This window comes from Campylobacter sp. FOBRC14 (assembly GCF_000287855.1).
GTDB lineage: Bacteria > Campylobacterota > Campylobacteria > Campylobacterales > Campylobacteraceae > Campylobacter_A > Campylobacter_A curvus.
Window position 1 is genome coordinate 278,723 of the sequence record NZ_ALJJ01000009.1, and the last position, 53,020, is coordinate 331,742.

The following is a 53,020-nucleotide window of genomic DNA, read 5'->3' on the forward strand; positions in this document are numbered from 1 at the left end:
GTGATCTGGATATCTTTGATAGTCGCGTTTTTGACATTCACTGTATCAGTGAGCGGTCTGACCTTTTCACCGCCTAGATGATCCTCTACGCTAGCTCTTGTTGCTTCGCTCATATCGGAGGTTTTTAGATAGACATTCACGATGCCGGGACCGCCGTTTAGCACGCTTACTTCCTCAACCTTTGCGTTTGCAGATAATGCTTGATAAATATATGCTTTTGCGCTTCCAGCCGTTGAAAATCTCTCCAGCGAAAGCACAGCTCTTTGCCTAAGCCTATCATCGCTTTCTTTGTCAGCTCCGCCGCTAAAATTTGATGTTTGTTTGGCTTTGAGTACAAAAGGTAGCGGAGTTTGAATGAGTTCGCATTTGACCGTGCTTTCCTTAATAAACTCATCAAGAACTATTTTACCGGTGGCTTTTAGCTCGCCGCGTTTGATGACTACGCTATCTTTGAGGATGGCGATACCCCCTTTTTCACTTCTGAATACGCTCTTTGCAGGCACGATGGTATCGCTATCTTTTAGGGTAGACAGGCAAAGCTCGATGCCCGCTGTTGGCTTTTCTCCTTGAAGTCTTTCGATACCATAGATCGCAACGACATTGTCAAGATCACTGCCTGAGGCATAAGGTAAAAGCATACTTTTCACGCTTTCATTTATCCTTGCCCTTAAAAGCAGCTCACGATATGCAAGCGTTTCAAGAAGCGCAGAGAAACGATCGCTTTCAAGCAAAGAAACTTCATCGTCATTCAAATAGCTTTTAAAAAGCTCTTTAATGCCCTTTAAAAGCTCGTTAAAATTTAGCTCTTCGATGACGTTTGGATATGGCAAATTTTCTAACTTCATATTTCAATCCCTATCTCATCGCCACTGGTTAAAACTACTTTAAAATTTAGCCTATGATCTTTTAGGCTTATTAGCTTCACTTCATCTATCTTTATGCGAGTTTCCCACTTTTCGATAGCTTCGATGACGTAGCAGGCAAGATCCGCACGAAATTCATCATCTACTTTTCTATCTATAAGCTCAAATATACGGCTGCCATAATCGGGCAGCATGACGCGAGATCCCAGTGGAGTGAGGAGTATATCTTTGATACTCTCTTCGATAGTTGCTAGATATTTCATCTTAGTCCCTTGCATATCCGTTATTTGTGTGATTTGTGAGATCGCCTCTGCTGTCGCTTACGCTACCACCAAATTTAGCGTCGCCACCTGCGCTGATCGAGCCCGTTATTTTCACATTCCCGTTTATCTCGAAGCTTCCGCTGCCCCCACCGGTTCCTGCTGTGTTTATGCTGCCTTGTATTAAGGTATTGCCAAGAAGCTTTATGCTTGGGCTTTTTATTTGGGTGTCGGTTGCCTCTACCTTTACGTTTTTAGCTTTTACGTTCACATTCTCGCAGGTTATATTTATTTGCTTCGGGCTTGAAATCTCAAGTGTAGAGTTACTTACATCGTAGCTTATCTTTACGCCATCCTCGAAGACGCAAATTTGCTTGTTTTCATCGGTGCTTGGTGCCAAGTGAGCGCTTTGATAAATGCCTCGAAGCACTATGCCGGCATTTAGGCTACCACGAATAGGAAGCACGGCACACTGCTCGCCGACTCTGATCGGAGTCCAGCTTCTGACAAAAGAGTTTGCTAGCTGCATGACGGGCAAAAAATCAGTCACCATGGAGCCGATAGTTACACGCGCCCTGTCGCCGGATATTTCACTTATAATGCCAAGCTCTATCATTTGAGCCTATCCTTTATCTCTTTGACGTCGTCATGTATCTCGTTTAACTTTTTATTGTTGGCGTTATGATTGTCTCTCATCTTTTCAGCTAAATTTCTCATCGCAAAGGTATTATTATTTACGACCTCATTATTTTTCTCGTTTGCGCGTATAACAAGATCAGTCATCTTGGCTGAGGATCTTTGCGAAAAATAAAATATGATCAAGATGAGTGCAACAAATATAAGCACCAAAAATACCAAAAATTCATTCAGTCCCCAGCCACCCGCACCATTTATCGCGTGACCAAGTTCCCTGATTATGTCATCAGTCCCATCTTGTCCGTTTATGATAGTGCTACCCTCTGCCGTATAATCTCTATTCATTTACTCTCCCCTATACATTGCCTAAGTAGATCCTCACACTGCAGGTAATAGATCATCAAAGCTTTATGGCTTTCGAAATTTCCTTTATTCAGCGGCCTTACAGGCATATCAGCGTTACATCTGACCGGTACGAGCACATCTTTATATATGATATGCGGCTCTTTTGGCTGATTACTAGCACAGCCGCTGAATAAAAGCAACGTTAGGCACATAAGCAGTAAAATTTTCATTCAAATAGCTCCTTATAAGCTTTTAACTCCGCCTCGCAGCTTTTATTCTCGATATAAATTTTCTTGATCTTAGCGGCTGCAGGCGACTCTTTGACCTCGGTCTTTACCTGTGCTGATTTGATGGCTTCGTTTTGTAAAGCGATACGGGCATTGCAAGCGTTTAGATTATTTGAGCTTGTGACGTAGTCTTTCGTGAGACGCTCTTGCTTTTCGTTGCAAGCCTCCAACTCACTATTTAGAAGAGAATTCACGCTCTCAAGCTTTGAATTTTCCAAAAATAGATTTAGGCAAAGAATGCCCGCAAATGCAGCCAGCCCAAAGCCAAAAATAGACAAGAATTTACTCGTTAAAAAGTCCATTTAAAACCTTTTTTGCACGATTAGGAGTTTGCTTTGCCCAAAGCGAGTTCATACCACTTTGATAAGCCTGACGATATTCGCCGACTCTGATGTGATGAAGCGTAGTGACGAATTTCTTTACGCCTGGCACTCCTATTTGATAACACATTTCTATTACCACGTCTTGTACGTTTTTTGGTTTATCAGTAAGCCAAGAAAAGGCGCTGAATACTTCATCTTTAAGCTTTTTAATTTTTAAATTTAAGATTTGATCCGCCACCTCGCGGCTCATAGGCTCTACCTTGCCGCCATTGAGAGCTAGCTCATCACGCGTGAGTGAAGATACTTTAAAGCCATACCCGACCGTCGGATAGCCTCTTGTGTCTTCATATACGTGGCTATCAAAGCCTTCGTTTTCTTTGATGCTTGAAAGTAGGCTCATCGTTGCTCCTATCTGATTTTTGACGGCATATTACGCCAACTATTCCTCAAAATCCATCATTATTTTTTGACACGATTTTTTATCAAAAAACGTTATTAGATTTTTGGGTTTAAAAACTCCATAATTGCCAGCAAAGATGAAAAGGATAATGATGTTTGTAGAGTTTGAAAAAGACCTGCTCGCCACCATAAAAGAGATTTGCGAGAACACAAGGCCATATCTTGGTGAGTTTGAAAACAAAGACGAGATGGAGCTGCTCATAAAAGGTGGCGAAAGTTTCGTATTCGTTGAATTTGCAAGCGAGAAATATGACAACATAGTAGCAAGAAGCGCTACATATAATATTCATATATTAGCCTGCACTTCAAGCAAAGCTCAAAATTACCGTCAAGAAAATAAATTTAAAGCTCTTGGCTTATGTGAAAAGATAGATGAATTGCTTAGAAATTCAAATCTTGCAAATGAGTTTCAAATCAAGCCAAAAACCCTAAAAGTAAGGATAAACAACATAACCGATTATGGATATGTCTATGTACTCACACGCGAGATCGAGACCGAGTTTTTGCAAAAAGATGAATTTTTGACAGGAGAATAAGAATGCTGTTTCAAGGTAGGCTTTACGCGCTAAAAGAGGTAAAAGACAAAAAGGAACATGAAATTTTACTTGCCGTGACCGGCGAGTGGAACGGTCATCACTCCGGCGCTTTCAGGGTTGACAAGCTCGACATTCAAAGGATGAAAGAAAATTTTGATAGCCGCAAGATAGATCTAGTAGTCGATTACGAGCATCAAAGTCTTTGGGGCGGGGAGGCTCCGGCGGCTGGCTGGATTACCGAGGTTTGGAGCGCAAAAGATGATAGCGAGCTTTGGGGCAAGGTAAAGTGGACCGATAGAGCGCTTGAATACATCAAAAACGAAGAGTATCGCTATCTTAGCCCGGTATTTAATTTTAGTGCGGTCGATCAAAAGACTGGTGCCAATATCGGTGTGAGGTTAGAAAGTGTTGCACTGACCAATACGCCGTTTCTCGATGAGCTCGGCGAAGTTAAAATCAACAAAAATTTCAACCAACTAATAAAGGAGCAAAATATGGCGGATAAAAATCCAAACACACAGCCCGAAGGGCGAGATGCTGATAACAGCGTTCAATATGAAGCGCAGATCGCTGAACTCAAAAATCAACTAAACGCTTCGCAAACCGAGCTTGAATCCTTGAGGACTCAAATAGCGGAGGCTAAAGTAGAAGCTGCGATCGTAGCCAATAAAATCCCTACTTCTCAAAAAGAGTGGGCTCTAGGCTACGCAAAGGCGAACCTTGCAGGCTTTGAGGAGTTTTTAAAAGGTGCGGTCGTCCCGCAGCAAAAGCTAAATTTACCAAACGATATGTTTGAGAATAAAAGTAAAAGCAACGAAATAGACATTGTTAAATATGCTTTAGGAGAAGAATAATGCCAACAAATGAACAAATCAAACCAAAAACCTACGGGGACATAGTGGTAAACAAGGTGCTTGGAGTAAATGCTAAGGTAGAGACGACAAAGGCGCTTGAATGCGGGGTCGTGCTGTTTAGCATAAACGGCGGCGAGAGCTTTGCGCCTGTAACAAACGACAATCAAACCGCAACTATCGCAAATGCTGCAGCTGTGTTTGGTGTGCTAGCCGACAACGTATCTGCTACAAGCGAAGCTGACGTGCTAGTTTTAGGAGAAGTAAAGCTCTCCGGCGTTGCAACTGAACTAAAAACTGCACTATTCAAACAAAAAATAATCATAAGAGAGGTATAAAATGGACGAGCTTCTAAATAAATTTACTATTGAAAAGATGACCGAGATCGTCAATCATGCAAAAGCAGATCAAAGTCTCATAACGGATACTTTCTTCACAAAATGGACACCAACACTTTCAAATTCGCATGATATTATCATCACAAAAGGTGAAGGGGTAATACTTGAAAGCGTTAGCGAAAATGGAGAACATTTGGTGACCAAAAATGATGACGAGACTATCATCTCTGTTCCACTTCCGAGATTTCCGCAGTATAGCATATTGCCTGCAAGCGAGATGAATTTGCTAAAGACTCTCAATACTGAAGATGACCAAGTAAAATCTCTTGCAGCTATGATAGGAAAGAAATTGGCTAGACAAAAGAGTAATATCATAAATACGATCGAGTATATGGCAATAGGCGCTATATTTGGAAAAGTTATGGATGGCAAAGGTAATGTATTGTTTAGCTTAAGCGCAGCTCGTAAAAAAATAACCATTACGTCAGCTATGAGCTTACTAGATCTTCTTAATAACATCGATAAAGAACAAGCTAATGTCTTGGGACAAACAAAACCCTACATAGCTCTAGTCACAAGAGAGCTTTACGCTGAGCTTCTTAAAAAGGCTGAAGCAGCCGAGATGTTAAAAAACCAAACAGCCAAAGTAGTTGATAAGAATGGCGTCTTAGCCCTTGAGATTTTTGGCAAGGCATTTGTACCTTATGACGCAACATACAAGAACTCTAAAGGAAAGCCAACAAGCTATATGAGTGGCAAGCAAGCGGTAGTGGTTCCTCAAAGTAGTGAGATGTTCGAGATCGTCTATACCAGAGCGAACCATACTTCAGCCGTAGGAAGAGCTCCGACAAAGTTCTATGCTCCTACACCTGAAGTTCTACCAATGGGTGCGGGCTGGGCGATAGTTAGCGAAAGCAGACCTATACCTATCTGCAACAGACTTGATGCGATCATTGAGCTTGAAATGGCATAAATTGATTTAAAGGGCTGTGAAGCCCTTTAAATTTAAAAGACGAGTAAACATACTAGAAAAATGTTTTAAATGTTTTAATACCCCTTTAACGGCTATTAAAAGGCTTAAAATATTATGGAGCTAGACAAGATGATAAATAATGATGATCTGCTCAAAGAAATTTCAAACAAAGAGCTACTTGAGCTAAGCGACTTTGAGGGAAGCGGACAAATAAATCAAGACGTTATAGATGATAGCCAAAGTGACGCGCTTTCATACATCGCTTCGTTTATTTTATTGCCTGACAATCCGACCCCGCTTTTAAAAGATATAGCCGTAAATTTAACCATCATCGAGCTAAAAAAGCGAAACAACTTCCCGAAAGAAAGCCTGAAAGAACAGGTCGAAAAGATCGATGCGCTGCTCTTAAAAATGGCAGCGAAGAAGATCCCGACGCAAATCGAGGATAAAAGCCCGCCAAAGATGATCATCAGGGCTTTTAAGCACAAAAACAAACCGTTAAATTTAGATGAACTAGCGACTTAAAGGAAGTATATGGGCGAAAACAACACTACGATAAAAATCAAAGAGCTTGCCAAAGAGCTTTATTTGAAAGGCTTTTGTGTCGAGCGGATAGCTGAAATTTTAAATAAAAGCGTAAAAACCATAAAAAACTACAAGACAAATGACGGCAAGTGGGATGAGGCAAAAACGACAGCGTATCTAAGCGGTAGCGGTGAAGAGAAGCAAAATATATATCAAAATTTCATCGAAGAGATGCGCCTAGCAGTCAAAGACATCAGAGAAAGTGAGCTAAGCGCAAGCGAAAAAGCAAGAGCCCTTTCAAAGATCGGCGACAGCTTCGTAAAGATGAGCAAAGTGGCAAGCTATGAAGATCCGGCGGCTTATCGCCTAAGCATAGCCAAAAAAGTCATCATGCTGGTCGTAGAAAAATTTAAAGATGATGAAAACAAAGAGTGTATCAAAAAGCTCATCGAGCTCATCGAAAGTGAAAAATTCGTTAAAGCTATTGAAGAACTTGATGTGTAGGGGTTGATATGCTATTTTCAAAAGACGAATTAGACAGCTTCTTAGAGGACAAAAAAGACTTTTACGAGAGGCAAGGTGTCAGCGAGCCTGAGCTTTCAAAGCTTACGAGAAAGGATTTTTGCGAGTGGCTTGGCGAGCTAAAAGATGAGCTAAAAGAGCAGATACATCTAAACTCCATCCTTGACCCAAAACAAAAATCAGCACGTATAAAAAGAGCCGAATTTGATTTTGAATACTTCGCAAAGACCTATTTTCCGCACTACTTCACGATCACTGGCAAATGCGAGCTGCATGAGGATCTGGCGCACACATTTGAAGAGATCACGTCAAGCCCTGTTGGCAAAAAATATGCAAGAGCTGCCCCGCGTGGTCATGCAAAGACCACCTATTGCTCCCAGCTTTTTCCGCTTTGGTGTATCTGCTTTGGCAAAAAGCATTTCATCGTTGAAATTTCAGACGCAGTGGAGCTAGTAGAGGGTTGCTTGGAGGCTATTAAAGCAGAACTTGAAGATAACGCAAATTTAAAGGCTGATTTCCCACAAGTTTGCGGTGCTTCTAAAAACTGGAAAATAGGCGAATTTGTCTCGAAAAATGGCGTGAAAATAAAAGCCTTTGGCTCTGGCAAAAGGTTGCGTGGTGTTAAATTTGGCACATATCGCCCCGATCTTGCTGTGCTTGATGATTTGGAAAATGACACCAACGTAAGAAGCAAAGATCAACGCGACAAGCTTGAAGCGTGGCTTGATGAAGCGGTATTAAATTTAGGCAGCGTAGATGGTAGCTTAGACGTGCTTTATATCGGTACTATACTTCACGCTGATAGCGTGCTAGCAAGAAAACTCAAACTTAAATTTTGGAACGCCAAAAAATATCAGTCCATTATCAGTTTCCCAAAGAGAATGGATCTGTGGGAAGAGTGGGCGAATCTATATCGCAATGTATCCGTAGCAGCAAGCGATGAGTTTTATATGCGAAGAAAGAATTTGATGGATGAGGGCTCGCAGGTGCTTTGGCAAGAAGCCTTGCCGATCCTAAAACTCATGCAAAAAAGGGCTGAAAATTTAAAGAGTTTCAACAAGGAGCAGCAAAACGATCCTCGCAGTGAGGCTCAAATTTTCACGAAAGAATCGCTGCATTTTTATAAAGAACTTCCAAGGATAGATTACTTTGTCATGTATATCGACCCGGCGGGCGAAAAGAAAAAATCAGACTTTACGGCAATCACCGTGCTTGGAGTGAGCAAAAGCGAGCAAAAAATCTACATCTCCGAGAGCATAGTCGAAGTTATGAAAACCAAAAAGGCGATCAAGAAAATCATCGAGCTAAACCAAATTTATCGCTGCAGGATCTGTGCGATCGAGACCAACGGCGGACAAGAATTCTTTCGTCAGTGGATCAGAGAAAAGGCGTTCGAAGCGGGTGCAAAACTACCATTAAAAGGCGTGAATAACGTAGCAAACAAGGGACTGAGGATAGAAGAGCTCGAAGTGCCGATTGATGATGGCGAGATAGTGTTTCACAAAAGCCAAACTCTGCTGATCGAGCAGCTAATAGAGTATCCGGAGGCCAAGCACGACGACGCTCCCGATTCGCTTGCTGGAGCGTATAACTTAACCAAACTAACCAAGAAAATTCAAAGGCGGCATAGATGAAATTTCTAAATATTTTTAAAAACAAAAACGAAATCAAACAAAGCGGCAAAAGAGCGTCCATAATCTCAGCCAACAGCACGCTGATAGATCTAATCATGAATACAAGCGTCAGCCAGGTTAACGATAGCGACATAGATATGATCTTAAGCGATCTTACCGTTACGCAGTGTGATGTGAGCCGCAAGGCCGTGACCGAGAAAAAAGAGATACAAATCATCACGGAAGATGAAAACCTCAAAAGAGAATTTAAAAACATATTCAATCCTGACATCGTGAGCCAAGTCCTTGAAACATATCTTTACGGGCTAAATGTGTTCGAGATAAACTACAAAGAAAAAGACGGATTTATTTATCCACGACTAGTGCAGCGCGATTTTAGGAAATTTAAATTTAACGATGCGGGCGAATTTGTATTCAACGGTAGCGGTAGCGAGCAAGAGATCCCGCCTTTTAAAGTCATCTACGCGCTAAATAGAGCAAATTTTAAAAAGCAATACGGCGACGGGCTGCTTAAAAAGCTCTATTTTCCGGTCAAGATGAAAAATGCGAGCCTTAAATTTTGGTATAGGTTTTTGGAGCGGTTCGGCTCTCCTTGGGCTATTGCAAAAACTTCTTACGATCCGGACGAGCTCGCAAAGGAAGTCGATGCTATGCTTAGCGGCGATAGCGCGGTCATCGACAAAGACGAGGAGCTTGAACTCATTCAGCCTACATCAAATGTCGATTTTTCAAAGCTTCCAAACTACTTCGATACTCAAATAAGCAAGGCTATCTTAGGTGCAAATTTAACAAGCGATGTGAGAGAAGGAAGCTACGCGGCCGCACAGACGCACAACGAGATCAGAGAAGATCTCGCCGCAAACGATGCGAAAATTTTAGTTTTCGTAATGAATAAGGCGATCGACTTTTTTAAAGAGATCAACGGCTTTAACGGCGAGCTTAGCGCAAAGTTGTTCGATGAGGATGCGCCAAATACCGAAAGAGCTAACCGTGATAAGGTGCTATTTGATATGGGCTTCGTGCCTACTCAAAAATATATCAAAGACACCTACAATATCGAACTCGATGAGGAAAAAACGCAAGAGCAAGGTCAACAAACGGCAAAAATCACGGCCAATAAAACGCCCCTTAAAATCCCTTTAAAGGCTGTTAAAACGGGGTTGCCGATAGATAAATTTGACAAGGCTACAGATGAGCTTGAAATCGATGATGGGCAGATCGAGCTGGCTTTGAATAAATTCATAAACGAGAGCGAGACTTACGAAGAGGCATTTGAAAAGCTTTACGAGCTTTACGATCTGCCGTTTGATAGGCTTGAAGAGATGATGTTTCGCGCAATAGCAAACGCACAAATGGCGGGATATTATGAAGAGTAGTGATCTGGGCTTTTCATTTTTTGAGGAGCCTACTGCCGTATATGAATACATGGCTGGCAAAAAACCCGAGAAACATTTTGATTATGACGAGATCATGCATGACGCGCATAAAAAGACTTTTACGATCGCAAAGATGACAAATTTAGATCTCTTAAGAGATATGCAAGGCTCTCTTACAAAGGCCTTTAAAGAGGGTGTAGGCTTTGAAGAATGGAAGCAAAGCGTTAAACCTATGCTAGCCAAGAAAGGCTGGCTGGGAAATGTCAAAGTCAAAGATCCAAATACCGGTGAGGAAAAAGAAATTTATGTGGGAAACCGCAGGCTAAAAACTATCTATAACACCAATATGCGAACAGCCTACGCTAAGGCGAGATATGAAAGTCAGATGCAAAGTCTTGGAGAGTATTTTAGATACACGGCGGTGCTAGACGGTAGGACTAGAGCCTCACACCGTAGGCTTCACGGAAAGACTTTGCCGAAAACAGATCCTTTTTGGAACACGAACTATCCACCAAACGGCTATAACTGCCGCTGCAAAGTGCAGGTGCTTACAAAAGCAGAATGCGAAGCGCGCGGCATCACTCCGTTAGCAGACGGCTCGTTTTTGCCAAAAGCGGCTGAGAAAGACTTTGCGTACAACCCCGGCAAAGTCGAAAAGATAGATGAAATTTTCAAAGACAAAAAGGACGCTGCATTACAGAGCCTAACTAGCCCGAAAGCAAAAAAGGCTTTACAAGAGCTGCTTAAAGAGTTTGAACACGAGCGAGATATTTATGTGTGGCAAAAGGGGCTAGAGCAGGCCATAGACGAGATAATCGTAAAAGATAACCAAAAAGTGCCCATAAATATATTTCAAGTAGGCTTTTTGAGTAAAATTTTAGCTGATCTGGCAAGTAAAATTTTAAATAAAAGCATAGAAAGCGGCGGCATAGTCCTAACTAAAAAAGAGCTCACACATGCAAGCCCAAAGAGAAAGCAAGCCTATCAGCACGCTTTTAGAGTTGAAGAAATGAAGCGGATCGTCGAAGTGTTGCAAGATGAGGATAAGGCCTACGTGGATTTAAGAGAGGGCAAAAACAATATAGTTTTTATCTTTGATGACGAAGCAGATGAGACAAGATTAAATTTGATACCTATCGAAGTATCAAAAACGCATAAGAAATTTAAGGTCAAAAACTATGTCATTACGCTGGATAAAAACATAAAAGAGGATATTTTAGGCGCCATAAAAGGTGGAGAAATCAAAAAGTTAAAGTAGTGAACGGGCAGGATTTGAACCTGCAACATCGACGGCTTTCGCCCTCTGTGGTTACTCTCTCAATTTCTTGAGTTCACATCTTCGCTCACCACTTTCGATGCATTATATCATTACAAAAAGGTAAAGTCAAATGATAGAGGTTAAAGGACTCGAGGCGATAGAGGTAAAGCTCAAAAAGCTTCAAGATATAGGCACGAATACTAAGCCACTCATGCAAACTCTTGGCAACATCCTACAAAACGAGATCGAAGACGCTTTTGAAAACGAGACTAGCCCGTTTGGGCAGAAGTGGGCCACCTTAAAACCCAGTACACTAAAACAAAAGACCAAACAAGGCAAAGGCAGTAAGATCTTGCGAGGCGAGGGATACTTGGCCGACAGATGGATAACTAAAGCAAATAGCGATCAAGTAAGCGTATCTAACAATATCAAGAAAAACGGCTTTGCATATGGACTAACGCATCAATTTGGCACAAATAACGCTTTTGGACGAGGTATCAAAATCCCAGCACGTCCTTTTCTACCAGTTAGTAAAAAAGGCACTCTACCTAGTAAAACAAAGAAGGCTATAAGGGGCACTATAATTGAATTTATAAAGAATATAATATAATTTTGCCAAAAATCACAGCAAGGATACAAAATGATAAAAAAGCTATGGCTTATAATTGCACTTTTGTTTTTAGGATGTGGAGGTGATAGTAATGTTAAGGCTGAAGCCGGTCATTATAAAGATCTGATGACCTATATATATGTAACATACTATAAAAATTATACCCCTGTCACTTGCAATACATCGGAATATAAGGGCTATTTATTCGTCAAATGCTTTCAAACCGGCAATAGCAATGATGGTGGGATATATGTTGTAGACGATACCGCAAAAAATAAAGATGGCGGTTTTGATTACTATGCCGTAAATGGTAAGGCAAGGAGCCACAGGGAAGTCGTTTTTAAGAATGCAGGTGGCGAATATTATGATTTTAAAGAGCTTCCTTTTCCTATGCCAAAATGGCTAGATATTTCAGAGGTGAATCAGCTTTTATCAGACGGGGGTGGGAAAAACTATAAAGGAGAGTATATAAAGAAGAGCTTATTTTCTGATGACCCGATCAGATAGTAAAAATTATCTTTTTCTAAATATCCACGGTGGAGTCGGATTGTTGCTCCGCCACAAGCCCAACTTATTATTTCTTGCATAAATTTCATCACTAGCGTATTCTTTCGAGTATTTTACGAAAGCCCAAGCAAAGCCATTCCTTACCATATATCGATTTATATCCTCATTGTCAAGATAAATTTTAGCAAGCTCTCTTTCGTATCTATCTTTTCCGTTTGGAGATACTTTAACTATCTTGCCTGCTATCTTATCGGCAAGAGCATTCCTTGATACTTTACCGTAAGCCTGTTTCTTTTCAGGAGCATCTATGCCGTATAGTCTTATTTTGATTTTTTCCTTGTTTGCGGATAGAACCTGCATAGTGTCACCGTCTATTATTTTTATGACCTTGGCTTCATAGTCGGCAAGACAAAAATTTAAGAGAGCCAGAAGCACAATTAAAATTTTATACATTTTTTAAAAGCTTTTGTTTCTGCTCTATAAATTCTTCTTCTGTTAAGGCGCCCTTTTCTTTCAAGGATGCTAACTTTTCAAGCTTTTGCATCCAATCTTCCTGGTTCTCGTTGTTTATCGTATTGCTAGGAGCCGTTTGTTGCTTTTCGCTATTTTTTGAGTGATCCATATATGCCCGTATAAATTCGGCCATATATTTTGCGTTCTCTTTTGGTACAACGGACTCTATTTTTGCTTTATTACCTGATGTATATATGATTATTTCGCCACTCAATATGCCTATTTTATATTCTATCGAACTTATTTTGTCATATAGAAAATTCTCAACCTTTAGGCTGAAAATGCCCTTATCGATAAAGATAAGCCTTTTATTTGTTGCCACCAATATTCCAAAGCCGTGATTATACGTGCCTGAAGTTGCGCTTTGTATATTTTCACCTTCCCAAATAATATCAGGAAGACACTTTATTTCTTTTCTCGTCCAAACGTCTTTTACGTTTGAAAAATCCGAAATTTGACTTTTGATTTCTTCTAAACTTGCCATATTTCCCCCTTTTTAAAAATTTTAATGAAATTATATTTTTTTAAAAGCCTAATGTCAATTTTCCGAATCGAATAAACTTGGCTCTCTAACTTCTTTTGTGATGCTGCTTATGGTGTTGTAGCTTAGATTATGAGCTTGGGCTAGTTCTCTGATGACTACGGAGCTATTCTTGCCTGCTCTTATGCCTTCATCGTATTGTCTTAGTATGTCTTGATTTCTGAATGTTGCCTTGTAGCTTGGTATGTAGATATTGGCTCCGCCATATTCTTTGATAATCTCGCTTATATCGGAGCTTTCCTTGACCTTATTATAAAATTCAACGAACAGATCGAAGTTATTTATTGTCGCTGTTTGCATGCTTCTCTTTCATCTGTATCAAGGCTTGCACTACATCTCTTGCGTCATCTCTCGAGAGAGATTTTAGGTGTAGCGGGCGAATTTTCACGATCCTAAAAATAAACTCTCTTAGCGCCATAGGCGATTTATTTCTTGCTATCTGCTCCCAGATCCCGGTGATCGTCTCGAGCTGTCTTTTTGTGGCGTGTAGTCCGTCTTTTATCGGTACGGTTTCGTTGATACCTGATGCGATACTAGCCACTTGCCCTTGGTTGTCGGTCTTTGATCTAGCTTTTTTATAGCTTGGAGTGTATTTTTTGTATGGCTTGTAACCACATACCGTAAGCACTTCTCGTAGCTCATTAATGGTTAGATCGCTCAGGCTTTCTTTGTTATACACAGATTTTAGATAGATTTTTCTGCACTCATCATCGATGAAATAGTTATGTTTTAGAGTGTGGATCATTTTGATGTAGTAGTTTTTTAGTTCAGTTGTTTTATTCATTTTTGCTCCCTACAACCTTTACAACTATTACAACCATTTAAACCGCCAAAAATAGACTATCTTCTACGATAGTTGTATCAGTTGTAATAGTTGTAGCTTCTTTCTTTGAGCTATAAACTATTGCCTTGCCTGTTTTTGTGCTAGTCCATAGATTGCCCTCAAATTTATCAAGACAATCTCTTGCCGTCTTGTCGTCTTTTTCATAGCCCATAGCATTTAGAAGCTCTGTTTTATTCATATCGCCTTGAGCTAAAATCTTAAGTGCGCTAGAGGTGAAATTTATTTCGTATTCATTCATCCTAGCTACATCTACATCTAGGCTACTTAGCTCTAAATTTAACGTATCTATACTAAATCCGATGTCTTTTATCCCGGCTCTTTCTTTTTGCACTTCAAGTAAGAAATTTAGCTCGTTTTCCTTGCCTGGACGTTTTATCAGATGATAGTAGCTCCCGCCTCGCGTAAATTTTTAAGCGCTTCAAATAGCCTATTTATCTTGTTATCGTTATACACATCCGTGAAGTCTCTCAGGCTATCGAGCACGAATACGCAGTTTTTATATGCCTTGCCGACCGCACTTTCTTCTAGACGTAGCACCAGCTCGTATCCATTTAGTGCGATTTGCGATCTTTGGATATAGCTTAGACTGCTAAATTTCTCTATCAAAAGCTTATCGATGCCGCGTTGTTTTAGCACGCTTACAGGATTATCGTAGTCGATGAAAAAGACCTTTTGACCTATCTCGCAGAGCTTTTTAGTTAGTGCAAAGGCTATATAGCTTTTGCCCGTACCACCGTCTGCGTATATGAGTGTAATGAGCTCTTTTACAAGAAAATCATCTATTAAAAATTCGACTTTTTCGTTGAAGCTATCTTTGCTTAGGCTTGAAGTTTTTAAAAACTCGAATATATTATCCATCATAATCCCTTTTTCCACAATTCACGCTCCACGAACCCGCGACTTAGTCCCGCACAACGTGCAAGTTTTGAAACATTGAGCTTGCCGTTTTTAAATTTATAAAAGCTCATGTCATAGCTAAGAGCATTTTGTAGCCTTACTATCGCTTCGGCTTTTCTTTTGGCTACCATGTTGTCAAGATGGATGCGTTGTTTAGTCGTCATACGGCTGCCTTAGCCTATAAACTCGGCATTCATAGTGATTTCTAGTCCACAGATGAGTCCTGGTCTATCCAAATTCTCATAGCCGTATGTTTTACTATTTATGCGATACCAGCAGCCTCTTTTAAGTTTATGTTTCTTAGAAATATGATTAAGCAGAATTTTTACATTATTGCTCGCATAATACTTTTCTTTAAATTTATATGTAGTACCACCCGCTTTAAAGTAGTCCATATAAAAATTCCAAATTTTCATTTCTCGTCCTTAAAATTTAAACTCTTTAACAAGCTTTTAAATTTGCTTTAAAGGCTTGTTAAAGGGCTTTTGCCCTTTAATTTCGCTGCTCTTTTCTTTTTTCGATCCATTCAAGCATTTCGTCTCTATCAAATCCAAAGCCAAGTAAAATCAACATATAGATGATGAAAAATACAAATACCAGATAAGGCACGAATAGCATCACGATGTCAAAAACCAGCTTTCTTGACTCTCTTTTTTTGGCACCTAGTGCATTATTTACCACCAATATGAGCACAAAACCATATACGTTTAGCATGATGCCCCATATCAAAAAGTGCATCATCTTGTACCCTTTGCGGCTTTCTTCATCATGACTCTACGTACGAATCTTGGCAAGAGCCTACCGTTTTTGTCTCTTAAATTTTTGTATGGCTCGAAGCTATATTTACTCACTTTCTTATCCAATAAACTCATCTTTGACTCCTTAATTTTGCACCTGCAAGCTCTCAAGTTTTGGCTGAATTCTAAAATTATCTTTCACTACGCGTTTTAGCCCAAGCCTTGCCAAATCAGCATCATCAAGCTCGGCAAGAGCTTCTTTGTTTGGCTTTTCTTCGTAGCTTATGCACTCTTTGCCTAGCCCAAAGGCTTTGATAGCGTTTAGCAGGCTTTCAAGCTTTGCAGCTACGCGCGGGATAGATACGCTTTTGCTTATTCGGTAGCCTATTGTTCCAAATGTGAATTCTTTACTGCGTTTCTCAGCAAATTCAGCCTTATTGTCCTCGCAAAAGATGGTAATCTGCTGCTCGATGAAATTCTTTTCGTTTTCAAGTCTCTCTACTTCGCTCTTACGTGATTCTTTTATGCGGTTACATTCAAGCGTCACTTCGCCGTTGATTTTCTCTATGCCTACGCTTAGCTCGCAGACTCTTTTTAAGGCGTTATCAATATCGCCAAAGCTATTTATTTGCATGTTTTACTCCTCGTTTAAATTTTTATTGTTTGGAATCCTAAAACCCAGCATATAAAGCGGGACTATCCTTTTTATCATGGACTCCGGATGAGCCCTGCCTCTTAAAAAGTCTATGAAGTCTTGTTTGGTCTCTCTCATGGTCGTGTGGCACCAAACACCGCTTATATCGATATACTCCCAGTACCAAAGCAACTCGTCCTCTAGAAAATAATCCTCGTTGAGATCATTGCCCGGCTGATAAAAGCTCTTGCCTTTTTCGTAGTTATATATCATCTCTTCAGTTATCAATGTGCCGCCTTTTTTGGCTATGCTTTTGCCCTCGAAACTTCGTTTGAATACCATATCGCCTGTTTTGAATCTGCAAGTTTTTGGCTTAAAATCAGGCTTTATTCGGTATTCGAAAAAATCAAAATTCCATCCGTCATCAGTATGATCACTCCAATCATCGCGAGTGTCGCCTTTTTCTCTAAACTGCACATCCTTACCGTCGATAAAAGCTTGCATGATCTTGATTTGTTGCTTTACGCTTTCTTGCAGTGTCATCCTTTCTCCTTTTTAGTTTTCATCATCTGCCGTTTGGCTAATCGCTTCGTGCAGCTCATCTATTTTTTTGACAAGCACAGAAATTACATACCTTAACGCTAGCTCTCTACCCGTAGCTTCTATATCACGCTCATCCACACCGATACTTTCTGCTAGTTTTGCTCTTCTTTCTTTTAGGCTTTTTATCTCGCAAAAGCTATGGTCGGCTACAAATGCTATCCTTGTCCCTATCGACATCTATCCTCCTCTCTAAAATTTTAAATTTCTTTGCGAATCTCGCTTTACAAACGTATCCGTAAAGAGTGGCTACGGCTAAATTTTGCTTTGCTCTCTTTACGATCCGCACCATTTTTCACTCAAACAGGCTAAATTTAAGCTCCGTGATACCAAGCTCGCGGGCGTAGTCTCTTTCCTCTTGCATACCACGGCTTTTGTCGCTGAATTTGCAGTTATGAAAATAGTAATAGCTGCAAACGCTTAGTAGCTCGAGGCAAGCTTTCATAACATCTTCGCGCTCAAGCTCGCTATACACGTCCATGAAAGCAAGCACCGGGCTAATTGGCTCATAGCCGTTTTGTCTGACGACGCTGCAAGCCTCAAGCGCAAACTGACGCGCATAGTAGTTTCTATCTCTGTCCTTGCACTCAATGCTCGCATAAGGCGTTGAGACGAATACAAGTCTCGCACTTCTCATATCTTTCCTTTCCTAAAATTTGACTTTATAGGAAGCTTCGTAAAGCTCCCGAAAAATCAAATATCTATCTGGCCACCATATCGACTACAAGACCGTTATCGAGACGGATTATGAACTCGCCTACCGCCTTGAAATAGGCACTCGAATAGTTGGCTCTGACGCCTCTTATCAGGCTAGATCTTTTCACACCAAACGGCGCACCGCTTTGAGAAAAGGCTATCTCAAATCCTTTTCTCGTCATACTGCTTACGAAATTTACGATCTCGTTTAGTTTTCTTGCTTGTGTTTGTTCTATCCTCATGTCCTCTCCTTTAGATCAAAAGCATCTTCGTTGCTTCTTTGATGATGTTTCCATCAATAGGCGAGTTTGCATATTCGCTTAGCATTTTTGAGCGACGTAGTAGCTTTTCTGTTTTTCTGAAATTTCCTCTTGCTATCCTTTCTATCAGGTTGATGTCGCTTTTATCGCTTACTCCAAACACCTTGCAAACCGATTCTAGATCCTCTATCACCTTTTTGTCCTCATCCGAGGTATAGCAAAGCCCTGAAAGTATCCATTTGTTGCCGACACGCGAGCTTAGCTGTTCTAGCTCGTTGCCACTTTTGGAGCTTGTTAAATTTAAAAGCAGTTTATTCGTTCCTACGAGCACAAGAGTGGCACGAGAGAAGTCATGTACTCTGCGCAAGCTTTCAAGTGCGCGGTATGGTAGATGTTCGGCTTCATCGATGATTATGGTCTTGCTGACTTTCTTTAGGACTTCGCCGCTTTGACGCACTAGATCATCGATACTTCCTTTCTCGTCTATTCCAAGCTCATGAGCCAAAATTTTAAATAGGCTCTTTGCCGAAGTATTGATCGTGGCCTCTATCAAGATGCTATCAGGATGAGTTTTTACGTATTCTTTGATAGCTCTTGTTTTACCGCTTCCGGCTACTCCTGAGATCATCGCCATATCTCTATCTCTGACAGCCCAGTTGATTACTGCGTGTATGCTTTTGGCATCTTTTGTCCTTATAAAAGGCAGCTCGTCTTGAATTACATCCACTTTTTTGATAAAATTGTCAATGTAATTTTTTGCTGGCTCTTCTACCTTGTCTGCATACTTGTAGTTAGAGCCTTCCTTTAAATATCCTGAAATATACGCGGGGTTGATCCCCAAAGCCGCAGCAAATCTATTCTGACTCATGCCGTCTTTTTCGTTGGCTTTTATAAATTCGCTTATTTTGCTTGCTAATTCCATAATTAGCTCCTTTCTTTGAAATTGAAAATCTTTTAAATACGTTTAAAGTGCTGTTAGAACGTATTTAAAAGGCTTTATTCTCCGCTAGCCTTATCTATCGCCATGTCAAGCACGCTCTTTTTGCTGTTTTTCTTGACTTCACCAGTCATCTCAAATTTAGAGTAGTCAAATTTAGCGCTTGTTATCTCGCTAACTGTCTCCTGCTGTGCTATGGCTTCTTTGATACTATCGATATTTGAGCTTTCAATAATCCTGTTTTCTTTTTTGAGCGCTTCTTGATGAGCCGCTTGCATTTGAGCCAGATCATAATCCACATTTAGTTTTGTGAATTCGCTCAGTTTTGCTTGATTTACTCCCTTTCTTACCGCTTTTAGCCTATCATTAAATAGCCTATTAGCGGTCTTGAACTCATCCGCTCTAAGCTGCATCAAGCTACTGTCTGTGGCTTTACAGATGAACTCTCCATCAAGCGTATATATGAATGCCTCGCTCACGTTGTCTATATTCACGCTCACTCTTACCTCTGTCCTGACATCAGGCAGCATGCGCGATACATAGGTTATCTTATCGATCGTTATGCCTTTTTTGCCGATTTTGTGGATGCCTTTACTACCGGCAAAGAGTAAAAATCTCTCATATTCAATAGTTTTTAGCGGTGTATCGTCGCTATTCCACCTTTGTATAGGAGAATTCTTTTTGCGTTTTACGGCAGTTATATCCCACTCAAGCACAGCCGTTTCAAATCGCTTCCTCATATCATCATACGTTAGTAGATGTTTTTGATTGGTCTTTTTTATCCAGCCATATTCATCTTTTGCGTGCCTTTCTTTTTTAGGGGTTTGCTGCTCTATGTTTTCGCGCTTTGCAACACTTCCGCCTATATAGCCCGGAGTATGAGCCATCTTGCTTCGCTGGATCGTGCCAAAGTGCCTTTCGACAAAAGCTTTGTCTTTGCCGTGATATGCCCTTGCAGCGTCATAGTCTATGCCAAGCCCTTCGAGCAGGTCTTGAAATTCTTTGCTTATGTAGTCTTTGCCGTTATCACCTTTTATACACTCAGGCTTGCCTAAAAGCTCAATAGCTCTCCAAAGCAAGCGAGTTATGCCTAATGCATTTGACGTCTCAGCCAAAGTCGCCACACATCTACCGCTGAATACGTCTATGATGGAAAGGATATTTGGTCTTACCTGCACTCCGCCTTTGCCATCTCGCACGATTACATCAAGCTTTGAGCTATCTATCTGCCAGCACTGATTTCGTCTGGTCACGAATATGCCTTGTGTGCCGTGAGCCGGGTCAAGGTAGCTTATGGTTTTATCTATACCTTTGGTTGAAACGATGGTGTCTAGTATGTTCTTGGCTTTATATTCTTTTAAAAACCTACTGATCACGCCAGTATCGAATAGTGGCGTTACCTTGCCTTGAAGAAAGTCAGGCGCGCTAAATTTACCCGTTCGCTTGCCATATTCAAAGTGAAGCTCTTTCCAAAGCTGAGTGATATTTAGATCGCCAGCCCCGTAAGCTCTAAATTTAGTGAGTATAAAATCCTTCATCCACTCTTCAAGCTTATGCGAGCCCTTCTTTTTACCGCGCCTATCAAGCAGACCGCGTAAATTTTGCTCCTTATAGGCTCTTTGCCATCTAAAAAGGTTTGCTTCATTTATGCCTTCGCTTTCACAAAACTTTTTAGAGGACAGATCACTCATTTCATATCTCTTTACGATGTCTCGTTTTCTTCTTGCTTCGACAATCTCTTCCTCGCTAGCTTCAAGATATATGTCGCCCTCGTCTTGGTTATTGCCGTCATTGTTATCTACCTTGACCTTCTTTATCTCGCTAAATTTCATCATTTTTAGTCCGTTTTTACTTTCTGCACCACTATCAGGCACATAAATTTCAACATCGCTACTTAGCTTTTTGGCTCTTACAAGAGAGCTAATATCAGCGATCTCTACTTCAAACAACAGCTTCACACCGCCACGACTTCTAGCGCCTGCGTCTTGCAAGCGGAGGAAGGGGTATTTATCCGAACCTCTATTAATAGAATTTGCCAAAGCTCTCGGATTTATATTGTAGATTTCAGCCGCAACATTCGTTTCAACGTATATCATCAGCTAGCCTTTTCCTCATTATTGTCCTGTCTTAGCCCCTCAGGTAGCTCTTTTATGATACCCTCTGCCAAAAGTGCTTCAAATACTCTCTTTGCACTGCCATTTGCGGTATTGTATTTACCAAATACATCGCCATTTATGACTGCATAGGTCATTCTTTGAGGCAAGTTGTGCTTCTTAGCCCACTGACGGATACTGATACAGTTTTCAACGAAATATCGCTTTATCATTTCTACTCCTTCCTTTTTTTAAATCTCTGGGTTTTTTACCAACTTAACAATGAAATTTAAAAAACTATTTTTTGCAAACATTTGCAAGATTTAAGGCTATTTAAATATAATACCTTGCAAACATTTGCAGGAATTATATTCGTTTTTTACGAATAAGTCAATAAAAATATTCTTAAAATACGAATTTTTGTAAAAAATCTAGGAGTTTTGTATGGCAATAAGCGAAATAATGGATAGAATTTATGAAGTTGTTGGAGTAAAAAATAGGAATCAATTATCTGCAAAAATCAATAAAACACCATCCACAATAGCTGGCTGGTTCGAAAGAGACAAAATTCCTATGGATGTTATATATAAAATAGCTGATGAGTATAATACCAGCATAGATTATTTGGTGGATGGTATTCGTAAAAACGAATACTACGATATAACTGATGGCTACTGGATCAAAAAACTTAGCCAAAAAGTAGGGGCAGGGACTAGTATAGATATAGCTGAGGTTGATATTGTGGATGACGATAAATTTTTCGTACCTGCTGCCTTTTTTAAAACCATAATGAAAAATGAAAAGTTGCGTATGGCTCAAGTTGATGGATGTTCTATGGAGCCTATGCTGCATCCTGATGATTGGGTTATTTTTGAAAAAACAAAAGAATTCAGGGGTGATGGACTATATGTGATCATGTATAATGACAATCTTATGGTTAAAATTTTACAAAAAACGCCAAGAGGCAACCTGTATATAAAAAGTATCAATGAGAACTACGAAAGCTTTGAGCTGGATGAGAACACTTGCGAATGTTGTTATATAATAGGTAAAGTCATTAAATGTATTATCTAAAATCAACCTTAAAATGATGATTAATCAAAGAGACGCATTTTTTTAAGTTTTAGATAGTTTTTTGCTTATATTTTTAGATGATGATTAAGTTAGAAGCCATAAAATCGATTTTTGGTGGTATTAGTCATCATTAAGTTTGATTAATCATCATTTTTTGCTAAATTTTGATGATTAATCGTCATTTTTTTGCTTTTTACAACTAAATTTTCTGAGAACCTTAAGCCAAAATCATCAAAATTTAGCAAGCAATAGGATTTTTTTTGGGATGAATTTTGGAACGCTTTAAACACCCTTTAAAGTGCGTTTATTCGGACTTTATCTGCGCTTGCGGCATTAAAAAATTTCCTTAAATTCGGGACAAATGGGTCGTTTTGGGATAATAGGGATTTTTACCTCAGCTGAATTCTTGCATTACAACTGAGAGTGAGAGCCTTTTAAGAGCCTATTTTAGGGGTTTTAAAAAAATGCACGCTAAATTTTTTCACTCTCATTTTCTTTACCCCCTCACAGTTACGATAAGTAGCATTTTAAATTTATCAGCGATCTTTAACGCATGCGGGATCTTGCCCGGCAGCACGATAGTATCGCCCTTTTTGATGTCAAAGTGCTCATCGCCGATCGTTAGCTTCATCTCACCATCAAGTGCCACGAGTAGCGCATCGCCGGGAGCTGCGTGAGTGCTGAGCTGCTGGTCTTTTGAAAACGAGATGAGCGACATTGAGCCATTTTCATTTTTGACAAGCGTCTTGCTCACGATCTTGCCCTCCTCGTATGCCACCGCATCCACCAAGCTAAAAACGCTCGCCTTTTCTAAATGCTCTATCATCAAATCCTCCTTAAAATCGATTGAGACGTATTTCGTCGGTTTGTTAAACACCAGCTTTCGCCAGACCTTTTTCTCAATGAGGCACGCCGCCTCGTCCGTGAGCGTGAAATTTCGTTCGCCGTAAAGCAAGCTCGCCTCACCCTCGACGACCCACGAAAGGCTGTCGCAAAAGAGCATCTCGTGATCAAGCTCCTCGCCCGCATCCATTGCGAAAACATCGACGTGAGCGTTCTCACATTCAAAAAGTCGCTTGCTGACGACACTTTTTGCGACAATCTTCGTGTCATTTTTCAGGTTGTAAATTTTACTCATTTTTCACCCTTTCATAAAATTTACAAGGCATTTTAGCGAAAAAATTTTTAGATTTTATTGATAGAGATTATCTTTTATTTATGTGAAAATATACGTAAATTATATGGGTTTACGACGATTTCATCGTCGTTTTTAGTGCTTTGGAAGCGATTTATTTTAATAATAGATTATTTTAGTGAAGCAAGATTGCTAGTATTTTTATGAAAAATACTTTTACTCACTGCACATTAAGCTTTATTTATGAAATCTTTAGTACTTTTATGCGGTAAATTTCGCCGATTCGCTCAAATTCTACTCTCAAACCCTGCTCAAAACGTGCAACCAAAACATCTCCGTCCCACTCATAGGCCGTGCCGTTTGCTGCCAAAAAGCTCTCGATGAGAATTTTATGATCCAGCTCAAATCTTTCGATGCATCTCATTAAAATTTCAGCCACCTTGTGCACATTTGTCATGTGAGCAAAGACATCTTCGGGTGCGTCTAGTACCGCTACAAACGCCGCTCCACCATCATACGGACATCTGTAATAAAATAAATTTTGCTCGCTTAGCCCGCACGCAACTGTCGCCAGGGTATTTCCGTTGATAGTGTCAGTTAGCTCAAACTGCTCTGTCACAAGCTCGCTTACGCCCCAAATTTCGCCCTTATTTTTTGCATTTTTGGCGACTTCTAAAAGGCTCTCATCAAAGCCATTTATGTTATTAAAGCCCCACATCCACGTGTTTGAGCTGTCTGACTCACTGCCAAGAAATGAAAATTTATACACGTCAGAGCCAAATTTTATGAGTCCAGTTTCAAAGCTGATGCTTCTGTCTTGCTTTTTTGGCGATAGTTCTGTTCTGCAAACTTATCTTGTTATTAAAAACCCATATTATAAAGGTTATGTTACTTTATGTATCCTACCATCTAACCCAGTAGTAATAAATTTACTAAACTCTGTTTGCTTAGATATATTTACAATTGTTTGAGAGCTAGTTTTATTATACTTCTCATACTCTTCTATTATATTTATTAAAATATTTACAGAATCTCGAACCATATTTGTATCTATTCTTTCTATTAATCGTTCATCTTCAAGATCTTTAGAGATAGGGTTAATATTTGATGTTAATTTACTTACCAAAACTCTAGCTATATGAAATTTAAATAACTTAATTATTTCTTCCATTTTAGGATTATCTTTAAAGTTTTTATCTAATATAATCGTCTTTAGTTCCTTTTCTACCTTTTTATAAATTAGGACAGAATTTAGATATACCTGGAAACTAATTGAATCACTAAAAATATTACGATAATCCTCGTCCTTTTTTATTAGTACAGTTGGGTTAGATCTTGCTCTTGATGGATTTTTTTCAGGCAATATAAGAGAAATTATACATTGAGATAACAGGTTAATTGATACAATTTTGTCTATGGGCTTCCCCAAATTTTTATAGTAATTCTTTCTTCTATCATAGTAATACCCCTTAGATTCAAAATATTGCTCCATATCTCTTTGAATATTATCAGTTGCCCTTAAAACACTCGAAGGAATTGTGTTTTGTGAATTGGTTGTTCTTATAATTTTATCTATAATAGGCTTTTGATCACATATAATTATTTTAACAAATAAACTTCTGTCATCACATGTATTATATATATCGCTTTCTTTAAGTGAATTATAGATTGAATATGAAGTTTGTAACCCATTAACAATCTGAATATTTTTTAGCGATAGTCTTTTACCAATTTGGCTACTATCTTTCCCTGCAATTATTGTAATTCCATTATTGAGCCACCAAAAATCAATACCTGTATCTTCTTTTATTGATTCCTCAATTTCACTATTAACCGTAGTGCTATTTTGATAATCCCTTACATTACTATCAAAAAGATATTTTCTTATATTGCCATTATCCACAATAAAATCATAATAATTTTTTAAACTAACTAAGGCTATATATCCAATATTATTATCACCAAATTCTAGCGTAAGCGGGGAATCTTTTAAAACTAGGTCTATTGAGTATTCTGGTTTTTTATAGCTTAAGTTTTTTAATTCTTCACCGCCAATAAAATTATATTTGATGTCTAATCTGCTTATGTTGGATTCTCCAATGGTTTTCTTTAAATTTTCAACTTTACTCCAATATGACGCGTTGTCCTCAATATCTTTTGAGTTAGCCTTAGAAATATGGTTTATTATAAACTCAATATTTATTCCATAGGATGCGGTTTTTAATATAATATCCCTTAATAAGCCAATTTTATCCTTAAGCGAGTTATTCCACCCCTTTAGCTCAGTATTATCAAAGTCAAGCATGTCTTTAAATGCATTATTAAATTTTAGGACAACATCTTCTTCTATTTTATACTGGTTTTTATATTGGTGAAAATATACTCTCAATAAACCATTTCTTTTCCCCTTAATTTCTTCAGCTTGGTTAATTAGTTCTCCGTCTAAAAAAATATAAAACCCATCTATTCCATTATCATTTGAATCTCCAATCAATCCTGTTTCTAGTTCCTCTTCATCCAAATTTTCATCTTTCAACAATTGTTCTGCCGCAAAATATTCAAAAATTTTACTGTCATCGGTTTTACTCAAGTTATCCTTATATTGCTTCAGTATTTCTTCCAAAATAACATTTTTATTTTTATTTGCCATACATAATCCTCTAATTTACTATAATTATTATCTAAATATCTTATCGATACTTACACATTTATTCCCACTCGATCGTCGCAGGTGGCTTGCTAGAAATGTCATACACCACGCGGTTGATGCCCGCTACTTCGTTGATGATGCGGCGAGAGATGTTTTCCAGTAGTTCGTATGGCAGTCTCGAGAAGCTTGCCGTCATACCATCGCTCGCATCCACGACGCGCACACAAACGGCGTTTTCATACGTGCGGTTATCGCCCATGACACCGACAGAATTTACATTTAATAGCACGCAAAACGCCTGCCACGTTTTGTTATACCAGCCGCTACTTTTTAGCTCGTCACGCAAGATCACGTCGGCTTTTCGCAGCAGTTCAAGGCTTGGGGTATTCACTTCGCCCATTATGCGTATGGCAAGCCCTGGCCCTGGGAAAGGATGGCGGAAAACAAGCTCCTTTGAAAGCCCCAGCTCAAGCCCTAGCTGGCGCACCTCGTCTTTAAAAATTTCACGTAGCGGCTCAATGAGCTCAAAGCTCATCCACTCCGGTAGTCCGCCCACGTTGTGGTGGCTTTTTATCGTCTTTCCTGCACCTACGACCGAGCTTTCGATGATGTCGGTATAAAGCGTGCCTTGCGCGAGAAATTTCACGTTATCGTGCTTTTTGGCTTCTTTTTCAAAAATTTCGATAAACGTCTCGCCGATGATTTTGCGCTTTTTCTCGGGCTCCGTTACACCCGCAAGGCGTTCAAGGAAAATTTTACTCGCGTCAATGCTAACTAGCTCCACGCCAAGCTTCGTCCTAAATGTCGCCTCGACCTGCTCGCGCTCACCTGTTCGCAAAAGCCCATTATCTACAAAAACAAGTATCAAATTTTGCGGTATCGCAGCCGCCAGAAGTGCCGCCACGACCGAGCTATCCACACCGCCACTGACCGCGCAGAGCACCTTTTTGTTGCCGACAGTTTCTTTTATTTTAGCGATTTGCGTTTTGGCAAAGCTTCCCATATTCCACGTGCTTTCACATCCGCAGATAAATTTGGCGAAATTTTTCAAAATTTGCGTGCCAAACTCGCTGTGCTGCACCTCGGGGTGAAACTGCAACGCATAAAATTTACGCTTGTCATCGCCAAAAACGCAGTAAGGCGAATTTTCGCTTATCGCCAACGCTTCAAAGCCGTTTGGCAGGTTTTTGACGTAATCAGCGTGGCTCATCCATACGATCTGCTTGCTCGGCGTATCGGTAAAAAGCGGATGAGATTTTAGTAAATTTAGCTCGCCCTTTCCGTATTCTTTCTGGCTCGCGGGTGCGACCTGAGCGCCAAAGACGTGAGCCATGAGCTGCATGCCGTAGCAGATACCAAGCACCGGCAAACCAAGCTCAAAAATCCCTTCATCACAAAAATACGCGTCGCTGGCATAAACGCTCGCTGGCCCGCCGCTAAGGATAATGCCTTTTGGCTTTTTCGCCTTGATCTCGTCAAGCTTTACGCTAAATGGCAAAATTTCGGTATAAACGCCTTGTTCGCGCAGTCTGCGAGCGATGAGCTGAGTGTACTGCGAGCCAAAGTCCAAAACGATAATAGTGTTGTTCATCAAAAACCCTTAAAAATAAATATGTAAAATTTCAAACTGCACGTACCAAACCACGAGCGATACGATATAGCCGGTCACTACCGTCCATGCGTGCTTCATATGCGCGCCAAAGGTGTAAATTCCTTTTAGTTTGCCCATGACGCCCACACCAGCTGCCGAGCCAAAGCTGATCATCGAGCCTCCGATGCCCGCGGTCAAGGTCACTAGCAGCCACTGGCTCATGCTCTCTGCCGTGTCCGCACCCATTACGGGATTTGACTTTAGCACCGCCGACATCACAGGGACGTTATCGACGATGGCTGAGAGGAAGCCAACGCCTATATTCACGGCTGTCGCACCAAATTTATCATAAAGCGAAACGGCATAGTTTAAAAATCCGACAAAATGCAGCGCACCGACGGCGGCTAAAATTCCGAAAAAGAAAAACAGCGTGTCGTTCTCGATCTTTGACATATAGGTAAAAACGTGCATCGGCTCTTCGTTTTTGTTCATTTTTTTGTAGATATAAGTATAAAGGCTAAGTAGCGAGAAGCCAAACATCATGCCCCACATCGCAGGCAGATGAAAGAGCTGATGCATCATGACGGCTGAAAAAATAGTAAATGCACCCAGCGCTATGACGACCTTACCGCCTTTTTTGATGACTACCTTCGGCTCTTTGGTCGCATCAAAATGAGGCGCACCGTCCGGTACTATACGAGAGAGCAGATAGGCTGTAACGAACCAGCCGATGAACGAAGCAGGGAAAAGCGCGAAAAAGTCCAAAAACGGAGCTTTGCCAGCCGCCCAGACCATCAACGTCGTGATATCGCCAAATGGGCTCCACGCACCGCCTGCGTTTGCGGCTACGACGATGTTTATCGCACCTGCGACGAGGAAATTCGTGCTGTGTCTATCGATCGTGATGAGCACGGTAGAAAGTATTAGCGCGGTAGTCAGGTTGTCAGCGACCGGGCTTATGAAAAAGGCTAAAATTCCGGTCAGCCAGAAGAGCCTTTTGTAGGTGTAGCCTTTTGAGACGAGATTGTATTTTAGCGCGTTAAATACGTCCCTTTCGATGAGAGCCTCGATGTAAGTCATCGCGACCATCAAGAAAAATATGATCTGAGCGATCTCGAGGATCAAATGATCGACCTCGTGCTGAAGCGGATGCACGTCCATGCCGTTTAAAAGCATATAAAGGCCGATCAGCAAAAACATGAAAGTGCCGATAAATATCGCGGGCTTTGCCTTATTTATGTGAAAATTCTCTTCCGTCGCGATAAAAAAATATCCCACGACAAATACTATAAGCGATAAGATCCCGACCCACGTCGTAGCTAAATTCACGCTCTCGCCCACCTCGTCCGCGCCGAACGCAAGCGCAAAAAATAAGCCCAAAAGCCCCAATATCCTCATTTACTCTCCTTTAAATTTAAAAAATTCATGTATTTTACTTAAACAAGGCTGAATACGCTATTAAGCCAAGCTTAAATTTAGACCCCTAAAGATTGTTGATCTTCTCGACCTTTTTCTCTTTTTGCGGCTTCGTGCCTTCATCATAAAACGGATCGTCCTTGTATCCGCAGCCCGTAAAAACGACCATCGAGAAAATTAATACAAAAAATGCTAAAATCGCCCTATGAAAGACGCCAAATTTTTGATCGAACATATTTATGAAAATCCTTTGTTTAAAAAGTTGAAAAATGCAAACGAATGCCGCGAGCTCGTGTCTTTGATGAGTAGAGCGCATCAAAATTTGATAGCCTTTTGCTACGTCCGCACGAACGTGCTGTTTTTCGCGCTAAAGCACCCGCTAGCACTTCAAGAGCTTAAGCGCGATAGTAATATATTTATGATAAAAGGCTTATTAAGAGCTTTCGTGAGAGTAAATGCCGCGAGCATATTCGCCCCTGTGAGCGAGGTGAAATTTTTCGTGAGCAATAGCCTGAAATTTAAGCCCCAAACGACGCAACCCAGTAAAATTTTACGTCCGAAAGCCAGAGGAGAGTTTGAAAATTTTGCACGAGATGAAATTTTGCACGAAAAATTTGAAGAGATAAGAGCGATAATAGTCGCTAGAAATGCGAAATTCAGTGCTGATTGACGAGATCAGGTCGCTACCTAGTTTAAGCGGCGTTTATCAGTATTTCGACAGCCAAAACCGCCTGCTTTACGTCGGCAAGGCTAAAATTTTAAAAAATCGCGTCAAGAGCTATTTTAAATTTACACCCGAACTGGCCGCGTCCGACAAGGTCAGCCCCCGCATAGCCAAGATGATAAGCGAGGCCGTGCATCTTGAATACATCGTGACCCCAAGCGAGGCCGACGCGCTGATACTTGAAAACTCCTTTATCAAGCAGCTAAAGCCAAAATACAACATCTTGCTGCGAGACGACAAGACCTATCCGTATATTTTCATAAATTTAAACGACGAATTCCCTCGATTCGAGATCACCAGAAAGGTCGTCAAAGGCTCGAATATCCGCTATTTTGGGCCGTATTTCAGCGGAGCTGGCGAGCTACTGGAGGCACTTTATCTAAATTTCAACCTCGTTCAAAAAAGCTCTTGCGTCAAGGGCAAAAAGGCCTGTTTGTTCCACCAGCTGGGGCGCTGCTGCGCTCCTTGCGAGGGCAAAATTTCAAAAGAAGACTACGACAAGATCGTGCAAGACGCCCTCGCCGCCCTTCAAAACCCAAACCTACTCATAGCCCGTCTTGAAGAGCTGATGCATAGCTACGCCAAGGCTGAAAATTTCGAGCAAGCCGCCGCTACGCGCGATAAGATAGAGACGCTAAAAAACATGCAGACAAAGGTCGAAGTGGATCTAGCAAAGCTCGAGGACTTCGAGGCTTACGCCGTAGTCAGTGACAAAAATATGCTTTGCGCGGTGCGTTTTAGCGTGCAAAATGGTAAGATAAACGGCGTAAAAACGACTATCGCAGGGGCAAAGGGCAGCACCGACGAGGATGTGAGCGAAGCGTATAGGCACATCATATTAGAGAGCTTCCCTGCGGGTCAGCCAGTCACCACGGGCAAAATTTACACCCTAAAAAGCTTTGAAGACGCGGGGCTAGTAGAGCAGATACTAAATGAAAGACACAAGAGGAAATTTAGTATCGTCTCTCCAAAAATAGGCGACAAGCGCAAAATCTGCGAGATAGCAGCCAAAAACGCGGAAGTGAGCATAAGCAAATATCTAAAAACGCACGATAATAGGCTGCTTGAAGAGATCAAAGAGTATTTTTCTTTGACGCATACGCCTTATGTCATCGAAGCTTTTGACAACTCGCATCTTTTTGGCGAAGCAAACGTCGCTGCGATGATACGTTACTCGCAAGGAGAGTGGGATAAAAGCGGCTACAGGCACATGCACGTAAAGGCGAAAAACGACTACGAACAGATGAAAGAGAGCCTGATAGCTCGCGCTTTGCGCTTTGACAAGCTTAGCCCGCCCGATCTTTGGCTCATCGACGGAGGCGAGGCACTTTTGAATTTAGCCCGCGAAATTTTAGCCAGCCACGGAGCAAATGTCGATGTGATCGCCATCGCAAAAGAAAAGATAGACGCCAAAGCTCACCGCGCAAAGGGCGAGGCAAAAGATAAAATTTACACGCCAAACGGCACATTTAGCCTAAGTCCGAACGACAAAAAGCTGCAATTTTTCCAAAAACTGCGCGACGAGAGCCACCGCTTCGTCATCAGCTTTCATAGGAAAACGCGCCAAAAAGAGGAGCTACAAAGCTCGAAGCTATCGCGCCTTGGCATATCGCCCGGCAGCATAGCTAAATTAATCGGCTTTTATGGAAGTTTTGATAAAATCCACGAGGCCGACCTGGACGAGATCGCAAAGGTCACAAACAAAAGCGTAGCGCAAAAGCTCGCTATCATGAGAGGAGACGTAAATGATCGTTTATGATAAATTTTATAAAATTTCAGGTATGAGCAAAAGAGCGCTTGAAATTTTAAAATATAACGACGCGAACGACTTTCTATCGGTTCATAACGACCTTGACGAGATAGCGATGAACTACCAAAAAGATGAAAATTCAAGCTTTATGCAAAGCCTGCTAAATAGAGCACCAGAGGGCATAAATTTAAGCCTAAAAGCCAAAGACGGTCAAATACTGAGCGTAAAAGCCGTCCCAAATGAAATTTTGATGACAAATAAAGATAAAATTTACGAGCTGGAGCTGACGCTAAACGAGGAGATCCCAAAAGCCCTCGCAAACGACACCGCTAAAGAGCAGCCGATCTTGCGTATGCCTCTACTTTGGGGCAACGGCATGCAAAGATCCGGCGCAAAAGAGCAAGCCGTGCTCGATGATAAATGGTTCGAGCAAACGAGGGAATTTTTAAATTTAAACAGCGTGGACTTCGCATCGTATCTAGCGCTGCTCGCAAAAGGCGTGCAAAGCTACTTGATCGCACTTCAAAACGCCATCGTCGCAAGAGATAAACTAAGCATAAAAAAGATCGTAACGACACTAAAAGAGCCCGCGACGAATCTACGAGTGAGCGCCCTCGTCAAGATCTACGACTCCTTAGAAAATAGCGACTCGATAGACTTCGCCGCGTTCATCGCCGGCATAAACGAGCGCGTATACGAGCTAAACAAGCTCGCGAACAAATATCAAGGAAAGGCATAAATGAAGCTGCGAAATTATACGCTTTTACTCCCGATCCTCGCCGTAGCCGCCATCAGCGCGTATATGAGCTATGAATTTTTAGGAGACATCGCCCTATCAAAGCGCCTAAACAGCGATATAAACAAACATTTTTTACTCAAAAACACGACAAGAGCGGTCATTTTAGAGCATAAAGCAGAGCTTGATTACTCAAGCGATGCGTCTGCAGAAAATATGAGAATTTTAGAAAAAGATCGCGCATTTGCCGATAAGGTCGTGCTGGAGCTAAAAAATTCAGCCCAAAAATCAAACCAAACGGACGAACTCGTAAAAAAGATACAAAGCCTAAGGCAAAACTCCAAGCAAGAGCACCAACTATATATGAACTCGTTTTTTTACTTTTTCGAGCGTATAAACGCCGTGGTAGCCGGCGATCTTGCATTGATGGATAAAATTTCAGACCCTCAAAGCAAAATTTACATCACTACGCTAGATCTCATCCACTCTGATCTAAACGCCCTGAATGCGTCATTGTATCACATCTCGCAGGCGCTGCAAAACGGCGAAACGATAAGCGGCAAAAACGTCAAAAAAGATCTCGCTCCTATTAGCGCCGATACCTTTGGTGCGGGGCTACTGCCACAAGAGAGCAAGGCGCACATAAGCGAGCTACTTAGCGCCAAGCAAAGCGCCGACACGCACGAGCTAAACGAGCTGCGCTCTAAGGTCTTTAACGATGATGGATATGAAATTTCACAGCAAGATATGCTGATACTAGATACCCTTGAGCAAGAAAAATTCATGCTTTTGCTAGATATCTCTGACGTAGTCGCTAAGGATCTGCAAGCTAGAAACGAGGTCTTTAGCACCCAGGCGTATTATAAATTTTCGCTTGCCGTGTTGATAACCTTTGGACTGCTTTGTTGCGCTATTTTACTCGCCAAAAAGCTAAAAGAGCTTGAGAGTATAGGCTCTAAGATCAGATACGTCCAAGAGGAAATTTTAAAGCAAGAACGCTGCGACTACGCACAAACGCTGCAAAATTTCATAAATTTCAATAAAGAAATTTTAGGCAAATATGAGCGCATAGGCACGTTCAATAAAATAAAAAATAGCTATTTGATGCGCCTAAACAAGGCTTTAAAGTCAAAATACAAGCAAAATTTACAAAGCTTAGCCTTTTTACGAAAGACCTATGCCTCGAGCGATCAGATAAAGGCGATAGATATCTTGGAGGAAAACAGCGCGTCGGTATCGCTAAATTTTGAAAATATAAAAAATGTCATAGATATAGAAAATTCCGACCTTGAGCTAAACGTGGTGAATTTCGATCCGCAAATCACCTTTAAAAGCGTGCTGGAATCCAAGATCTCAGATATGACCGACAAAAAAATAAACTTCGTAACCTACATAGACCCAAGCCTAAACAGCATGCTCGAAGGCGACGAGAGCAAGATAAAGACCGCCGTCTCAAACCTCATCATAGGAACCTTGTATCAGTGCAATCCATACGCAAACATCATCGTAGAGATCAAAGATCAGACCAATAATGTGCAATCAGGCGTGACGAGCCTTTGCGTGAGCGTGAAAAACAATGCCGACGCGATGAGCAAGGAGCAAATAGACGCGCTTTTAGACGCGGATGAAGATCACGAAAAAAATGCAAACGAGCTTGAGCTTTATATAAATATCGCAAATATGTATCTAGGGCTCATGGATAGCCGCCTAGCCATCGACAGCACGCAAGGCGTGGGCAATGAATTTAGATTTGTCTTAAAGCTGGCTAGAAAAGAAAAGGTCGAAATTTTAAGGTATGATAAAAAGCTAAAAATAGGCTTCGTCCTAGATACAAATGCCGAATACAACGCATTTATCGCCAAAATGTTAAACGATCTTGGTATAAAATTCGAAAGCATATCAAACCTCAAAAACCTAAGCGAGCCACAAAAATACGACACGATCTTGATGCGCGAAGGCAAAAACGCACCAAGCGGGCTTAAAAACCTAGCCATCATAAAAGACCCGCTCACGCCTATCCGCCTCCTACAAAAGCTCTCAAATAACGCATCGCCCGGATATTCGCAAAAATTTATCATCACAAAGCCGCAGATCTTGATATGCAGCGCAAACGCCCTAAGCCTCGAGATGCTAGCATATGCCTTCGAACTTTACAGCGTCGAGCTCACGCTAAAAAGCGGCTACGACGAGCTAGCTGACACACTAAAAAATAAGCATTTTGACCTGATCTTTACAGATATGTCGCTTTGCAAAGACGATATAACGCACTTTGCGAATAAATTTAAAAAACTAAAACATACGACGCAAAATGCGCAAACCAAGACAATCGGCATCGTATCAAACACTAGCGACGTCTCGATGCGGCAAGTGATGGAAAATTTCGACGAGTGCGTCAAAAAGCCGATCGATACGCGGGCTTTGACGACGCTTTTGGATAAATTCATACCAAATTTTAAAAATTTCGTTATCAGAGAGTGCGTCCTCATAAAAAACGAGGATATCATACTTTGCAAAAAGAGCGACATCGAAAATAAAATTTTCGGTGCGGCGCTCGGGGAATTTGGTAAAAATTTAAGCATAGCAAAAGGATTTGGCGAGCTGGTCTCAAAGATGAGCGAAAAGCCTTTTGGGCTGATATTAGTCGATGAGAGCGTAGCGGACTTTGACATGGACGCGCTTTTAGGCATAGCGGAGACGTTTAGGGAGCGCTTTAGCGTAGATGCCAGGATGCTTGTTTTTAGCGATAAGTCGTATCAAAGCCACGCAAAAAGCTATATAAAGGCGCTTTCACCGCATATCAGCAAGATCGAGCTAGCAAACGTCATCAAAAACGAGCTAAACGATATGGGTAAAGCGCGGTCGTGATGTCTTGTAAATAGCCGTACTTGCAGTAAATTTCAGTCGTCTTGGCGGCAAGGGTTAGCCGCTTTGCTTGCTAGAGTATGCAGATGAGAGCAACATCCATGTAAGTGAAGCTAGGCTCATAGCAAATTTGCCAAGCTACGAACGAAGCGAAGCAAAGTGTCGCCGCTCCTCCTATTTGGCTACAGATAAAAAGAGCCAACTTAAAAAATCAACGCCTTAACCACGTAAATAAAGCAAATTTTAGCCTTTAAACCAGTTTTTTATCTTATCAAAAACGCTTTGGTTATCGCCCACGCTCGAGCCGCTTTTTATCTCGAAGCTATCTTGAAGTTTTTTTAGCAGTTCCTCTTGCTCTGCGGTCAGCTTTTTAGGGTTTTGTATGGAGATTTGCACGATGAGCCTGCCGATATGCTTTGAATTCACGCCTTTCACGCCCTCGTTTTCAAAAATGAACTGCTGTTTGTCTTTTGCACCGATAGGCAGCTTTAGCTCGGTTTTGCCGCGAAGCGTAGGTATCGTTATGCTCTCGCCAAGCACGGCTTGCGTGAAAAACACCGGGACCTCGATATATACATCGTCGTTGTGACGGACAAAATACTCGTCCTCTTTGACACTTATACTCACGTAAAGATCGCCTACATCGCCGCGAGGGCTCACATTGCCCTTGCCGGCTATTCGCATACGCATGCCGCTATCCACGCCTTCAGGGATGTTTATTTTTAGGCTTTGTTCCTCTTCTTGATAGCCGCTAGTGCCGCAAGTCGGGCATTTCTCCGCTGCGACCTCACCAGTGCCGTTGCAATACGGGCACTCCTGCACGATACTCATAAAGCCATTTCCGCGTGAAATTTGCCCTCTGCCACCGCAGTGTTTGCAGGTTTGTTTTTTGCCGTCCTTGCTACCGGTCCCGTGACAGTCGGGGCATGGCGTCTTGTGCGAGTATTTTATCTCTTTCTCGCAGCCAAAGACCGCCTCGTGAAATTCTATCGTTATCGGGATCTCAAGATCTACCGGGTACTTGTCCGCGCTTTTACGCCTGCCGCCGCTCCTACCTGCAAAATCCCCGAAGAACGAGCTAAATATATCCGAGATGTCAAAATCAGCGCCAAATCCGCCAAATCCCGATACGCCACTTAGCCCCTCTTTGCCGTATCTGTCGTAAATTTCACGCTTTTTATCGTCGCTTAAAACCTGATACGCTTCATTTACCAGCTTAAATTTATCTTCCGCCTCTTTATTTCCGGCGTTTCTATCGGGGTGGTATTTTAGCGCCAGCTTTCTATATGCCTTTTTTATCTCATCGCCGCTGGCATTTTTGGATATCTCTAAAATTTCGTAATAATCGACTTCCACAACATTTCCTATCTAAGCTTATTTTAAATTTGACGATTTTATCCAAATTTTTATAAATTTAGAAAAAAATTTAACATTTTAGCGTATAATCACAGCCTAATCAAACAATAAAGGATACATTATGATTAACGTTTTAATGATAGAAGACGACCCAGAATTCGCTCAAATTCTGGCTGAATATCTCGATAGCTTTAATATAAAAGTAACAAATTTTGAAGACCCTTATTTAGGACTAAGCGCAGGTATCAAAAATTTCGATCTACTGATACTAGACCTCACTCTCCCTGGCATCGACGGGCTTGAGGTTTGTAAAGAGATCCGCCAAAAATACGACATCCCTATCATCATCAGCTCTGCACGCTCCGATATCAGCGACAAGGTCGTAGGGCTTCAGCTAGGAGCGGATGATTATCTACCAAAGCCATACGATCCAAAAGAGATGTATGCGCGTATCACGAGCCTTATACGCCGCTATAAAAAGACCAACGAAGTGCAAGAAGAGGTCGTAGACAGCGTCTTTAGGATAGATGAGAAACGTCATGAAATTTACTTTAACAACGAGTCCTTGACGCTCACTCCTGCAGAGTATGAAATTTTGACATATCTCATCAAACAGCACAGCTTTTCGGTATCTCGCGAGCAGCTGGTCTATAACTGCAAGAGCCTAAAAGACAAGGACTCAAAAAGCCTTGATGTCATCATCGGACGTCTGCGCACAAAAATCGGCGACAGCTCAAAAGCGCCAAAACATATATTTTCCGTAAGAGGTATAGGATATAAACTCATCGGATGAAATACTCCATCACAACCAAGATCACTATCATATTTGCGATGGCGTTCTCACTGATGTGTTTGCTTTTCGTAACGTTTGCAAACATACAGCGAGAAAGCGCGTTAGAAAAGCTACGCGACAAACAACTAAGCGCGATGAACTATCTTTTGGCACTTTACGAAAGAGCCAATCCCCCAAGAGATTTGGAACACTACTTTAAAAATTTCGGTCTTGAATACGTCGGAAATAAAAATTTAGCCACCTCGGTCGCAAACAGCGGCAGCCCGATCTTCACCAAGCACACGCCCCTTGGGATAGTGCAGTCGATGAACTACAAGGACGATCTTTACTTGCTCATAAAAAATCCCTCGTTTCAGTTGCTGCTTGAAAGCAACGAAGCTAGGCATGTGAACGACCCGCTGTGGGTCGCGTTTTTGATCGTATCGGCACTACTCATCTCGCTTTACGTTTCGGTGTTAAAAAGTCTCTTGCCGCTTAGGAAACTCAGCAAAGACATCAGGAAATTTGCCGGTGGCAACCTGGACGTCGTCATCACTACCAAATCAAGCGAAAACGTGCAAGACGAGATCGGGCAAGTCGCGATGGAATTTGACAACGCAGTTTGCAAGATCCGCGATCTCATACGCTCCAGACAGCTCTTTTTAAGAGCTATCATGCACGAGCTGAAAACCCCTATCGGCAAGGGTCGCATAGTCTCCGAGATGGTCGCGAACGATACGCAAAAGATGCGTCTCATAAACGTTTTCGAGCGACTCGAGATGTTGATAAACGAATTTAGCAAGGTCGAGCAACTACTATCTAAAAGCTACGCGCTAAACTACCAGGAGTGCCACTTTTCGCTCATTTTAGAGCAGGTCCAAGACATGCTGATGTTAGATCGCTTCGAGGAGCGTGTGACCTGCGATATAAAGGACGATGTGCTTTTGCGAGTGGATTTTCAGCTATTTAGCCTCGCGATCAAAAATTTGATAGACAACGCCCTAAAATACGCCGACGATAAAAAAGCGATCTTGGTTTGCGACAGCGACTTCATCGTCATTAAAAATTTAGGCAAAAGGCTCGAACATCCGATAGATTACTACAAGCAAGCCTTCGTTAGAGGCGAGAAGACCACCGTCGGCAGCGGCATGGGACTTGGACTATACATCATCGAGCAGATTTGCCAAATGCAAAAATTTGATCTTTTATACGAGTATGACGGTGGCTATCACTGCTTTAAGATCAGTCTGCACGCTCAAAAAAAGCTGGCTAAATCATGAAAAAAGGTCTAGAGAAATTTAACGAGCTAGTCGATGCTTTTGGCAAGCTTCCTGGCGTAGGTAAAAAATCAGCCGCCAGATTCGCCTACTTTGTAAGCATGCAAGACAGCTTCGCGGGGCTCAGACTGGCTCAGTGCATCGAGGATGCGGCCAGGTTTATAAAGCGCTGCGAGAGATGTGGCGGGCTTAGCGAAAATGAAATTTGCGACATTTGCGCCGACGAAGCGCGAGATAAAAGCATGATAGCCATCGTCGAAAGCCCTAGAGATATCTTGGTCTTCGAGCAAAACGGGATCTACGAAGGGCTTTATTTCGTGCTTGACGAGATAGATGATGGCGCTATAAATAGGCTAAAAAGCATGATCGAGCTAAATAAAGCCACCGAGATCATATTTGCCTTTACGCCGGGCCTTAACACTGACGCCTTGATGCTTTACGTCGAGGATAAGCTTGGCATGAGTGAGCTGAAATTTAGCAAGATCGCCCAAGGCGTACCTACCGGGGTCAGCCTCGAAAATGTCGATATGCTCTCGCTTTTAAAAGCACTTGAGAGCCGCACTAAGGCTTAAAATGCTAGGCGATGAAAATTTAAAAGAGTGCTTTTCAAATTTAGATACTCGCTTGGCCTCTCAAAAAGAGATAGAAAATTTCATGCTGAATTTACTTCAAAACTACGTTTTTGTGGTGTCTGGTAAAGAATTTGTCTTTGCCGAGATAGAGGCTTATTTTACCAGGAGCGACAAAAATACGTTCAAAAGAGTCTCGCAAGCAGGCGAGATATTTTTTCATAATTTTGGCTTTGATATATCGTTTGAGAGCTCGCTTGAGAGTAGCGGTGGGATCTTGGTGCGAAGTTTAGAGGAGCTAAAAAGCGCGAAATTTATCACAGGGCCAAGAAAATGTATGAGTGAAATTTTAAATTTAAAGACGCAAAGCCTAAATTTCTCGCTAAGGCACACGGCAAACATCCAAAAAGCTGCGGGCTTTACGGATAGGATCCGCAAGCACTCGCAAACCGAGCCGCCAAACGAACCGCGAAGGCTCATCAGTGCAGCACTTGAAAAATATCTTTTGAAAGACAGCAAAGAAGCACGCGAATACAAAAAATCTCTAAGCAGGTATCTAGCCTAAATTTCGCCACGATAATCAGCCAAATTTCCCACCAAAGCCATCTTAAGCAAGTGCGGCGTTTAGATAATATTCAAGCTGATCGTGCCTTAAAATCCTAATGAGATTCGTGCTGCCCTCGACTCCGGTCGGATATCCCGCCGTGATGAGATAGGTCTTATCGTGCTTGACAAATCCTGCGTCAAAGGCCTCTTTCACGACATTTGCAAGCAGGATGTTGAGCCTAGTTTTTTCGATCACGAGTGCAGGCGTGACGCCCCATGCCAGTGTCAGCGAGTGTGCCGTCTGCTCATCGTGCGCGATAGCGATTATATCGATGTTTGTGCGGTTTCTAGCTAGCTTGATGGCTGATTTTCCCGATCCCGTGATAGCCAAAAACGCATCCGCCTTTATACGCACGGCTAGGCTGGCTGCGCTCGATGCGACCATGTCGGTCTCGTCAAAAAATTCAAATTCGTCAAATTTGTTGTAAGGATAGATGCCTTGCGTCTGCACGATCGTCTTACTCATCGCCTCCACGACTGCGACAGGATTTTTGCCGATGGCACTCTCCTCACTTAGCATCACAGCGTCAGTACCGTCTAACACGGCATTTGCCACGTCGCTTATCTCGGCTCTAGTCGCGGTCTCGTGCTCAGCCATGCTAAGCATCATCTGTGTCGCCGTGATCACGGGCTTGCTTGCGGCGTTGGCCTTTTTGATGATCAGCTTTTGGATAGTCGGCACTCTGTAAAACGGCACCTCTATGCCAAGGTCACCGCGAGCGACCATCACGCCGTCACTTTGCTTGATTATCTCGTCGATGTTCTCGACCGCGTCAAATTTCTCTATCTTTGAAAGCACGCTTGCGCGCGAGCCAAGCTCTTTTAGGATATTTTTTGCCTTTATAACGTCGTTTGCGTTTTGCACAAAGCTGATAGCGACGAAATTTACCCCCTCTTTGGCGCCAAATTTCATATCCTCTTTATCTTTTTGCGTGATGATCTCGATACCCAGGGCCGTATTTGGGAAATTTACGCCTTTGTTCGAGTTTAAAACGCCATCGTTTTGTATCTGCGCCTTTACCATCTCCTCCTCAGCCTCTACGATCTTAGCGCGTATCGAGCCGTCATAAAGATAGATGTGCTCGCCCTCTTTTAAAAGCGGCAAAATTTGAGGCTGGTTGATGCAGGCGGTGTAGTGGCCCGGTGCGACTTTGGCGCCGGTGATATTTTTGGCATAGACATCGAGCCTATCGCCGGTTTTTAGCTCGAAAGGAGCTTCGAGCGCACCTATCCTGATCTTTGGGCCACAGATGTCTTGGAGTATGCCGATACGCACATTTAGTCTCTTTTCGATGTTGCGGATCTTATCGATGTTTGATTTATGATATTCGTGAGTGCCGTGGCTGAAATTTAGGCGAAATACATTCACTCCGGCCTTTACCATGCGCTCCATCGTCTCTTCATCGTCGCTGGCAGGCCCTAGAGTGGCTACTATTTTTGTCTTTTTTACCATCTTTGCTCCTTTTTTGAGCTTAAAATTTCGTGGATTATAGCACATTTTGAAGCGTTGTCATTTTGAGGGGATTTTGATACGAATATGTTGAAATTTTGATATTTTGGGCGCAAGGACGTTAAATTTTGGCTATAATAGCCCAAATTTTAAAGGAGAGAAAATGAACAAATTTCTGGTGGCATCGCTTGGGTTGCTCGCGTGTGCGTCGCTTGCTATGGGCGCGGACGGTAAAGTTTATAAGCTAAAACTAGCTAGCTCATGGGAGAGCACGATGCCGGTGCTTGGCGAAGTGCCAAAGGAGCTAAAGGATCGCGTCGAAAAGATGAGTAACGGGCGTATCGAGATCAGGATAGACTACCCGTCAAAACACAAATCGCCTTTCGCGCTGCTTGACTTTACAAAGAGCGGTCAATACGACATCGGATACACGACTAGCTATTATTACAAGGGCAAAGACGCAAAGATGATGTTTTTTACAGCGACGCCTTTTATGATGAATACTGCCGAGCAGACTGCATGGTATGAATTTGGCGGCGGCAAAGAGCTTGAGGCGAAGGTGTTTGATCCGTATAATATCAAAATTTTTAGAGCCGGCAACACCGGTACTCAAATGGGTGGCTGGTTCAAAAAAGAGATAAAAACCGTCGATGACCTTAAGGGCTTGAAAATAAGGATCCCAGGCTTTGGCGGTGAAATTTACGCAAAGCTTGGCGCAAATATCAACACTATATCGACCGGCGAGCTATATATGGCTCTTGAGATGGGCACGATAGACGCGGTCGAATGGGTAAGCCCGGCATACGATATGGCACTTGGCTTTCACAGGGTCGCAAAATACTACTACACAGGCTGGCAAGAGCCGACCGGTGAGGTACAATTTTTCGTAAATAAAAAGGCTTACGAGAAACTGCCGGCCGATTTGCAAGCGATATTCGAGTCCGCAGCGGCCGATGTAGCGCAGATGGTAAATACGAAGGTCTTTTTCGTGAATACGCAGTATTGGGCCAAGATGAAGAGCGAATACCCCGATATTGAGGTGAAGTCTTTCCCACCTGAAGTAATGGCCGCACTTAGAAAAGCGACAAACGAGCTGCTAGACGAGGAAAGTGCGAAAGATCCTCTATTTAAAGAGATCATAGACTCTCAAAGAGCCTTCATGAAAATGGCTCGCGAATGGACAAAAATGTCCGACTACGCTTACATCAAAACGAGCGAAGAGTAAAATTTATTCCGACTCGGCTTCGAGTCGGAATTTTCTCATCACAACTTAAAAATTTCACGCATAGATTTTTCTATTTTGGCCTCGTCAAGGCTGGAGTCATAAAATAAATTTAGCGCCAATACCGCCTGAAAAAGCAGCATATCCGCGCCATTTTTGCATGTAAGATTGTTTGCTTGGGCTAGATTTAAAAAGGCGGTGGATTGATTATAGATCACGTCAAAGGCGAAATTCGACTGCTTTATCACCGGCTCTAAAATTTCGATCGGAGCAGGAAGTGAGTCGTCTCTTAGCCCCGCTGAGGTAGAATTTACGATGAGATCGTAGCCTTTTACTTTAAAATCATCCCAGCAATAGCACTCGAATTCTTTATCAAAATCGGCTAATCGCTCTTTGCTGCGGTTGATGACAGTCACCTCGGTATCGTTATCTTTTAGCGCGTGAGATAATGCTTTTGCCGTACCTCCTGCGCCTATGATGAGCGCCGTTTTTATCTTGCCAAATGGCACTATGGCGCGCATAAAGCCCGGTGCGTCGGTATTATAGGCTAAAATTTTATCGTTTTTTAAAACTAGAGTGTTTGCAGAGCCCGATCTCATAGCGATTTGCGATGCCTCATCGGCAAGCTTTAGGGCGTATTCTTTATGAGGGACGGTCACGTTCGCGCCGTCTAGCTTGAGAGCTCTAAATTTCGATATGAGTTTGCTTCCATCCTCCAGCAAAACCCTGGTATAAAGCGCGTCAAGACCGAGATCTTGCAGCGCTTTATTGTGTAGTCTAGGCGAGATAGAGTGCTCGACTGGGTTTCCAAAAACCGCAAAAGTTTGCATCATTTTACCCTAAAGATAAATGCGTCCTTATTTACGTCTTTGCGGATATCGTTCAAAGTCGTTTGTAAATTTTTATCGTCGAAAGGTCCGACTAAAATTTTAGTGACTTCGCCCACTTTTAGCGTATGGTAGCTATATCCTTTAGCCTGGATTTTCTTTATATAGTCCGCATTTGGATTAAATTTACCGGTTGCAAAGACCTGAACGTAAGCACCCTTTGAGGCGGCGCCTTTAGGTGCGGCGGCAGCCGTGACAGGCTTGCTGGCTTGCTTTGTAGCGGCCGGCTTCTCAGCTTTTTGCTCTGCTGGCTTTTTATCGCTAGCCGCTTGCGCCTTAGGCTTAGCTTCCGCTCCGGCTTGTGGCTTGATATCCGGCTTTGCTACTGCGGCAGGCTTTTCTTCTTTAGGCTTGGTTTCCGTCGCAGTAGGTTGCGGCTCTTTCGCGTCCGCTTTAGTGGTAGTTTTGCCGCCCTCTTTGTCTTTTAGCTTTTTGATCATATCCTCAAAGTCGTCTTGTTGTTTATTCTCAGGCACTATCGGCACTTGCTCAAATAGCTGACCGTCACCCTTTTTATCATCCGCTTGTGTGAGCGGAGGCTGCGCGACGGAGTTGTTGTCCTGAGAGGCTAATTGATTGTTTGAGGCCGGCTGTTCGATAGGCACAGGCGGCAAGGCAAGCCTTGAGTCGTTGTCCGCTTGAGACTGAGCCGAGTAGCTTGAGTTTAAAATTTTCATCGCGACTATGATCACTAAAAACAATATGACAAGCGCGGCGATAAACATCAAAAGCTTCTTTATCTTCGCGTTTTTAGCCTCGTCATCTCTATCTAAAAGTATATCTTTTAACTCTTCGTTTTCCATTTTCGCTCCTTACATATATTTTGACCAACTAGCGCCACGCTCCTTTTGGTAAAGCTTATATGGCAGGGTTAGGATATTAAATTCCTTAGGCATATCCATCGTAGGAAACATCCTCCACTCTTTGGCTAGACGCTGAGAGAGCTTCATACTTAGCATATTTGCCAGCTGGTAGGCCTCGTTTAGCGTCGTATGCCCTTTGTGGATATAAAGATGCAAATGCCCGGACGTCTTGCTCTCATACGCCGTAAAATTTATATACCCCTCTTCTCTAAGCAAAAGCTGTGCCCTATGCCAAAACCTCTCCGGTGTCCTGCCGTTGTAGTCAAACACGATGTTTTCGACCTTGTCGCCGGGCAAGATGAGTGAGTGCGCGACCGTGATCTTGCCCTCCTCATGCTCCTTGATGACGCTATAATTTAGCGGTTCGTCGATCCTTTCAAATTTATTGAAAAATGTCTTGCCCTTATACTCGATCTTGCTGACGATATTATCGCGCTTGATCCAGTAGTGGCTGGTGTTTATCTTTATGAGCGCAGTATCTATGCTTTGCATCAAAAAGTCGCTCTATCATAAATGATAAATTTATGCGCAAGCTCGACCAGTTCGGCTTTTATCTTCTTTTGAAGCTCGGCGTTATTGATGTCGCTTAGCACGTCGGCTATCTTGTTTGCGATGATCTCAAATTCCGCTTCTTTCATGCCACGAGCCGTTAGTGCGGGACTACCTACGCGGATACCGCTTGTCACGAACGGGCTTCGCTTCTCGCCCGGGACGGTGTTTTTATTTACCGTGATGCCGGCGTTACCAAGTGCGATGTCAGCGTCTTTTCCGCTAAATTCTCTATTTAAAAAGCTCATCAAAATGAGGTGATTATCAGTGCCGCCGCTAACTAGATCAAACCCGCGAGAGATCAAAATTTCGCCCAGCTTTTTGGCGTTTGCCTTGACCTGCTTTGCGTAAATTTTCCACTCTGGGCTTAGGTTGTGCTTAAAGCCCACCGCCTTTGCAGCGATGACATGCACGAGCGGTCCGCCTTGGATGCCCGGAAATATCGAAGCGTTTATCTTTTTAGCGTATTCTTCGTTGTTTGTCATGATTATGCCACCGCGTGGTCCGCGAAGCGTTTTATGCGTAGTCGAGCTCACCACATCGCAGTGCGGGAAAGGATTTTGATGTTCGCCCGCCACTACAAGGCCCGCGATGTGCGCCACGTCCGCAAAGAGCAAAGCTCCGACCTCATCGGCGATGGCTCTAAATTTATCAAATTCTATCTCGCGCGTGTATGCGCTAGCACCGCAGACAATCATCTTTGGCTTCACAATCTTTGCGATGTCTAGGACGCGCTCGTAGTTTATACGTCCGTCAAGCTCCACGCCGTAAAAAAAGCTCTCGTAAATTTTACCCGAGCTACTGACCTTTGCGCCGTGCGTGAGGTGTCCGCCGTGGCTTAGATCCATGCCCAAAATTTTATCACCAGGATTTAGTAGCGCACCATAAACGCCTTGATTCGCCTGCGAGCCCGAATTTGGCTGTACGTTTGCAAATTCGCAGCCAAAAAGCTGCTTGCACCTATCGATGGCTAGCTGCTCGATGCCATCGACGTATTCGCAGCCGCCGTAGTAGCGTTTGCCCGGATAGCCCTCGGCATATTTGTTTGTTAGGATCGAGCCCATGACCTCCATGACCTCTGGGTAGGTAAAATTCTCACTCGCTATCATTTCTAGGTGGTCGCACTGGCGTTTTAGCTCCAAATTTACCAGATCGAAAATTTCTTTATCGTAGCTTTGCAAACTCATTTTTCATTCTCCTTTATTTCACTTTTTAGCGGGCGCATCGCAGGGAAAAGCACCACGTCGCGGATAGATTTTTTATTTGTTAATAGCATCACGAGGCGGTCTATGCCGATACCCTCGCCCGCAGTCGGTGGCATCGCGTATCCAAGGGCTCTGACGTAGTCCTCGTCCATCTCGTGCGCTTCATCATCACCTGCATTTTTAGCCTCGATCTGCGCGGCGAAGCGGTTATACTGATCGACCGGGTCGTTTAGCTCGTTAAAGCCGTTTGCCAGCTCGCGTCCGGCGATAAACAGCTCAAATCTCTCGGCAATGTCAGGGTTTTTGTCGCTCCTTCTTGAAAGCGGGCTGATCGAGATCGGATAGTCGATGATGAAGGTCGGATCTATGAGCTTTTCTTCGACATAGTTATCAAAAAGCTCGGCTTGCAAATGCCCAAGATCGAGCTTTGCATTCGCTTCAAAGCCGTCCGCTTTAAGCTTGGCTAAAATTTTATCTTTATCCTCGATGATCTGCGGATCTAGTCCGCCCACCTCGACGAGCGCTTTTTTGTAGTTTAGCCTCGCAAACGGCTTGCTAAAATCAACCTGCATACCGTCAAATTCTATAACCTTTGGCAGATCAAGCTTGTCGATGAGCACATTAAATAGCTCCTCTGTTAGCCCCATTAGATCGTGATATGTGTGATACGCCCAGTAAAATTCTATGCTTGTAAATTCGGGATTGTGCGTTAGATCCATACCCTCGTTTCTAAAATTTCTATTCATGTCATAAACGGCTTCAAAGCCACCCACGATGAGGCGTTTTAGATAAAGCTCGGGCGCGATACGAAGGTATCTATTGACACCAAGGGCGTTGTGAAAGGTGACAAACGGCTTTGCGTTCGCACCGCCGGCGATCGGGTGCATCATCGGCGTCTCGACCTCTAAAAAGCCCTTCTCTTCGATAAAGCGGCGTATGGTGCTGATGATGATGGAGCGCTTTTTGAAGTCGCTTCTGACCTCGGGATTCATGATGAGATCGAGGTATCTTTGTCGGTAGCGAGTCTCGATATCCACGAGCCCGTGAAATTTCTCAGGCAAAGGCGAGATCGCCTTGGAGGCTAAATTTAGCTCGCTAACATGCATCGAAAACTCGCCCGTCCTCGTGACGAAAGCATAGCCACGCACATAGACGATGTCGCCGACCTCGATGTTTTTCTTTACGACCTTAAACCACTCCGGATCAAGCGTCTTGTTGCTAAAATAAATTTGTAAATTCCCGTTTTCGTCCTCGATATTTGCAAATATCGCTTTGCCGGCGTCTCTGATGAGTTTGATACGACCGGCGAGGCTCACATATTGCCCTTCGGCTTTTTTGTCTTCGGTGTTTATGATGTGAGCGAATTTGAGCCTAAATTTTGCTATGTCCATATCGCGTCTTAGAAAGTGCGGGTATGGATTTACGCCCATTTTTCTTAAATTTTCAGCCGTTTCAAGCCTTTGGATTTCTAGTTGGTTGTCAAATATCACTTCACTTGCCCTTTATATTGTTTTTACTGCACTCTTCGCATATACCATAAAGCTGCATCATGTGTCCCGTGAGCTTAAATCCGTGCTCTTTTGCGATGCTTATTTGACGTTTTTCTATCATAGGATCTTCAAATTCTATGATGAGGCCGCATTTCCTACAGATCATATGGTCGTGGTGCGGCTTTGTCGCAAGCTCGAATTTTTTGCCCTGCGAGCCAAAACTGATAGAGGTCACCATCTCGGATTCTTCGAGCAAATTTAGAGTGCGATAAACGGTTGCGATACCGATATTTAGCTCAGGATATGTCTCTTTTATGAAAAGATATAGCTTTTCAGGCGTGAAATGCTCGCCGTTATTGTAGAGCGTTTTGAGCAAAATTTCACGCTGTTTAGTGTATTTTAGGCCATTGTCGCGAAGCACCTTTTTGAATTTCTCGAGCAACGCGTCGTATTCTAAATTTTCTATCATCTCATCTCTCCTTTTGTGACGTTTGTATCAGTATTTGTTGTAGTATTCGCATCCATAGTTATAAAAGCGTCGGTCTTGTTCGACTCGCTTGGTCGCACCATCATATCGTCGATATCGTTTTTAAGGCTTTTTACATCGATATTTGTTATCCATTTTCCAGTGGCTAGTAGCACAGGATAGACCTTGCTGCCCTGAAAATAAGGCTCTATGTTTTTGTTTAGGTATGTCCCGGCGACGACCGCGATCACGGCCGAAAATGTGAGGAAAATTTTACCGCTTCCGGCTAAAAATCCGCCGAATCTATCTAAAAATCCAAGTCCGCTAAGAGCGATGATCTTGGATAGGAATTTACCTATCAAAAGGCAAATTATCCAAAAGACTATCCAAAGCCCGATGAATCCGACAAACTGAAGCATCGAGGCGTTTTCAAATTTATAGATATTCGAGCTTATGAAATTTTCAGCTACATCAGAAAACCTGCTCGCCACTATGAGGCCGCCGATAAGACCGATGAGCCCAAAGACCTCTTTTATCAGTCCGTTTAAGATCCCTTTTATGCCCAGTATCAAAACCAAAGCGATGACGATTATGTCAAACCAAGTTACAAAATCCATATCAAGCACCTGCACCCATAGTATTTAAAAGCTCTTGCTGACTGGTCGAATAACGCAACGCATTTTCTTCGGTTATAAGGCCGCCTCTTATGGCCTTTATCAAAGACTGCGTCTGCGTGCACATGCCAGTTTGCTGCTGATTTAGCTGCATCTGAGAGTAGATCTGATGCACCTTGTTTTCGCGGATCAAATTTGCAACGGCCATGTTGTTGATCAAAATTTCATGTATCGCACACCTGCCGCCGTTGGTCTTTGGAAGCAGGCTTTGCGAGATGACCGCCGTTAGCGAGACGCTGAGCATGTTTCGCACCTGAAGCTGCTCGCTGCCGTCAAAGCTATCGACTATCCTGTTTATCGTTTGGATAGCGGAATTCGTATGCAAAGTTCCAAAAACGAGGTGTCCGGTCTCAGCCGCTGTTATCGCGATAGATATCGTCTCTTTATCTCTCATCTCGCCCACCAGGATGATATCGGGGTCTTCACGCAATGAAAATTTAAGCGCTCTAGCGTATGAGTGCGTATCAGTGCCGATATTTCTGTGTGAAAACAGCGCTTTTTTGTTGCTATGGACGAATTCCACCGGGTCTTCTATCGTTATGATATGCTTTCGATAGTTTAAATTTATCTCGTTTAGCATAGCTGCAAGGGTAGTCGATTTACCGCTACCGGTAGGTCCGGTGACTAAAATAAGCCCCTTTTCGCGCTTTATGATGTCTTTAAAAATCTGAGGAGATTTCAGCTCGTCAAGAGATGGAATTTCGATAGGTATGATACGAAATGCGGCCGCCAGATCGCCATTCATAGTGTAGTAGTAGTTACCGCGAAAGCGTCCGATACTTGGTAGCTCTATCGCAAAGTCAAGCTCTTTATTGTTTTCAAGCTCGCTTTTTTGAGCGTCCGTTATCAGTGCGTAGCACAAAGTCTCTATGTCCTTGCCGCTTAAAATTCCAAGCTCGAGAGGACGCAATGTGCCGTCGATCCTGATTTGAGGCTCGGATCTTGCGACAAGATGCAAGTCACTGGCTTTATTGAAAACAACGGTTTTTAGTAATGTTTGTATGTCTGTATTTGTCGGTCTTGGCGGTGCTTGGACTATGTTATTGTTCGTTTGTATCAGATCCATTTGTCACTCTATGATTTTAGGAACCGAGAAAAAGTGCCCTTCTTGGGAAGGAGCGTTTTTTAAGATAATATCTATCACGTCGCTCGCGATAGGACTATCCTCTCTTAATAAAGTCCCGCCCTTTATAGAGCTCACTACGGCCTCGCTACCCTTTAAATCAAGCTCGTTCAAAACATCTACAAAAGATACGATCTCGCTTAACTGTCTTTTGATCTCTTCGCGTTTGTCGTCATTTATCTTTAAAGAGGAGAGTTTTTCGAGCTTACTAAGAAGCGCATCGTCAATCTGCATAAAAAACCTTTTATGATCAATTTTGAGCCATTATATCATATTCAAGCTTTAATTTTGGGCTGCTTTAAATTTATTTATGCTACAATTTGCGAACTAAAATTTTAAGAAGGACTAGGCATTGGCTATCAAAGAGGACTTAAACGAGATCAAAAAAGAAATAGGCGCGCAAGAGCAGTTTTTAGAGAGCGTCATAAAGGGCGAGAGATTTTTTAACAAAAACAAAAAGCTTCTCATAGCTTTGCTTGTTATCGTCGTCGTCGCGCTCATAGCGCTATATGCGAACAAGATCATCGATAACCGCAAGGTTGTCGCGGCAAATGAGGCCTACTCAAAGCTGATAATGGACGCCAACGATACCAAAGCGGCTGAAATTTTAAAGCAAAACGAGCCGTCCGTTTACGCGCTTTACGAGCTTAAGGCCGCACTTGAAAAAGGCGACATCAAAGCCGCAAAAGAGCTTGCGAATTTACCTGTCGATCCGCTCGTAAAGCAAATAATCCTCTCTCAAACTACCGATCAAAGCACACAAATTTTAGCTTCATACGATGCGCTCTTGCAAGGGTTTGAATACCTGAAACAAAACAAAATAAGCGAAGCAAATGCTGAATTTGCAAAGATTCCGCTAGATTCGCAGCTCATGACTTTGGTTAAAAATCTACAACACTATCAGGGAAATAAATAATGAAAAAATTTACGCTTTTACTAACTTTGGGTTTAGCTCTTATTTTAGGCGGATGCGGCACGAAAAGGCAATATTTCGAGCCAGAAACCATAAGCGGCAAGATAAAATTGTCCCAAGATCTGCCATCTTATATCAAATCGGCAAATGCAAACGCCGCGACGCTGAATAACGGCAACATCATAACAAAAGACGGACTTGATACCAGCGTCAAACTGCCTCAAGACTTCAGCCTTTTAAACAAAAACGGCGAATTTTTGATCTCTGCTGACATATACGGCGATCTAAACGTTACCGACGGTAGCAATGCGACCGTCTATCAGGGCAAATTCCCGACTGCGATCGTCTCGGCGTCGATGGAGGGGAATTTACTGGCCGCCATCAGCGCTGCAAACCACATATATCTAATAGATATTGTGCAGGCAAAAACACTGATGGAGTATAAATCCTCTGAAATTTACGCGGTAGATTCGCGTGTAGTAGCACCTTATTTCATGAGCTCTCTCATCATTTATCCGTCGCTTGACGGTAAAATTTACATCGTGCAAAAGGACACGGGCAGAATTTTACGCGACGTCGTCGTAAGCTCGGAGAATTTTTTCAATAACATCATATTTTTAGACGTCATAGGCGACAGTATGATAGCCGCGACCGCTAAAAAACTCATCGTCATCAATCCGCAGCAAACGGTCTATTACGACGGCGAGATCAAAAACGTGCTCGTAAACAACGATGAAATTTACATCTTCAAAAAAGACGGCAATATCGTCAAGACCGACCTTGGACTAAAACAAAAAAACGAGGTCAATTTTAAATTCGCCATTTTCTCGGATGCGGCGGCACTTGGCGATCAGCTTTATATCGTGGAAAAAACGGGCTACATCATAAAAACCGATCTTGATCTTGGTAACGCTAAAATTTACGAACTAAACGACGAGATAGAGGACAAAAGCTTTATGGGTAAAGGGGCGTTTTACTACGACGACGAATTCGTAAAATTCGAATAATGAACCCAAAAATCTGGCCTCTTTTTGAAGCGAGGAAAATTTTACTAAAAGATCTAAAAAGCGTCGATCTTGGCGAATTTTGTAAAAGACGAACGCTGAGTGCCTGCTTGGGCGTCGATACAAAGGGCTTTTACGAGATAGTCTTTTTAAGAGAGGCAAAAAGCAGGCTACTTCTAAAAGAGGCCCGCGAGATCGATGAAATTTGCGCCAAAATAGAGCAAAAATTTCAAACCGCCATCAAAAAAAGAGTGCTGTTTTATAACTCTGAAATTTGCTCTAAATCGCTTGAAATGCTTAAACAAAACGGCTGGAGATGCTATGATTTTGTGTGACATCGGCAACACGAACGCGACGTTTTTAGATGAGGGCAAAATTTCGCGTATGAGCGTGGAGCAGTTTAGCGCATACGAGCCAAAAGAGCCGGTTTATTTCATCTGCGTGAACGATGAAATTTTAAAAAAGCTAAAAAAAAATAAACTTTTCGTCGACCTAGAGCCACATTTTGAGCTAGATACGATATATCAGGGGCTTGGAGTGGATAGAGTCGCCGGCTGCTACGCCATAAGCGACGGAGTCATCGTAGATGCCGGTAGCGCGATAACAGTCGATATAATGTCAAATTCCATACATCTTGGCGGATACATCCTGCCCGGGATCGCGAGCATGTTAAAAGCCTACGAGAGTATATCGCCAAGGCTGAAGCTACCCATAAATTCGCAAATCGATATCGACGCCCTGCCCCAAAAAACGGTCGATGCGATAAGCTACGGCATACTAAAGCCTATCGTCACGTTGTTAGAAAAGCTCGCCGGCAGTAAAAAGGTCTATTTCACTGGTGGGGACGGGGAATTTTTATCGAAATTTTTCAAAAATGCGATATGCGACAAGATGCTCGTATTTCGCGCTATGCAAAAGCTCATCAATCAAAAAAAGGAAATTTTAAAATGATAACCATAGCTCTACCAAAGGGCAGGATCGCTGAAGATACGCTTGCTATTTTTAGGAAAATTTTTGGCTCCGAGTTTTTATTCGAGGATCGCAAGCTGATCTTAGAGGAGGGAAATTTCCGCTTTTTGATGGTGCGAAACCAAGATATCCCTACTTACGTGACCGAGGGTGCGGCTGATGTCGGTGTGGTCGGACTTGACGTGCTTGAGGAGCATCACCCTGATGTGGTCCGCTTACTTGATCTACACATAGGTAAATGTCGCGTTTGCGTGGGTATAAAAAACGACGAGGAGCTTGACTACACGCAGCCAGAGCTCAAAATAGCCACCAAAATGCCAAATATCGCCAGAAACTACTTCGCGCAAAAGGCGACTGCTCTAAAGATCATCAAGCTTTACGGCTCGATAGAGCTAGCTCCATTAGTAGGGCTCAGCGACGCTATCGTCGATGTCGTGGAGACTGGCTCTACGATGAAGCAAAACGGCCTCAAGATAGCCGAGACCATAATGCAAAGCTCGGCGCATCTCATCGCCAACAAAAGTAGCTTCATCATCAAAAAAGATGAAATTTTAGAGCTTTATCACAAGATAAAAGAGCAAATTCCAAAGGCTCAATGACTCATCTTAGAGTGATCGTGTCCGCTCATGCCC

The 53,020-nt window shown here is 42.4% G+C and carries 70 protein-coding genes (2 of these 70 cut by a window edge); 27 read left to right on the top strand and 43 right to left on the bottom strand.

What is annotated here, in order from left to right; translation table 11 throughout:
• The 7 genes in view from HMPREF1139_RS04665 to HMPREF1139_RS04695 are tightly spaced (at most 1 nt apart) and all read right to left on the bottom strand, a layout consistent with a single transcriptional unit that may run on beyond the window.
• Positions 1-845, bottom strand: the 5' portion of a protein-coding gene (locus HMPREF1139_RS04665) for a baseplate assembly protein (protein ID WP_009650032.1). Its footprint begins 238 nt before the window's first position; only the first 845 of its 1,083 coding nucleotides appear in the window; the start codon lies at positions 843-845; the stop codon falls past the left edge of the window.
• A complete protein-coding gene (locus tag HMPREF1139_RS04670) occupies positions 842-1,126 on the bottom strand; it encodes a GPW/gp25 family protein (RefSeq protein WP_009650199.1) in 285 nt (94 codons plus the stop codon). Before HMPREF1139_RS04670 ends, HMPREF1139_RS04665 begins: the two co-directional genes overlap by 4 nt.
• A 1-nt stretch (position 1,127) precedes the next feature.
• Complete coding sequence (locus tag HMPREF1139_RS04675) at positions 1,128-1,739, bottom strand: phage baseplate assembly protein V (protein ID WP_009650082.1); 612 nt, start codon at positions 1,737-1,739, stop codon at positions 1,128-1,130.
• The gene (locus HMPREF1139_RS04680) at positions 1,736-2,104 is read right to left on the bottom strand and encodes a hypothetical protein (RefSeq protein ID WP_009650031.1); all 369 of its coding nucleotides are present in this window, start codon (positions 2,102-2,104) and stop codon (positions 1,736-1,738) included. The genes HMPREF1139_RS04675 and HMPREF1139_RS04680 overlap by 4 nt, the downstream gene beginning before the upstream one ends.
• Positions 2,101-2,334 carry a hypothetical protein gene (locus HMPREF1139_RS04685; protein ID WP_009650051.1) on the bottom strand — a complete coding sequence of 78 codons (234 nt, stop codon included), beginning with the start codon at positions 2,332-2,334 and terminating at the stop codon, positions 2,101-2,103. The genes HMPREF1139_RS04680 and HMPREF1139_RS04685 overlap by 4 nt, the downstream gene beginning before the upstream one ends.
• Complete coding sequence (locus tag HMPREF1139_RS04690) at positions 2,331-2,693, bottom strand: hypothetical protein (protein WP_009650185.1); 363 nt, start codon at positions 2,691-2,693, stop codon at positions 2,331-2,333. Before HMPREF1139_RS04690 ends, HMPREF1139_RS04685 begins: the two co-directional genes overlap by 4 nt.
• On the bottom strand, positions 2,674-3,114 hold the full coding sequence (locus HMPREF1139_RS04695) for a glycoside hydrolase family protein (RefSeq protein ID WP_009650047.1): 441 nt from the start codon (positions 3,112-3,114) through the stop codon (positions 2,674-2,676). The genes HMPREF1139_RS04690 and HMPREF1139_RS04695 overlap by 20 nt, the downstream gene beginning before the upstream one ends.
• Before the next feature lie 151 nt (positions 3,115-3,265).
• Here HMPREF1139_RS04695 and HMPREF1139_RS04700 point away from each other — a divergent pair, with 151 nt between their 5' ends.
• The 11 genes from HMPREF1139_RS04700 (at position 3,266) to HMPREF1139_RS04750 (ending at position 12,303) form a co-directional block, all read left to right on the top strand.
• Entirely contained in the window at positions 3,266-3,709 is a 444-nt protein-coding gene (locus HMPREF1139_RS04700; protein ID WP_009649976.1) for a hypothetical protein, read from the top strand.
• 2 nt (positions 3,710-3,711) lie between these two features.
• On the top strand, positions 3,712-4,563 hold the full coding sequence (locus tag HMPREF1139_RS04705; protein ID WP_009650312.1) for a phage protease: 852 nt from the start codon (positions 3,712-3,714) through the stop codon (positions 4,561-4,563).
• On the top strand, positions 4,563-4,898 hold the full coding sequence (locus tag HMPREF1139_RS04710) for a hypothetical protein (RefSeq protein WP_009650251.1): 336 nt from the start codon (positions 4,563-4,565) through the stop codon (positions 4,896-4,898). The genes HMPREF1139_RS04705 and HMPREF1139_RS04710 overlap by 1 nt, the downstream gene beginning before the upstream one ends.
• Position 4,899: 1 nt before the next feature.
• Positions 4,900-5,871, top strand: coding sequence for a major capsid protein (locus HMPREF1139_RS04715; protein ID WP_009650342.1), 972 nt, complete (start codon positions 4,900-4,902; stop codon positions 5,869-5,871).
• A gap of 114 nt (positions 5,872-5,985) precedes the next feature.
• A complete protein-coding gene (locus HMPREF1139_RS04720; RefSeq protein WP_009649947.1) occupies positions 5,986-6,396 on the top strand; it encodes a phage protein Gp36 family protein in 411 nt (136 codons plus the stop codon).
• Between the two features lie 9 nt (positions 6,397-6,405).
• A complete protein-coding gene (locus HMPREF1139_RS04725; protein WP_009650257.1) occupies positions 6,406-6,900 on the top strand; it encodes a DUF1804 family protein in 495 nt (164 codons plus the stop codon).
• Positions 6,901-6,908: 8 nt separating this feature from the next.
• A complete protein-coding gene (gene terL / locus HMPREF1139_RS04730; protein WP_009650332.1) occupies positions 6,909-8,552 on the top strand; it encodes a phage terminase large subunit in 1,644 nt (547 codons plus the stop codon).
• Positions 8,549-9,928: a phage portal protein family protein gene (locus tag HMPREF1139_RS04735; RefSeq protein WP_009650057.1), complete on the top strand. Its 1,380-nt coding sequence runs from the start codon at positions 8,549-8,551 to the stop codon at positions 9,926-9,928. The genes terL and HMPREF1139_RS04735 overlap by 4 nt, the downstream gene beginning before the upstream one ends.
• Positions 9,918-11,186, top strand: coding sequence for a phage head morphogenesis protein (locus tag HMPREF1139_RS04740; protein ID WP_009650021.1), 1,269 nt, complete (start codon positions 9,918-9,920; stop codon positions 11,184-11,186). The genes HMPREF1139_RS04735 and HMPREF1139_RS04740 overlap by 11 nt, the downstream gene beginning before the upstream one ends.
• Positions 11,187-11,316: 130 nt before the next feature.
• Complete coding sequence (locus HMPREF1139_RS04745; RefSeq protein WP_009650355.1) at positions 11,317-11,796, top strand: phage virion morphogenesis protein; 480 nt, start codon at positions 11,317-11,319, stop codon at positions 11,794-11,796.
• A gap of 30 nt (positions 11,797-11,826) precedes the next feature.
• The gene (locus tag HMPREF1139_RS04750; protein WP_009650340.1) at positions 11,827-12,303 is read left to right on the top strand and encodes a hypothetical protein; all 477 of its coding nucleotides are present in this window, start codon (positions 11,827-11,829) and stop codon (positions 12,301-12,303) included.
• 6 nt (positions 12,304-12,309) lie between these two features.
• On the opposite strand, the gene HMPREF1139_RS04755 is transcribed toward HMPREF1139_RS04750, so the two are convergent.
• The 18 genes from HMPREF1139_RS04755 to HMPREF1139_RS04835 all read right to left on the bottom strand — a co-directional run bounded on the left by HMPREF1139_RS04755 (position 12,310) and on the right by HMPREF1139_RS04835 (position 21,288).
• On the bottom strand, positions 12,310-12,756 hold the full coding sequence (locus HMPREF1139_RS04755; protein ID WP_009650246.1) for a thermonuclease family protein: 447 nt from the start codon (positions 12,754-12,756) through the stop codon (positions 12,310-12,312).
• Entirely contained in the window at positions 12,749-13,300 is a 552-nt protein-coding gene (locus tag HMPREF1139_RS04760) for a PH domain-containing protein (protein WP_009650286.1), read from the bottom strand. Before HMPREF1139_RS04760 ends, HMPREF1139_RS04755 begins: the two co-directional genes overlap by 8 nt.
• A 54-nt stretch (positions 13,301-13,354) precedes the next feature.
• The gene (locus HMPREF1139_RS04765; protein ID WP_009650161.1) at positions 13,355-13,657 is read right to left on the bottom strand and encodes a Mor transcription activator family protein; all 303 of its coding nucleotides are present in this window, start codon (positions 13,655-13,657) and stop codon (positions 13,355-13,357) included.
• On the bottom strand, positions 13,635-14,141 hold the full coding sequence (locus HMPREF1139_RS11100; RefSeq protein WP_009650037.1) for a phage protein GemA/Gp16 family protein: 507 nt from the start codon (positions 14,139-14,141) through the stop codon (positions 13,635-13,637). The genes HMPREF1139_RS04765 and HMPREF1139_RS11100 overlap by 23 nt, the downstream gene beginning before the upstream one ends.
• A gap of 37 nt (positions 14,142-14,178) precedes the next feature.
• Positions 14,179-14,532 (bottom strand): hypothetical protein, encoded by a 354-nt coding sequence (locus tag HMPREF1139_RS04775; RefSeq protein WP_009650141.1) that lies wholly within the window; start codon positions 14,530-14,532, stop codon positions 14,179-14,181.
• 44 nt (positions 14,533-14,576) lie between these two features.
• Complete coding sequence (locus HMPREF1139_RS04780; RefSeq protein WP_009650296.1) at positions 14,577-15,059, bottom strand: ATP-binding protein; 483 nt, start codon at positions 15,057-15,059, stop codon at positions 14,577-14,579.
• Complete coding sequence (locus tag HMPREF1139_RS04785; RefSeq protein WP_009649953.1) at positions 15,059-15,262, bottom strand: hypothetical protein; 204 nt, start codon at positions 15,260-15,262, stop codon at positions 15,059-15,061. The genes HMPREF1139_RS04780 and HMPREF1139_RS04785 overlap by 1 nt, the downstream gene beginning before the upstream one ends.
• 9 nt (positions 15,263-15,271) lie before the next feature.
• Positions 15,272-15,514, bottom strand: a complete 243-nt coding sequence (locus tag HMPREF1139_RS04790) for a hypothetical protein (protein WP_009650123.1) — start codon at positions 15,512-15,514, stop codon at positions 15,272-15,274.
• A 76-nt stretch (positions 15,515-15,590) separates the two neighbouring features.
• Positions 15,591-15,839, bottom strand: a complete 249-nt coding sequence (locus HMPREF1139_RS04795; protein WP_034966106.1) for a hypothetical protein — start codon at positions 15,837-15,839, stop codon at positions 15,591-15,593.
• On the bottom strand, positions 15,836-15,970 hold the full coding sequence (locus tag HMPREF1139_RS11980; RefSeq protein WP_009650022.1) for a hypothetical protein: 135 nt from the start codon (positions 15,968-15,970) through the stop codon (positions 15,836-15,838). Before HMPREF1139_RS11980 ends, HMPREF1139_RS04795 begins: the two co-directional genes overlap by 4 nt.
• A gap of 10 nt (positions 15,971-15,980) precedes the next feature.
• Complete coding sequence (locus HMPREF1139_RS04800) at positions 15,981-16,469, bottom strand: host-nuclease inhibitor Gam family protein (protein ID WP_009650088.1); 489 nt, start codon at positions 16,467-16,469, stop codon at positions 15,981-15,983.
• A gap of 3 nt (positions 16,470-16,472) precedes the next feature.
• Positions 16,473-17,012: a hypothetical protein gene (locus HMPREF1139_RS04805; protein WP_009650234.1), complete on the bottom strand. Its 540-nt coding sequence runs from the start codon at positions 17,010-17,012 to the stop codon at positions 16,473-16,475.
• 12 nt (positions 17,013-17,024) lie between these two features.
• Positions 17,025-17,249 carry a hypothetical protein gene (locus HMPREF1139_RS04810; RefSeq protein WP_009650128.1) on the bottom strand — a complete coding sequence of 75 codons (225 nt, stop codon included), beginning with the start codon at positions 17,247-17,249 and terminating at the stop codon, positions 17,025-17,027.
• A gap of 115 nt (positions 17,250-17,364) precedes the next feature.
• Positions 17,365-17,706, bottom strand: a complete 342-nt coding sequence (locus tag HMPREF1139_RS04815; protein ID WP_009650122.1) for a DUF7768 domain-containing protein — start codon at positions 17,704-17,706, stop codon at positions 17,365-17,367.
• 64 nt (positions 17,707-17,770) lie between these two features.
• Positions 17,771-18,007 (bottom strand): hypothetical protein, encoded by a 237-nt coding sequence (locus tag HMPREF1139_RS04820; protein ID WP_009650176.1) that lies wholly within the window; start codon positions 18,005-18,007, stop codon positions 17,771-17,773.
• 10 nt (positions 18,008-18,017) lie between these two features.
• Complete coding sequence (locus tag HMPREF1139_RS04825; RefSeq protein ID WP_009650302.1) at positions 18,018-18,947, bottom strand: AAA family ATPase; 930 nt, start codon at positions 18,945-18,947, stop codon at positions 18,018-18,020.
• 74 nt (positions 18,948-19,021) lie between these two features.
• Positions 19,022-21,058, bottom strand: coding sequence for a DDE-type integrase/transposase/recombinase (locus HMPREF1139_RS04830; protein WP_009650000.1), 2,037 nt, complete (start codon positions 21,056-21,058; stop codon positions 19,022-19,024).
• A complete protein-coding gene (locus HMPREF1139_RS04835; RefSeq protein WP_009650339.1) occupies positions 21,058-21,288 on the bottom strand; it encodes a hypothetical protein in 231 nt (76 codons plus the stop codon). The genes HMPREF1139_RS04830 and HMPREF1139_RS04835 overlap by 1 nt, the downstream gene beginning before the upstream one ends.
• A 211-nt stretch (positions 21,289-21,499) precedes the next feature.
• Between HMPREF1139_RS04835 and HMPREF1139_RS04840 the strand changes: the two genes are divergently transcribed.
• Positions 21,500-22,129 (top strand): LexA family transcriptional regulator, encoded by a 630-nt coding sequence (locus HMPREF1139_RS04840; RefSeq protein WP_156795017.1) that lies wholly within the window; start codon positions 21,500-21,502, stop codon positions 22,127-22,129.
• A 496-nt stretch (positions 22,130-22,625) separates the two neighbouring features.
• Here the strand turns inward: HMPREF1139_RS04840 and HMPREF1139_RS04845 are convergent, their stop codons facing one another.
• The 6 genes from HMPREF1139_RS04845 to HMPREF1139_RS11710 all read right to left on the bottom strand — a co-directional run bounded on the left by HMPREF1139_RS04845 (position 22,626) and on the right by HMPREF1139_RS11710 (position 29,156).
• Entirely contained in the window at positions 22,626-23,267 is a 642-nt protein-coding gene (locus tag HMPREF1139_RS04845; RefSeq protein ID WP_009649980.1) for a cupin domain-containing protein, read from the bottom strand.
• Positions 23,268-23,505: 238 nt separating this feature from the next.
• Positions 23,506-24,072: a DUF6882 domain-containing protein gene (locus tag HMPREF1139_RS04850; protein ID WP_034966110.1), complete on the bottom strand. Its 567-nt coding sequence runs from the start codon at positions 24,070-24,072 to the stop codon at positions 23,506-23,508.
• A gap of 75 nt (positions 24,073-24,147) precedes the next feature.
• On the bottom strand, positions 24,148-25,914 hold the full coding sequence (locus HMPREF1139_RS04855) for an AIPR family protein (protein ID WP_009650191.1): 1,767 nt from the start codon (positions 25,912-25,914) through the stop codon (positions 24,148-24,150).
• A gap of 58 nt (positions 25,915-25,972) precedes the next feature.
• A complete protein-coding gene (guaA, locus tag HMPREF1139_RS04860; protein ID WP_009650039.1) occupies positions 25,973-27,505 on the bottom strand; it encodes a glutamine-hydrolyzing GMP synthase in 1,533 nt (510 codons plus the stop codon).
• 9 nt (positions 27,506-27,514) lie between these two features.
• A complete protein-coding gene (gene nhaD, locus HMPREF1139_RS04865; RefSeq protein ID WP_009650335.1) occupies positions 27,515-28,903 on the bottom strand; it encodes a sodium:proton antiporter NhaD in 1,389 nt (462 codons plus the stop codon).
• 85 nt (positions 28,904-28,988) lie between these two features.
• The gene (locus tag HMPREF1139_RS11710; protein WP_009650292.1) at positions 28,989-29,156 is read right to left on the bottom strand and encodes a hypothetical protein; all 168 of its coding nucleotides are present in this window, start codon (positions 29,154-29,156) and stop codon (positions 28,989-28,991) included.
• On the opposite strand from HMPREF1139_RS11710, the gene HMPREF1139_RS04870 reads away from it, so the two are divergent.
• The 5 genes from HMPREF1139_RS04870 (at position 29,145) to HMPREF1139_RS11545 (ending at position 35,216) form a co-directional block, all read left to right on the top strand.
• A complete protein-coding gene (locus HMPREF1139_RS04870; RefSeq protein ID WP_232048287.1) occupies positions 29,145-29,591 on the top strand; it encodes a hypothetical protein in 447 nt (148 codons plus the stop codon). The two genes, HMPREF1139_RS11710 and HMPREF1139_RS04870, sit on opposite strands and share 12 nt — an antisense overlap.
• Positions 29,581-31,404: an excinuclease ABC subunit UvrC gene (gene uvrC / locus HMPREF1139_RS04875; RefSeq protein WP_034966113.1), complete on the top strand. Its 1,824-nt coding sequence runs from the start codon at positions 29,581-29,583 to the stop codon at positions 31,402-31,404. The genes HMPREF1139_RS04870 and uvrC overlap by 11 nt, the downstream gene beginning before the upstream one ends.
• Entirely contained in the window at positions 31,391-32,134 is a 744-nt protein-coding gene (locus HMPREF1139_RS04880; RefSeq protein ID WP_009650322.1) for a hypothetical protein, read from the top strand. Before uvrC ends, HMPREF1139_RS04880 begins: the two co-directional genes overlap by 14 nt.
• Positions 32,135-34,996, top strand: coding sequence for an ATP-binding response regulator (locus tag HMPREF1139_RS04885; protein WP_009650206.1), 2,862 nt, complete (start codon positions 32,135-32,137; stop codon positions 34,994-34,996).
• 67 nt (positions 34,997-35,063) lie between these two features.
• Positions 35,064-35,216 carry a hypothetical protein gene (locus HMPREF1139_RS11545; RefSeq protein WP_156795018.1) on the top strand — a complete coding sequence of 51 codons (153 nt, stop codon included), beginning with the start codon at positions 35,064-35,066 and terminating at the stop codon, positions 35,214-35,216.
• 20 nt (positions 35,217-35,236) lie between these two features.
• On the opposite strand, the gene dnaJ is transcribed toward HMPREF1139_RS11545, so the two are convergent.
• A complete protein-coding gene (gene dnaJ / locus HMPREF1139_RS04890; protein ID WP_009650327.1) occupies positions 35,237-36,349 on the bottom strand; it encodes a molecular chaperone DnaJ in 1,113 nt (370 codons plus the stop codon).
• Positions 36,350-36,470: 121 nt separating this feature from the next.
• Here dnaJ and HMPREF1139_RS04895 point away from each other — a divergent pair, with 121 nt between their 5' ends.
• Genes HMPREF1139_RS04895 through HMPREF1139_RS04910 form a run of 4 tightly spaced genes read left to right on the top strand, consistent with a single transcriptional unit; the run spans position 36,471 to position 39,532 of the window.
• The gene (locus HMPREF1139_RS04895; RefSeq protein ID WP_009650363.1) at positions 36,471-37,142 is read left to right on the top strand and encodes a response regulator transcription factor; all 672 of its coding nucleotides are present in this window, start codon (positions 36,471-36,473) and stop codon (positions 37,140-37,142) included.
• The gene (locus HMPREF1139_RS04900; protein WP_009650054.1) at positions 37,139-38,401 is read left to right on the top strand and encodes an ArsS family sensor histidine kinase; all 1,263 of its coding nucleotides are present in this window, start codon (positions 37,139-37,141) and stop codon (positions 38,399-38,401) included. Before HMPREF1139_RS04895 ends, HMPREF1139_RS04900 begins: the two co-directional genes overlap by 4 nt.
• Positions 38,398-38,970: a recombination mediator RecR gene (gene recR, locus HMPREF1139_RS04905; protein WP_009650118.1), complete on the top strand. Its 573-nt coding sequence runs from the start codon at positions 38,398-38,400 to the stop codon at positions 38,968-38,970. The genes HMPREF1139_RS04900 and recR overlap by 4 nt, the downstream gene beginning before the upstream one ends.
• Position 38,971: 1 nt before the next feature.
• Positions 38,972-39,532, top strand: a complete 561-nt coding sequence (locus HMPREF1139_RS04910; protein ID WP_009650254.1) for a hypothetical protein — start codon at positions 38,972-38,974, stop codon at positions 39,530-39,532.
• Positions 39,533-39,574: 42 nt separating this feature from the next.
• Here HMPREF1139_RS04910 and pyk read toward each other — a convergent pair whose 3' ends face one another.
• The gene (gene pyk / locus HMPREF1139_RS04915; protein WP_009649954.1) at positions 39,575-41,026 is read right to left on the bottom strand and encodes a pyruvate kinase; all 1,452 of its coding nucleotides are present in this window, start codon (positions 41,024-41,026) and stop codon (positions 39,575-39,577) included.
• 160 nt (positions 41,027-41,186) lie between these two features.
• Here pyk and HMPREF1139_RS04920 point away from each other — a divergent pair, with 160 nt between their 5' ends.
• Entirely contained in the window at positions 41,187-42,248 is a 1,062-nt protein-coding gene (locus HMPREF1139_RS04920; protein ID WP_009650261.1) for a TRAP transporter substrate-binding protein, read from the top strand.
• Positions 42,249-42,286: 38 nt separating this feature from the next.
• On the opposite strand, the gene HMPREF1139_RS04925 is transcribed toward HMPREF1139_RS04920, so the two are convergent.
• Genes HMPREF1139_RS04925 through gatC form a run of 9 tightly spaced genes read right to left on the bottom strand, consistent with a single transcriptional unit; the run spans position 42,287 to position 49,736 of the window.
• Positions 42,287-43,078: a shikimate dehydrogenase gene (locus HMPREF1139_RS04925; RefSeq protein ID WP_009650183.1), complete on the bottom strand. Its 792-nt coding sequence runs from the start codon at positions 43,076-43,078 to the stop codon at positions 42,287-42,289.
• Entirely contained in the window at positions 43,075-43,935 is an 861-nt protein-coding gene (locus tag HMPREF1139_RS04930) for an SPOR domain-containing protein (RefSeq protein ID WP_009650062.1), read from the bottom strand. Before HMPREF1139_RS04930 ends, HMPREF1139_RS04925 begins: the two co-directional genes overlap by 4 nt.
• 9 nt (positions 43,936-43,944) lie before the next feature.
• Positions 43,945-44,487, bottom strand: a complete 543-nt coding sequence (locus HMPREF1139_RS04935) for a DUF1882 domain-containing protein (RefSeq protein WP_009650298.1) — start codon at positions 44,485-44,487, stop codon at positions 43,945-43,947.
• On the bottom strand, positions 44,487-45,731 hold the full coding sequence (locus tag HMPREF1139_RS04940; RefSeq protein WP_009650362.1) for a serine hydroxymethyltransferase: 1,245 nt from the start codon (positions 45,729-45,731) through the stop codon (positions 44,487-44,489). The genes HMPREF1139_RS04935 and HMPREF1139_RS04940 overlap by 1 nt, the downstream gene beginning before the upstream one ends.
• On the bottom strand, positions 45,728-47,236 hold the full coding sequence (gene lysS, locus HMPREF1139_RS04945; RefSeq protein ID WP_232209603.1) for a lysine--tRNA ligase: 1,509 nt from the start codon (positions 47,234-47,236) through the stop codon (positions 45,728-45,730). Before lysS ends, HMPREF1139_RS04940 begins: the two co-directional genes overlap by 4 nt.
• A 4-nt stretch (positions 47,237-47,240) precedes the next feature.
• Positions 47,241-47,708 (bottom strand): Fur family transcriptional regulator, encoded by a 468-nt coding sequence (locus HMPREF1139_RS04950; RefSeq protein ID WP_009650275.1) that lies wholly within the window; start codon positions 47,706-47,708, stop codon positions 47,241-47,243.
• A complete protein-coding gene (locus HMPREF1139_RS04955; protein ID WP_009650144.1) occupies positions 47,705-48,322 on the bottom strand; it encodes a CvpA family protein in 618 nt (205 codons plus the stop codon). The genes HMPREF1139_RS04950 and HMPREF1139_RS04955 overlap by 4 nt, the downstream gene beginning before the upstream one ends.
• 1 nt (position 48,323) lies before the next feature.
• The gene (locus HMPREF1139_RS04960; RefSeq protein ID WP_009650097.1) at positions 48,324-49,445 is read right to left on the bottom strand and encodes a type IV pilus twitching motility protein PilT; all 1,122 of its coding nucleotides are present in this window, start codon (positions 49,443-49,445) and stop codon (positions 48,324-48,326) included.
• Between the two features lie 3 nt (positions 49,446-49,448).
• Entirely contained in the window at positions 49,449-49,736 is a 288-nt protein-coding gene (gene gatC, locus HMPREF1139_RS04965) for an Asp-tRNA(Asn)/Glu-tRNA(Gln) amidotransferase subunit GatC (protein ID WP_009650004.1), read from the bottom strand.
• Positions 49,737-49,854: 118 nt separating this feature from the next.
• Here gatC and HMPREF1139_RS04970 point away from each other — a divergent pair, with 118 nt between their 5' ends.
• The 5 genes from HMPREF1139_RS04970 to hisG are packed head-to-tail and all read left to right on the top strand — an operon-like array spanning position 49,855 to position 52,987.
• Positions 49,855-50,418 (top strand): hypothetical protein, encoded by a 564-nt coding sequence (locus HMPREF1139_RS04970; protein ID WP_009650253.1) that lies wholly within the window; start codon positions 49,855-49,857, stop codon positions 50,416-50,418.
• Entirely contained in the window at positions 50,418-51,422 is a 1,005-nt protein-coding gene (locus HMPREF1139_RS04975; RefSeq protein WP_009650043.1) for an L-seryl-tRNA selenium transferase, read from the top strand. The genes HMPREF1139_RS04970 and HMPREF1139_RS04975 overlap by 1 nt, the downstream gene beginning before the upstream one ends.
• Positions 51,422-51,754: a hypothetical protein gene (locus HMPREF1139_RS04980; RefSeq protein WP_009650179.1), complete on the top strand. Its 333-nt coding sequence runs from the start codon at positions 51,422-51,424 to the stop codon at positions 51,752-51,754. The genes HMPREF1139_RS04975 and HMPREF1139_RS04980 overlap by 1 nt, the downstream gene beginning before the upstream one ends.
• Complete coding sequence (locus HMPREF1139_RS04985; RefSeq protein WP_009650046.1) at positions 51,741-52,370, top strand: type III pantothenate kinase; 630 nt, start codon at positions 51,741-51,743, stop codon at positions 52,368-52,370. The genes HMPREF1139_RS04980 and HMPREF1139_RS04985 overlap by 14 nt, the downstream gene beginning before the upstream one ends.
• The gene (hisG, locus tag HMPREF1139_RS04990; RefSeq protein ID WP_009649945.1) at positions 52,367-52,987 is read left to right on the top strand and encodes an ATP phosphoribosyltransferase; all 621 of its coding nucleotides are present in this window, start codon (positions 52,367-52,369) and stop codon (positions 52,985-52,987) included. Before HMPREF1139_RS04985 ends, hisG begins: the two co-directional genes overlap by 4 nt.
• Here hisG and HMPREF1139_RS04995 read toward each other — a convergent pair.
• Positions 52,981-53,020: the 3' end of a DUF6803 family protein gene (locus HMPREF1139_RS04995; protein ID WP_009650060.1), read on the bottom strand. The gene runs 596 nt beyond the window's last position; only the last 40 of its 636 coding nucleotides appear in the window; its start codon lies off the right edge, out of view — the gene reads right to left on this strand; its stop codon occupies positions 52,981-52,983. The genes hisG and HMPREF1139_RS04995 overlap by 7 nt on opposite strands.

What these genes read in the sequence shown, in the direction of transcription:
- HMPREF1139_RS04900 (WP_009650054.1), top strand. Translation starts at nt 37,139, where the DNA reads ATGAAATACTCCATCACAACCAAGATCACTATCATATTTGCGATGGCG.
- HMPREF1139_RS04830 (WP_009650000.1), bottom strand. Translation starts at nt 21,058, where the DNA reads ATGATATACGTTGAAACGAATGTTGCGGCTGAAATCTACAATATAAAT.
- HMPREF1139_RS04695 (WP_009650047.1), bottom strand. Translation starts at nt 3,114, where the DNA reads ATGAGCCTACTTTCAAGCATCAAAGAAAACGAAGGCTTTGATAGCCAC.
- HMPREF1139_RS04940 (WP_009650362.1), bottom strand. Translation starts at nt 45,731, where the DNA reads ATGAGTTTGCAAAGCTACGATAAAGAAATTTTCGATCTGGTAAATTTG.
- HMPREF1139_RS04790 (WP_009650123.1), bottom strand. Translation starts at nt 15,514, where the DNA reads ATGAAAATTTGGAATTTTTATATGGACTACTTTAAAGCGGGTGGTACT.
- HMPREF1139_RS04930 (WP_009650062.1), bottom strand. Translation starts at nt 43,935, where the DNA reads ATGGAAAACGAAGAGTTAAAAGATATACTTTTAGATAGAGATGACGAG.
- HMPREF1139_RS04985 (WP_009650046.1), top strand. Translation starts at nt 51,741, where the DNA reads ATGATTTTGTGTGACATCGGCAACACGAACGCGACGTTTTTAGATGAG.
- hisG (WP_009649945.1), top strand. Translation starts at nt 52,367, where the DNA reads ATGATAACCATAGCTCTACCAAAGGGCAGGATCGCTGAAGATACGCTT.
- HMPREF1139_RS04735 (WP_009650057.1), top strand. Translation starts at nt 8,549, where the DNA reads ATGAAATTTCTAAATATTTTTAAAAACAAAAACGAAATCAAACAAAGC.
- gatC (WP_009650004.1), bottom strand. Translation starts at nt 49,736, where the DNA reads ATGCAGATTGACGATGCGCTTCTTAGTAAGCTCGAAAAACTCTCCTCT.
- HMPREF1139_RS04910 (WP_009650254.1), top strand. Translation starts at nt 38,972, where the DNA reads ATGCTAGGCGATGAAAATTTAAAAGAGTGCTTTTCAAATTTAGATACT.
- HMPREF1139_RS04710 (WP_009650251.1), top strand. Translation starts at nt 4,563, where the DNA reads ATGCCAACAAATGAACAAATCAAACCAAAAACCTACGGGGACATAGTG.
- HMPREF1139_RS04980 (WP_009650179.1), top strand. Translation starts at nt 51,422, where the DNA reads ATGAACCCAAAAATCTGGCCTCTTTTTGAAGCGAGGAAAATTTTACTA.
- HMPREF1139_RS04845 (WP_009649980.1), bottom strand. Translation starts at nt 23,267, where the DNA reads ATGAGTAAAATTTACAACCTGAAAAATGACACGAAGATTGTCGCAAAA.
- HMPREF1139_RS04895 (WP_009650363.1), top strand. Translation starts at nt 36,471, where the DNA reads ATGATTAACGTTTTAATGATAGAAGACGACCCAGAATTCGCTCAAATT.
- nhaD (WP_009650335.1), bottom strand. Translation starts at nt 28,903, where the DNA reads ATGAGGATATTGGGGCTTTTGGGCTTATTTTTTGCGCTTGCGTTCGGC.
- HMPREF1139_RS04755 (WP_009650246.1), bottom strand. Translation starts at nt 12,756, where the DNA reads ATGTATAAAATTTTAATTGTGCTTCTGGCTCTCTTAAATTTTTGTCTT.
- HMPREF1139_RS11100 (WP_009650037.1), bottom strand. Translation starts at nt 14,141, where the DNA reads ATGAATAAAACAACTGAACTAAAAAACTACTACATCAAAATGATCCAC.
- HMPREF1139_RS04740 (WP_009650021.1), top strand. Translation starts at nt 9,918, where the DNA reads ATGAAGAGTAGTGATCTGGGCTTTTCATTTTTTGAGGAGCCTACTGCC.
- recR (WP_009650118.1), top strand. Translation starts at nt 38,398, where the DNA reads ATGAAAAAAGGTCTAGAGAAATTTAACGAGCTAGTCGATGCTTTTGGC.
- HMPREF1139_RS04835 (WP_009650339.1), bottom strand. Translation starts at nt 21,288, where the DNA reads ATGATAAAGCGATATTTCGTTGAAAACTGTATCAGTATCCGTCAGTGG.
- HMPREF1139_RS04745 (WP_009650355.1), top strand. Translation starts at nt 11,317, where the DNA reads ATGATAGAGGTTAAAGGACTCGAGGCGATAGAGGTAAAGCTCAAAAAG.
- HMPREF1139_RS04880 (WP_009650322.1), top strand. Translation starts at nt 31,391, where the DNA reads ATGATCGTTTATGATAAATTTTATAAAATTTCAGGTATGAGCAAAAGA.
- HMPREF1139_RS04670 (WP_009650199.1), bottom strand. Translation starts at nt 1,126, where the DNA reads ATGAAATATCTAGCAACTATCGAAGAGAGTATCAAAGATATACTCCTC.
- HMPREF1139_RS04810 (WP_009650128.1), bottom strand. Translation starts at nt 17,249, where the DNA reads ATGTCGATAGGGACAAGGATAGCATTTGTAGCCGACCATAGCTTTTGC.
- HMPREF1139_RS04840 (WP_156795017.1), top strand. Translation starts at nt 21,500, where the DNA reads ATGGCAATAAGCGAAATAATGGATAGAATTTATGAAGTTGTTGGAGTA.
- HMPREF1139_RS04690 (WP_009650185.1), bottom strand. Translation starts at nt 2,693, where the DNA reads ATGGACTTTTTAACGAGTAAATTCTTGTCTATTTTTGGCTTTGGGCTG.
- HMPREF1139_RS04720 (WP_009649947.1), top strand. Translation starts at nt 5,986, where the DNA reads ATGGAGCTAGACAAGATGATAAATAATGATGATCTGCTCAAAGAAATT.
- HMPREF1139_RS04855 (WP_009650191.1), bottom strand. Translation starts at nt 25,914, where the DNA reads ATGGCAAATAAAAATAAAAATGTTATTTTGGAAGAAATACTGAAGCAA.
- HMPREF1139_RS04765 (WP_009650161.1), bottom strand. Translation starts at nt 13,657, where the DNA reads ATGCAAACAGCGACAATAAATAACTTCGATCTGTTCGTTGAATTTTAT.
- HMPREF1139_RS04785 (WP_009649953.1), bottom strand. Translation starts at nt 15,262, where the DNA reads ATGACGACTAAACAACGCATCCATCTTGACAACATGGTAGCCAAAAGA.
- HMPREF1139_RS11710 (WP_009650292.1), bottom strand. Translation starts at nt 29,156, where the DNA reads ATGTTCGATCAAAAATTTGGCGTCTTTCATAGGGCGATTTTAGCATTT.
- HMPREF1139_RS04750 (WP_009650340.1), top strand. Translation starts at nt 11,827, where the DNA reads ATGATAAAAAAGCTATGGCTTATAATTGCACTTTTGTTTTTAGGATGT.
- HMPREF1139_RS11980 (WP_009650022.1), bottom strand. Translation starts at nt 15,970, where the DNA reads ATGAGTTTATTGGATAAGAAAGTGAGTAAATATAGCTTCGAGCCATAC.
- HMPREF1139_RS04715 (WP_009650342.1), top strand. Translation starts at nt 4,900, where the DNA reads ATGGACGAGCTTCTAAATAAATTTACTATTGAAAAGATGACCGAGATC.
- pyk (WP_009649954.1), bottom strand. Translation starts at nt 41,026, where the DNA reads ATGGTAAAAAAGACAAAAATAGTAGCCACTCTAGGGCCTGCCAGCGAC.
- HMPREF1139_RS04925 (WP_009650183.1), bottom strand. Translation starts at nt 43,078, where the DNA reads ATGATGCAAACTTTTGCGGTTTTTGGAAACCCAGTCGAGCACTCTATC.
- HMPREF1139_RS04805 (WP_009650234.1), bottom strand. Translation starts at nt 17,012, where the DNA reads ATGACACTGCAAGAAAGCGTAAAGCAACAAATCAAGATCATGCAAGCT.
- HMPREF1139_RS04780 (WP_009650296.1), bottom strand. Translation starts at nt 15,059, where the DNA reads ATGGATAATATATTCGAGTTTTTAAAAACTTCAAGCCTAAGCAAAGAT.
- terL (WP_009650332.1), top strand. Translation starts at nt 6,909, where the DNA reads ATGCTATTTTCAAAAGACGAATTAGACAGCTTCTTAGAGGACAAAAAA.
- HMPREF1139_RS04760 (WP_009650286.1), bottom strand. Translation starts at nt 13,300, where the DNA reads ATGGCAAGTTTAGAAGAAATCAAAAGTCAAATTTCGGATTTTTCAAAC.
- HMPREF1139_RS04800 (WP_009650088.1), bottom strand. Translation starts at nt 16,469, where the DNA reads ATGCAAATAAATAGCTTTGGCGATATTGATAACGCCTTAAAAAGAGTC.
- HMPREF1139_RS04795 (WP_034966106.1), bottom strand. Translation starts at nt 15,839, where the DNA reads ATGATGCACTTTTTGATATGGGGCATCATGCTAAACGTATATGGTTTT.
- HMPREF1139_RS04825 (WP_009650302.1), bottom strand. Translation starts at nt 18,947, where the DNA reads ATGGAATTAGCAAGCAAAATAAGCGAATTTATAAAAGCCAACGAAAAA.
- HMPREF1139_RS04685 (WP_009650051.1), bottom strand. Translation starts at nt 2,334, where the DNA reads ATGAAAATTTTACTGCTTATGTGCCTAACGTTGCTTTTATTCAGCGGC.
- HMPREF1139_RS04820 (WP_009650176.1), bottom strand. Translation starts at nt 18,007, where the DNA reads ATGAGGATAGAACAAACACAAGCAAGAAAACTAAACGAGATCGTAAAT.
- HMPREF1139_RS04950 (WP_009650275.1), bottom strand. Translation starts at nt 47,708, where the DNA reads ATGATAGAAAATTTAGAATACGACGCGTTGCTCGAGAAATTCAAAAAG.
- HMPREF1139_RS04725 (WP_009650257.1), top strand. Translation starts at nt 6,406, where the DNA reads ATGGGCGAAAACAACACTACGATAAAAATCAAAGAGCTTGCCAAAGAG.
- HMPREF1139_RS04960 (WP_009650097.1), bottom strand. Translation starts at nt 49,445, where the DNA reads ATGGATCTGATACAAACGAACAATAACATAGTCCAAGCACCGCCAAGA.
- HMPREF1139_RS04885 (WP_009650206.1), top strand. Translation starts at nt 32,135, where the DNA reads ATGAAGCTGCGAAATTATACGCTTTTACTCCCGATCCTCGCCGTAGCC.
- guaA (WP_009650039.1), bottom strand. Translation starts at nt 27,505, where the DNA reads ATGAACAACACTATTATCGTTTTGGACTTTGGCTCGCAGTACACTCAG.
- HMPREF1139_RS04955 (WP_009650144.1), bottom strand. Translation starts at nt 48,322, where the DNA reads ATGGATTTTGTAACTTGGTTTGACATAATCGTCATCGCTTTGGTTTTG.
- HMPREF1139_RS04700 (WP_009649976.1), top strand. Translation starts at nt 3,266, where the DNA reads ATGTTTGTAGAGTTTGAAAAAGACCTGCTCGCCACCATAAAAGAGATT.
- HMPREF1139_RS04675 (WP_009650082.1), bottom strand. Translation starts at nt 1,739, where the DNA reads ATGATAGAGCTTGGCATTATAAGTGAAATATCCGGCGACAGGGCGCGT.
- HMPREF1139_RS04935 (WP_009650298.1), bottom strand. Translation starts at nt 44,487, where the DNA reads ATGCAAAGCATAGATACTGCGCTCATAAAGATAAACACCAGCCACTAC.
- HMPREF1139_RS04815 (WP_009650122.1), bottom strand. Translation starts at nt 17,706, where the DNA reads ATGAGAAGTGCGAGACTTGTATTCGTCTCAACGCCTTATGCGAGCATT.
- HMPREF1139_RS04680 (WP_009650031.1), bottom strand. Translation starts at nt 2,104, where the DNA reads ATGAATAGAGATTATACGGCAGAGGGTAGCACTATCATAAACGGACAA.
- HMPREF1139_RS04920 (WP_009650261.1), top strand. Translation starts at nt 41,187, where the DNA reads ATGAACAAATTTCTGGTGGCATCGCTTGGGTTGCTCGCGTGTGCGTCG.
- HMPREF1139_RS04975 (WP_009650043.1), top strand. Translation starts at nt 50,418, where the DNA reads ATGAAAAAATTTACGCTTTTACTAACTTTGGGTTTAGCTCTTATTTTA.
- HMPREF1139_RS04705 (WP_009650312.1), top strand. Translation starts at nt 3,712, where the DNA reads ATGCTGTTTCAAGGTAGGCTTTACGCGCTAAAAGAGGTAAAAGACAAA.